Here is a 48,119-nt window from a genome sequence, read left to right as displayed (position 1 = left end):
GTTTATTGAAACCGGTATCTCCAGGATACTGGTCTTTAAAGACAACCTCGACAATATTGTGGGTTACATCCATATTTGGGAAATTTTCAACAATCCGCAGGATTGGACAAATAATCTGGCTTCCATTTCCTTCGTCCCGGAGAGTATGCAGGCCAACCAACTGATGAGCGACCTGATGCAGCATCGTAAAAGTATCGCCGTGGTGGTTGACGAGTTCGGAGGCACCTCCGGGATCGTCACTATGGAGGATCTTGTGGAAGAGATCTTCGGGGATATTGAAGATGAATACGATGTGGAATCGAAATTCTTGAAGAGGGAGGGAGAAAACGAGTTTGTGATGTCGGGGCGGGTGGAGATCGGACACCTCAACGAAATATATCACCTGGATATTCCCGAGTCGGATGAATATTCCACTGTAGCCGGCTATCTGCTGTACCATATGCAGCGCTTCCCAAAAACCTATGAAACCGTGATTCTCGGAAAATATACCTTCAAAATACTGAAAGTGACGGCACGAAAAATAGAGGTAGTACGGCTCATTACAGAAAGTGAAGCGGCCCACGGAATACTGCTCTGACCAGACGAACAGGCTAACCTACACTTTTCCTTAAAAAAATAACGCTGTCTGCGTTATTTTTGCTAACTTCGTGCCCTTATTTGAATTATAAAAATTTATCACGTTCTAAGTACAATAAAAAGATAGTTAGATGGCTACTTTACAAAAGATTAGAGATAAAGGTACACTTCTCGTCATTGTGATCGGCGCGGCATTGGTTGCCTTTGTGTTAGGAGATTTGCTTACTTCCGGGACGACATTATTTGGAAGAGCGCAGGACAAGGCGTTCGTAGTAAACCATGAGGTAATTTCAACCCAGCAATATGCCGATAAAATTACCGAGTTCGAAGAGTTTCAGAAGATGGTAAGCGGGCAGTCGTCCCTCGATGAAAACATCTCATCACAGATACGTGAAGCTGTGTATCAGCAGATGGTGCGGGATCGTTTGCTCAGCCATCAGACGGCGAAATTGGGACTCACTGTAACCAAAGGGGAACTGAATGACCTGGTGCACGGGCAATTTATTTCGCCGGTGTTGCAGCAGCTTCCTTTTTTCCTCGATCCGCAAACGGGCATGTTTAGCCGTGCAGCCCTGGTAGAATTCATCAATACCGTCAACATGCCGAACCCTAATCCGCAGGAACAGGCACTGGTGAACCAGTACAAGCGTTTATGGCTGTTTATCGAGGAGATGATCAGGACGCAACGGCTGGAGGAAAAATATATCTCTCTTCTTTCCAATGCAGTTATCGTGAATGATATGGAGGCAAAGACCACGTTCGATCTTTCACAGCGAAATGCCGATATTGAATATGCGATGAAGAGTTACTTTACTATTCCCGATTCCGCGGTAAACGTAACCGATAACGATATAAAAGCGTTTTATAACCGGCATAAGGAATCTTTCAGATTGGAAGCGCCTCTCGTGAAGTTGTCTTATTTTACCAAAGCGATCAGTCCCAGTGAGGAGGATTATGCGGAGGTTGAAGCAGAATCCCGTAACGCCTTTAACGAACTGGGCAGCGCTGTAACTCCGGCGGCGGTTGTGGCCGATTATTCACAGACACCCTACCGTGATATGTTTGTGAGCGAGCAGATGCTGACTCCCACACAGGTGGAGTTTATCCGCTCTGCGGCCATCAACGAGATGTATGGGCCTGCACGTGAGGGCGATTCATTTCATATTTACAAACTGATCGATAAAACTGTTGCTCCCGACTCTGTGCATCTGAGGATGATGGCTGTTCCCGATGCTTCCATGGTGGGGCAGGACTCCGTCATCACCCACTTTGTAGACAGTATTTACGGAGCCATAGCGGGCGGCGCCTCTTTTGCGGAGGTAGCCAACAGCCTCAACCCGAATTCCAACGGTGGGGATATGGGTTGGGCAAGGGAAACCGATCTTGTTACGTTTGGTACGGATCTGGTGAAGGCCGTTTTTAATGCGCCTGTGGGGCAACCTGTTAAATTGACCATTCCCGGGCAACAACTCATTCTTCAGGTGGAAGAACGGACACGCCCGGTCAATAAATACAAACTGGCCGTCATCGATATGCCGGTATTGCCGAGTGAGAAGACATCGAACAATATCGATAATGAACTGAACCAGTTCGTTTCCACGCCCGATGTGGAACAAAAATTCAATGAACTGGCTACAGAAAAAGGATATATGGTGATGCCCAATATTACTGTTTCCGCGAACGATTTTTCATTGGCTCAGATCCCGGGTTCCCGTCAGGTAATCAGTTGGGCTGCCAATGAGAAGAAAGTAGGAGCCGTGAAAAAATTTGATCTCACCAACCTGCGTATCATTGCAAGGGTAGAGAGGGTGATACCGACAGGTACGACGCCCTTATCGGAAGTCTCTTCGGGGATCCGTACCCAACTGGTCAATGAGAAGAAGGCTGAGAAAATAATTAACGATCTGCAGGCGCAAAATCTCACTTCTCTCGATGCGTATGCCACTGCCATGAACAGCAACAGGGATACCGTCCGTTTTGTGAATTTCACTACCCAGAATATCACGGGATTGGGTTTTGAACCGGTGTTGAATGCCATTTCCGCATTCGCCCCGCTCAATAAGGTCGTAGGGCCGGTGAAGGGTAACATGGGTGTGTATGTGGCTGCCGTCGCCAATCGTACTGAGGGAACGGAAGAGTATGACGCAGAGGAAGAGAAAAACCGGATATTGAACAACAACGCTTATCGGTTGCAAATGCAGTCGATCGAGGTGCTGAAAAACAAACTGGGAGTAGAGGATAACCGTTACAGGTTCTTCTGATCTTATTGCTGAATAAGGATAGACTGACCTTATAGAAGGAAAAAAAGAGGTGGCTTCATGACGAGGCCACCTTTTTTGATGTTCGCCCGGCACGAACTACCTATAGGCCGCAAGTTCCAAGCACGCCATTATAGAGTAAGTATTAATTAAAAGACGGTTATCGAGTATATTATTTGTTTTATGTTTGTTTTGTTTTTTAATTATTTATTACTTTTATCGTCAAATACCAAATGAAATGATACCGAATGATCCACCAGAATCTAGTCACCGCTTGTAAACGGAATTTGCAGGCAGAACAAATCTATTCAATAATTATCAACTACACAATACTTCCGACCCGGTATGCCGGCTATCGGTAAACGGTTTGCCAGCGGGTATCTATTTCGTAAGGTTGATAAAGGACGATAAAGTGTATACGAAGAAACTGATTAAGAAGTAAAGTCAAGCTTCTTGCTTTTATAGAACAGAACAGTCTAATCTTGGAAGGATAAAATTTATTGATAGTTTGTGCAACGTTTTTTGTTTTCTACCTCTTATAATAGAGGTTGAACTGAAAGATCTTGCCCTTGATTGAAAATTATTTCTTATCTTCACGATATGATTAACCGACAATGAAAGCGGATACTCCACCAGCTTGTTTATGCCACTTGTAAACTAAGTTTACAGGTGAAGAATTTCATTTTAAAATTCTATGACCAATTTATTAAAGTAAAAAGTAGGAGAAAACAAGTGGCGTTTTCTCCTACTTTATAAATATAGAAACAGTTATAATTATAACTTGATCGTACCGTTCTGCTCCAATTGCAATGTTTTGCTCGGTTGGTCGCATACTTCCGTCGGGCCGAAATACTGGATCGGGCCGGGATATACATAGTCCGTTTCGATAGCCCATTGATCGCGTTGGTTTTCGAAATATTTGAACGGAGCGCCCTCCAGTTCCACCAATGCTTTCTGAATTACCGGCTTCATTTCCCCGTGGCGACGTTCCATGTTCATCATCATGGTGATGGGTACTCCGCCTGCGATCCAATCTTTGGCAGGAGCAGTGGTGTTACGTACGGACGACATGTATCCGGTCTTGCCTGCTGCAATCAGCATGGAGGCAGTATACCCCAGTGAATAGCAGTAGTCGGCATCATAGTTCGACGGTGCGGCGCAACGTCCCTCATAGCCGAAGAAATGGGTAATACTTGAGAACTTCCCTTTGTATCTGCCCTCTTTGGTCCATATGTCGAGCCGTTTTTTAACCATCTCGGCCAGCAGTTTCTCGGTTTCGATCAGCGATACCTGTACGTTACCGTGCGGGTCACGGTCGAGCGTGAGCTGGCGGGCCACCGTTTCGGGAAGGCTGGCGTAAATATCCGCATTCTCGCGTGAGAGCTTGCTGATAATGTAATCGCGTTGCCCGGAGCGGCGTACCAGGTTAAATTCCTCCTGATTGTGCGCAAGGAAATCATTCAGTTCATGAATCAACTTCTTCATTGCCGGAATAAATTCGATCAGCCCTTCGGGAATGATCACCGTGCCGAAATTCAATCCCTTTTCGGCCCGTTGGGTAATTACACCGGCTATGTAATCTATAATATCGTCGAGCGATTGTTCTTTGGCAGCCACCTCTTCCGATATGATGCAGATATTGGGTTGTGTTTGCAGGGCGCATTCCAGGGCAATATGTGATGCTGAGCGGCCCATTACTTTGATAAAGTGCCAGTATTTGCGCGCCGAATTACAGTCGCGCTGGATGTTTCCGATCAACTCCGAATAGACCTTGCATGCCGTATCGAAACCGAAAGAGGTTTCGATCTGCCCGTTTTTCAGGTCGCCGTCGATGGTTTTGGGACAACCGATCACCTGTACCCCGGCGTTGATCGACGCATAGTACTCGGCCAATACACAGGCGTTGGTGTTGGAGTCGTCTCCTCCGATGATGACCAGCGCTTTGATATCCAGCTTTTTCAGTATCTCGAGTCCTAAGTCGAACTGCTCTTTGGTCTCCAGTTTCGTGCGTCCGGAGCCGATGATGTCGAACCCGCCGGTATTCCGATACTCATCGATAATGTCGGCGGTGAGTTCTTTGTATGTGTGCTTAACGAGTCCGTCAGGCCCCAGGATGAACCCATATAGTTTACTGTCACTGTGTAACCGTTTGATCCCGTCGAATATTCCGGCGATGACATTGTGCCCCCCGGGTGCTTGTCCTCCCGAAAGGATCACACCCACGTTTACCGGTGCCGATACGCCGGTTTCACCGGTTGCCTGCGTGAACTGAACGATCGGCATTCCGTATGTGTGAGGGAAAAGTTTTTGTATCTCCTCCTGGTCGAGTACCGATTCGGTGGCGGCCCCTTCCTCAATATTTACATTGCCCTTCAAACCTTCGGGCATTTTGGGCACATAACTTGCCCTTGCAATTTGTAAAGCGCTTTTTGTCATTAGATCGATTTTTTTTATGATAAATTGTATCTGTCTCTTCTCGGATAGTTTGTACGGCCTTCGCTAAGCCAAACGGGCGGAGGATAATTCCGCAGGGATTTGCCCTGGCGTGACAACCATTGACAGTCGAATGAAGTTCAACCCCAAAAGTACTATTTTTTCGGGAAATAATGAACAATTTTACTATCTTTACCATTCATATCAGATAAGTGGGAAGGTGGGAAGGTAGTTAAGTTTTTCACTTTTCACTTTTCGTTTTTCACTTTAAGATTATGTTCATATGAATATTCAGGAAAATTGACCGATGAATGCCAAAAATGAGATGAATGCAGTGGATCTGGAAGCCATAGAGGACTTATATAGAAAATATAAAGCAGACCCCGAAAGTGTGGATGAGAGTTTTCGCTATTTCTTTCAGGGATTTGATTTAGCCATCACCCGTTTTCCGGTAAAACCGGGAGAGAGCAGCGTTTCAGTGGAGAACTCCCGGAAAGAGCTGGCGGTAATGAAGCTGATTACCGCTTACAGGCGAAGAGGACACCTTTTTACCAAGACCAATCCGGTACGTACACGCCGGAGTTACTCGCCGACGCTGGCCATCGAGAATTTCGACCTTACCGAAAACGACCTCGACAGGGAGTTCGAGGCCGGGCATGAGATAGGTATAGGCAAAGCCACATTAAGAGAGATCGTCGCCCGTCTCGAAGAGACCTATTGCAGATCGATCGGTGTGGAATATCGCTATATGACCAAACCGGAGATTGTACGATGGTTGCAGGAGAAAATGGAGAACTCCGAAAACCGGGAACTGCTCCCACGCGAGATCAGGCTGCGTATTCTCGACCGGCTTATAGAGGCGTCCGGATTCGAGGATTATCTTCATAAAAAGTTTGTAGGACAGAAGCGATTCTCACTGGAAGGGTCCGAGTCTATTATACCTGCATTGGACGCCATCATGTCGCGCGGAGGTGCTTATGATGTGAATGAGATCGTGATAGGCATGGCGCACCGCGGACGGTTAAACGTACTCACCAACCTGATGAAAAAGCCTTATGCACAGGTGTTTCGTGAGTTCAATGCCCAGAATTACGAAGAGAAGATCAAATATGGCGATGTGAAATACCATCTTGGGTATAACAGCACCATCGATTACGAAGGGCGTTCCATCTCCATCAGCCTCACCCCCAATCCTTCCCATCTGGAAGCCGTAGGCCCTGTAGGGCAGGGTATTGCCAGGGCGATGTTGGAGAACGAACACAATTATGATTACGATCAGGTATTGCCGATCCTCATTCATGGCGATGCCGCCATCGCCGGACAGGGTGTGGTGTATGAGACCATTCAGTTCTCCAAACTCGAGGGCTACAAAACGGGAGGTACCATCCATATTGTGATCAATAACCAGGTGGGATTCACCACCAGCTATCTTCAGGCACGATCCAGCACCTACTCTACCGATGTGGCCAAGGTGACCCAATCTCCTGTATTCCATGTGAACGGAGACGATATCGAGGCGATGGTCTATGTAGCCAAGCTGGCGCTGGAGTTCCGCCAGAAATTCAATATCGATGTTTTTATCGATCTGCTCTCGTACCGGAAATACGGGCATAACGAAGGGGATGAGCCGCGGTTTACACAGCCGAAACTCTACGATATCATTGCCAAACATAAAAATCCCCGTGATATCTATGCGGAGAAGCTGATCGCCGAGGATGTCATCACCCGGCAGGAGTTTGATGAAAGGGTAGCCGGCTTTCACCGGCGATTAGAGGAGGCGTATGAAGAGTCGCTCAGATCCGATCAACTAAACCTTCAGCTCTTTTTTTCAAACAGGTGCAAAAATATAGGATTCCCCAAAGCGGTTGATTTCGAAGAGAGTGTTGATACGGCCATTTCGAAAGAGTTGTTTATAGAACTGGCAAAGAGTATTACAAGCCTGCCGGAAGATAAAAAATTCTTCAATAAGACCAAGCGCCTGTTTGCGCAGCGGGCGGCGATGATAGAAGAGGACAGGTATGACTGGGCGATGGGGGAGCTGATGGCCTACGCTTCCCTGGCGAAGAGAAATATTTTCCCCTGATGAATCTGGGGGAAGGGCAGGCGTCCGCACGGGTCTATAATTCACCGCTCAATGAGTATGGTATACTCGGGTTTGAGTATGGTTACTCGCTGGCCCATCCCGAAGGACTCACCCTCTGGGAAGCGCAGTTCGGCGACTTCTACAATGTGGGACAGGTGATCGTGGATCAGTATATCTCCGCCGCCCAGGAGAAGTGGGGTATAAGGTCGGGCCTGGTGATGTTGCTGCCACACGGATACGAAGGGCAGGGAGCGGAACATTCGAGCGGACGGATGGAGCGTTTTTTAAGCCTTTGTGCCAATTACAATCTGCAGGTGGTAAACTGTACCACCCCTGCCAATTTCTTCCATGTGCTTCGCCGGCAATTGCACCGTGAAATCCGCCTTCCTCTGATCGTCTTTACACCCAAGAGCCTCCTGCGCCACCCTGAGTGTATCTCTTCCCTTGCCGATTTCACTGAAGGCCGGTTCCGGGAGGTGATAGAAGATAAAACGGTGAAAAATCCGTCGGAAGTAAGAAGAATATTGCTTTGCAGCGGCAAAATATATTACGAACTGGATGCCGTGCGGAAAGAGAGGAAGATAAACGATATTTCCATCCTGCGGCTGGAACAACTCTACCCTTTTCCTGAAAAGCAACTCGGGAAGATACTGAAGAATTACCCGGAAAACGTGGAACTTATATGGGTTCAGGAGGAGCCGTTCAATATGGGAGCCGCCGTTTTTGTAAAACAACATATAGGAGACTGTACCTTGCAGGTTATCAGCCGTCCCCCCAGCGGCGTTACGGCGGAAGGCCTCACGGCGCAGCATAAGGTGCATCAGGCAATTATTCTGAATGAGGCGTTAAATTTGATTCAAGATTAAAAATTCAAGATTCAAGATTTCGGAACAAATTAATAATTAGTCATTCGTCATTCGTTGATAATTAATTAGTCACATTGGCACATTGACTTATTAGTACATTAAATATATGGCAATCATAGAAATAAAAATACCGAGTCCCGGGGAATCCATTACGCATGTGGAGCTCTTTCATTGGCTTGTGGAGGATGGAGCTGTTGTACGGAAAGATGCGGAAATAGCCGAACTCGAATCGGAAAAGGCAACCCTGATGCTGGTGGCCGAAGAGAGCGGAAAAATATCGCTCAAGGCAGCAGAAGGAGAGTCGATAGAGGTGGGCGCTGTGGCCTGTACCATCGATACTTCTGTGCAAACGGAAGAAGCTGCTGCTCCGACAGCGGGGGAAGGGGCATCCCCGGAACAACCTTCCGCTCCGGAACAGTCTTCCGTAAAAGGAAAGGCAAAGCAGACAGCGCCTCATGCCGGGCAAAAAACATTTACTCCGCCGTCAGAGGAGACCCCTGCAGGAGGTACGCCTTCTGCGGAACCCGCCGTTGGCCCTTCCGAGCCTCATGACGGTACCGCCGGTTACGACAGGGTGAAGATCACACCCCTGGCTAAGAAAGTGATGACCGAAAATGGGCTGTCGGTGGAGGATGTGATCAACGGCTTGAGGAGGTTAAGGCGTGAGGATGTGGAGGCGGTTATGGGCGCCTCGGGCGGAATCGGCACGAATGGCATGAAAAAGCCGGTCAGCCGGGAATCGAAGAGCGAGCGGATGAGTTCGCTGCGCCGGAAGCTGAGTGAGCGGCTGGTGTCGGTGAAGAATGAGACGGCCATGCTGACTACCTTCAACGAGGTGGATATGAAGTCCATTATGGATCTGCGGAAAAAATACCAGACTCAGTTTATGGAGAAATATGGTATCAAGCTGGGTATCATGTCCTTCTTCCTGAAAGCCTGTTCCGTTGCCCTGCGGGAATTCCCCAATGTGAATGCTATGCTGGACGGTGAGAATATGGTTACCTACGATTATGCCGATATTTCGATAGCGGTGAGTACGCCCAAAGGGTTAATGGTGCCTGTGATCCGTAATGTAGAAAGCCTGGGCCTGGCAGAGATCGAGCGGACACTTGAAGAACTTGCAGGAAAAGCGCGGAGCGGCAGGATCTCTATTCCTGAGATGAGCGGCGGTACGTTCACTGTGACCAATGGCGGCGTATTCGGTTCCATGATGTCTACACCGCTCATCAATCCGCCCCAGTCCGCTATATTGGGGATGCATAATATTCAGGAACGGCCCGTTGCCATCGACGGCCAGGTAGTGATACGTCCCATGATGTATGTCGCACTGTCATACGATCATCGTGTGATCGACGGTAAGGATTCTGTCGGTTTTCTGGTCAGGGTCAAACAGTTGCTGGAAAAACCCGTCGATATGTTGTTCGGGGGAAATAGCGGCGAGAAGGCGTTATTGGAGATATGAAGTTATATCTGTTGAGGTGAGTGGGTTGCCCGCTTATTGGCATATTAGTCACATTGGCATATTCACATTAAGATCTGGTGGCGGAGTCTGTCGTGCCGACAATAGAAAATTTGGCGAACTTAAGCAACAACTGCTTTCTGCCGGCAGCATCGAACTCTACGAAGGCACGGCGATCGTTGCCGCTCATCTCGATGGAAGTTACTATTCCCCGTCCGAACCGCTCATGCTCTATTACATGCCCTACTTCCAGCTCTTTCGCCTCTTCCGATAACGGAGCGGAAGGAACGGCCCGTTGAACCGGTACCACCCGTTTGGGAGCGATAGTAGGGCTATAGGTATTCTGCATTCGTTGCTCCCTTTGCTCCCGCATTGATCCCCAGAAATCATCTGCCGGTGCCGGGAGGGTAGCGGTCTCATCTCCTTCTCCTCCTTCGATAAAGGACGGGTCGATATCTTTCAGAAAACGGCTTGGCGAGGCGGGGTTGGTCTGCCCGTTCCTGAAACGGCTTTTCGCATAAGTGATCGTGCAACTCTTTTTTGCCCGGGTGATCGCTACATAGAAGAGGCGACGTTCCTCTTCCAGCCCGCGGATTTCCGATTTCGCCATGGCTGACGGGAAGAGGTCTTCCTCCATCCCCACCACGAACACATGATCAAATTCAAGTCCCTTGGCGGAGTGCGCCGTCATCAGGGTCACCTTCTCGTTATCGGCTCCCGTATCGGTATCCTGATCGGTAAGCAGCGACACTTCCGACAGGAAGTCTGCCAGCCGGATATTTTCATCCCCCTGTTCCTGCTGTGTCTCCACAAACTCATTCATTGCGTTGAGTAACTCCTGCATATTCTGCGCGCGGCTCATCCCTTCGGGTGTCATATCGTCGTAAGCCTCTTTGGCGATACCGCTGTTTTTGATCACTTCCTGCGCCAGTTCAAAGGCGCTCATCGTTGCGTTTTTATCGATAAAATCCTGTATCAGGGAGTGAAATCCTTCCAGTTTCTTTGCCGTTCCCGTGTTTACTTCCAGATTGTATTCCAACGGAGCGGTCACTACCTGCCAGAGACTGGTGTTGTGGCGTTGGGCGACCGATGTGATCTTGCCTACGGTCACGTCGCCGATACCCCGGGTGGGATAGTTGATGATACGGCGGAAAGCCTCTTCGTCGTTCGGGTTCACGATCAGGCGGAAATAGCTGATGATATCCTTGATCTCCTTGCGCTGGTAAAATGACAGTCCGCCATAGATCCGGTAGGGGATGTTGTTCTTTCTCAACGCCTCTTCAAAGATACGCGATTGGGCGTTGGTGCGGTAGAGGACGGCGAAATCACTGTAGCGGGCGTACTTTTCGAGCCGCATACGGGCTATTTTATTGGAAACGATCAATCCCTCCTCAAAATCGGAAAAAGCCTTTCTCATATCAATCTTCTCACCCTCTTCGTTCTCAGAGAACACATTTTTGAAGATCTGCTCGCTGTTCTTTTTGATGAGGCTGTTGGCAGCATTCACGATATTCTGTGTGGAACGGTAGTTCTGCTCCAATTTGAATATCTGCGTGTTAGGAAAATTCGATTTGAATTTCAGGATATTGTCGATATTGGCGCCCCGGAAGGAGTAGATGCTTTGTGCATCGTCGCCCACCACGCATACGCGGTGATGTTCGTCTGCCAGTTGTTTCACGATAAGATGCTGGGCGAAGTTGGTGTCCTGGTACTCATCCACCAGGATATACTGAAACTGGTTCCGGTATTTTTCCAGCACTTCCTTGTGGTCGCGGAACAGGATATTGGTATACATCAGCAGATCGTCGAAATCCATGCTGTTGGCTGAGCGGAGCCTGTTCTGGTACCGTTGGTAGATCTCGAATAGCATCGGTCGCCTCGCCATCCGGTCGTATTGCAGGATTTCGTCGTTGGCTGCGTACATGGCAGGTGTGATCAGGCTGTTCTTTGCCCTTGATATCTGTCCGTGCACCGATCCCGGCCTGTATTGTTTGTCATCCAGCTCCATCTCCTTGATAATCAGCCTGATAAGATTGTTGGAGTCGGATGAGTCGAAAATGGTAAAGTTCGACTGAAAACCGATCGCTTCCGCTTCATTCCGCAGGATACGTGCAAAAATGGAGTGGAACGTACCCATCCAGAGCCGGCGGGCCCTTTTCTCTCCCACCAGATCGGCAATACGCGATTTCATCTCGCGCGCCGCCTTGTTAGTGAAGGTAAGCGACAGGATGTAGTAGGGGGGTAGTCCCTGTTCCAGCAGGTAAGCGATCTTATAGGTGAGTACCCTTGTTTTTCCTGATCCGGCGCCGGCAATCACCAGCGAGGGCCCGTCACAAAATTCTACGGCGGTCCGTTGCGCTTCGTTCAAGTGGCTAAGCAACCCGACATCACTATTCTTTTCGGTTTTCTGCATAACTACAAAAGTACGAATTTTCGGCGGAACAGAATAAAAAAACCGCTTTCAAACGAAGGCGGTTGGCGAATGCTCCGGTAAACAAGGATAGGTAAGATGTGGTGTTGTATGGAAAAACAGGGATCAGGTAGATCCTAATAATCTGCTTTTGGCGGGTGGAATCCCGTAGTGTTTATTATAGAGAGTCACCAAATGTGATACGCTCTTGAAGTCGTACATTTTGGCTATTTCCGTAATGGACATATCCGACTTCATTACCAATGAGTTAATCTCCTCCATTTTCCTATCTAACATCCATTGATAAGGTGTTTGTCCGAAACATTTCTTGAAATGGCGTGTGAAAGTTTTTATGCAATCGTAACCGCAAAACTTTGCCAGTTCACTCATATTCCTTGCCGATAAGTAGTTGCTCAACACACTATCCTCAAACCGTTTTGATTTAGATATTCGCGGGATCAGCTTCACAAGGACAATCTCATTGTCGGGCGACGGGGTAACCCTGCTTTTCAGCCCGTCAGAGAAAGTAAATATGCAGGATGCCACATCCGTCAGCAAATATTTGCGTACGGTATGCTTTCTGTCATTTTTTAATTGAATGCCGTCCATACCATCCTTTATTAATAGCGCTCTAATTACACGAATACTTTTAATGACTGCGGCCATATAATATGCCGCTTTTATAGAGCTAGAGATGTAGGTCGTAATGAATTAATTGCCCGTCAGTTCGTAAACTTTGACTTTTATTTGTCGATAATTTTTAATTCGATACCTCCTTTTGCAATCGCGGTTTGCCTGATTCTTTTTGATAATTCCGTATCCGTCTCACCATTTAGCGCCTTCCGGATAGTAGGATACGTCACATTGAGCATTCTCATGATCTCTTTTCGTACTGAATAGTCAACTTTTATGATAGTATTTTCCATTCTTGTTATATATGAAAATTTTTCTATATCTTTATAGCGTTTTTCAAATTGAAACTTGACACAAAGTTATAGACAATTTTCTAATTAAACAAATTTATAAGGAATATTTTCTATTTTCATGAAAATAATTCAAAGAATATATCACTATCTAAATGAGAAGGGATTAAGACCGGCTGAGTTTGAGAGGATGATTGGTGTTTCCAATGGTTATTTAAGTAAAATGTATACAAGGCTCTCGGATGTAGGAGAAGGTGTACTCATGCAAATAATAGAAAATTGTCCGGATCTGAATCCAATGTGGCTGGTTTTAGGCACGGGTGAGATGCTTAATAACTCAACTGATGATCATATCCCGGAACCGGTTTTGGACAAACTCCTCGGTGAGATCAAAGAATTATCAGCCAAAAATGAGAGATTAAAAATAGAAAATGAACATTTAACCAATGAAATAGGTAATAAAAGTCTGTCTTGTAATCCTTCTGCTGTCGTCGGGACGTAATTAGAGATCCTATGAATTTTATCATCCATTTTCAATAAAAAAAACCGCCCTCGTTTGAGGACGGTCTTCCCAAAGTATTTTTATTTTTTATTTGAACGTATAGCGCAAGCTGAGCGCAAATCCGCTATACCAGTAATCGTTATAGCTGTTGGTGAAATTGAACGACGGCTTCCAGTCTAAAGAAATATTAAAGGGTGCCTGGGGAAAAATATACTCGATGCCCCCGATCAGGTCGGCCCCCAGCAGGAAGGCGCTGTTGTAACGATCCCTTTCTTTGTGGATGCCCCCGATATGCGCACCGAGCCCCAGGTACCAATCTAACCCGGGTGCTCCCGGAACCGGTTGTTGGTATTCATATAATCCGGTCAATTGGAAGTAATGGGGTGACGCCGCGAGGATAAACTCACCAGCCGATGCAGGAGCAAAGAAGTGTTTCAGTGTCACACCGCTGTCATACCCCAGTCTCACGCCAAGAGCAGTGTTATACTGTTGTGCATTCAGTGTAGTTACTATTGCTGTCATCAAAAGTACTGCGAAAAATAGTTTTTTTAGTTTCATACGATTATTTGTTTTTTAAGTTAAGGTATACGGAACCCCACCGATCAGTTTTTAACAACTTATCGATTTGGTGATCAGTAATTATCAAATCGGTAGATCATTATATCGTTAAACCGACTTACGTGCCCGTTTCATACGTTTTGGTTTATATAGAGAAATAACAAATAACCGCCCGTATTGTTTGCCGTTCTTTTAAAAAAGCATCCTTTTCCTGCATTTTTCTGTAGTTTTTCATGGAAAAATATTTGTCCTGTTATTCGGGTTATGCCACAATAACCCGGATAAGGCCGTTATTAATTTATATATCTTTACATTTTGAAATCTATCGTTGAGATGAAACCGGAAGATAAACCTGATATAAAGGAATTCAGAGAGCTTGTGTCTGAAATCGTCAGTATGATACCCAAAGGAAGAGCTACAAGCTATGGAGCAATAGCCCGTTCCATAGGTTATCCATCCCATTCCCGTATGGTGGGCAAAGCCTTGGCGGACAGTGCCGTTCAAAATATCCCGGCACACAGGGTCGTAAACAGTCAAGGGGAACTCTCCGGCAAAGATGCCTTCAAAACCCCTGACACAATGCAGGAACTGTTGGAATCGGAAGGCGTAACAGTGGAGAATAACAGAATAAAAAACTGGAGGAAAGTCTTTTGGGATCCGGTGTCAGAAATCCGTTTGGACTGATATAGGTTGTTAGCACATCTATTCCAAATGAAGCAAGTCTTTTTTTGTTGAAATTCATTCAAAATAGTATATTTGTGTGGTTATGTGGCAGCAACAGCCACTCTCGTAAATTCAAAAAATATGATGCGTTTACATTGGTACTTGTTGGGTTTTCTTTTTATCTGTTGTTCCTGTACTCAAAAGAACTCTTATGAATTACAGGTGATGAGTTTTAATATCTGGGTGGGAGGCGGCAATTCCATTGAAAAGACCGCGGAAGTGATTGTGAATAGCGGTGCTCATATTGTGGGGATACAAGAGGCTACCCGTAACGGTTCAAATACGGCCGTCGCTATTGCAGATAGCCTGGGTTGGTATTCGCATCCCTCCAATAACAGCGCTACCATAATCAGTAAGTACCCTATTGTCAAAACATCGGATTCGGGAAAAGGAGTCAAAATACAGACGGGAAAAAATCAATTTGTATGGATGTTTAATGTTCATCTGTATTACTGTCCGTATGAACCCTATCAACTGAATGGTATAGAATATTGTGGAGGTCCGTTGCTCTCAACGGCTTCGGAAGCGATAGAATCGGCCTGGCGTACCAGGGGAGAAGAGGTGACGCTTATCCTCAGGGAAATAAAAGAAGCTCAAAATGATAATTGTCCGGTTTTTCTTACCGGCGATTTTAATGAGCCGTCCTGGTTGGACTGGACGGAAAATGCGGCAAAGGCGAATTTGTGTAAAATGAGAGTCGAATGGCCTGCAACGAAAAATTTTCAGTTACAGGCCGGTATGAAAGATTCCTACCGGACTTTATATCCTGATGAAGTGGAATATCCAGGCCATACATGGACTACCCTTCCTGAAACCGAGAAATACCGGGAAGTGCCGGACCGTATTGATTTTGTATTCTATTGGGGGGGAAACATTTCCCTGAGCCGCTCACAAATCGTAGGAGAATCCGGGAAATTCAGTGATATTGTAATTGAAGATTATCCTTCTGACCATAGAGCTGTGCTGAGTACGTTTTATATATCCTCCTCTCCCTCCTGATCCCTCTTATCCATTGCCCTTAAATAGCATTTCCTGCAGAGGGGCTGGTATTCGTCGGTTTCGCCCAGCATCACCTGTTTGTCGTTTTTCACCAGCCGGTGCGAGTAATTGGCAAGGTTACCGCACTGTACACAGATGGCATGCACTTTTACCACATCGTCGGCAATAGCGCACAATGCAGGCATCGGGCCGAAGGGAACACGTTTGAAATCCATATCGAGGCCGGCTATGATCACCCTGATCCCCTGGTCGGCAAGTTCCTGGCATACATCCACCAATCCCATGTCGAAGAACTGGGCCTCATCTATTCCTATCACTTCCGCTCCGGAAGAGAGCAGTAAGATATTACTGGAGTGTTCCACAGGAGTGGAAAGGATAGTGTTTTTATCGTGTGAGACCACCTCTTCCTCTGAATAGCGGGTATCGATGGAAGGTTTGAAAATTTCCACCATTTGCCGGGCAAACTGTGCACGGCGTAATCTGCGCAACAACTCTTCGGTTTTGCCGGAGAACATTGAGCCGCAGATGACCTCGATGCGTCCGGTACGTTCTGTTTCGTTCAGTTTGTTTTCGTTATACATCATCTCTTTGGATGGTTTTTTCTTGATATGGCTTCGGATAACTTATCCGAAGCCATAGTATATAAGGAGATTTATTTTCCTTTGACAATTTTCTTGATCTCGTTCAACTTGTTCAATGCCTGGAGGGGAGTTAAATTGTTTACGTCGAGGTTGATGATCTCGTCGCGTACCTGGCTGAGTATCGGATCATCCAGCTGGAAGAAGCTCAGTTGATATCCCTCCCGTTTTTCCACGAAATCCTGAATGGGTTTCTTGATCATCTCTTTCCGGTTGGAGGACTCCATCTGGGCGAGGATAGCATCCGCGCGTTTGGTGATGCTTTGCGGTATGCCGGCCATTTTTGCCACATGGATGCCAAAACTATGTTCGCTTCCGCCCGGAACCAGTTTACGCAGGAAGATCACTTTGTTGTCGATTTCCTTTATCGCCACATTGTAGTTTTTTATACGTTTGAACGATTTCTCCATTTCGTTCAGTTCGTGGTAATGGGTAGCGAAGAGAGTTTTGGCACGCGCTTTCGGATTTTCGTGTATATATTCCACTATTGCCCAGGCGATGGAGATGCCGTCGTAGGTGCTTGTGCCGCGTCCCAGTTCATCAAAAAGGACAAGGCTGCGATCCGACAGGTTATTCAGGATATTGGCCGCCTCGTTCATCTCCACCATAAAAGTGGATTCCCCGAGCGAGATGTTGTCTGATGCCCCCACCCGGGTAAATATCTTATCTACCAGTCCGATCTTTGCCGAATCGGCCGGTACGAAGCTGCCGATCTGTGCCATCAGGGTGATAAGCGCGATCTGGCGCAGGAGCGCTGACTTACCTGCCATATTGGGACCTGTAATGATGATAACCTGCTGTGTGTTGCTATCTATATATAGGTCGTTGGCGATAAACGGTTCACCGGGAGGAAGTTGTTTTTCGATCACCGGATGGCGGCCGTTCTGTATGTCGATGATTTCGGAATCGTTAATCTCCGGCCGCATATATTTGTTCTCCTGTGCCACGTTGGCAAAAGAGAGGAGGCAATCGACCCGGGCAATTATATTGGCGTTGGTCTGGATAATGGGGATATATTCAAGCAGGCTTTCCACCAATAAAGAGTAAATGCGGTTTTCCAGCGAGATGATTTTCTCTTCCGCTCCCAAGATCTTCTCTTCATATTCTTTCAATTCTTCTGTGATATACCGTTCGGCATTCACCAGCGTCTGTTTGCGTATCCAGTCTGCCGGGACTTTGTCCTTGTGTGCGTTGCGTACTTCTATATAATAGCCAAATACGTTGTTGAAAGCCACCTTCAGAGACGGAATACCAGTTCTTTCGCTCTCGCGCTGCTGTATCTGCATCAGGTAATCTTTACCGGAATAGGCTATTTGGCGCAGTTCGTCCAGCTCTTTGTCCACCCCCTTCCTTATATATCCGCCTTTGTGCAGTAAAGCAGGAGGGTCGGGCACGATCTCTTTCTCAATACGATCCCGGATCGTGAGACAGGGGTCGAGTTTTTCTCCCATCTCCGCGATACTTTGATTATCGGAGGAGAGGAAAGCCTCCCGGATCGGCTCGATTGCGGTGAGCGCCACTCTCAGTTGTGCTACCTCTCTCGGAGTAATTCTTCCCGTGGCTGCTTTGGAGATAATCCGTTCCAGGTCGCCTATAAGGGAGAGTTGTTGTTCAAGCACCTTTTTCAATTCCGGCTCCCGGAAAAAATGCTCCACCACGTTCAGGCGGGCTTCAATCGGTTGGGCTTCCTTCAGGGGGAAGACCGTCCACCGGCGCAGGAGGCGTGAACCCATAGGGGAGATGGTCTTGTCGAGCACGTTGAGCAGGCTTTTTCCCCCTTCATTGAGAGGGTTGATGAGTTCCAGATTGCGTATGGTGAATCTGTCGAGCCGTACGAAACGCTCTTCCTCGATGCGCAACAGGGAGGTTATATGGCCAATATGCTTGTGCTGCGTGATATCTAAGTAATGGAGTATGGCGCCTGAAGCGATAATCCCCCGTGTGAGTTGCTCCACGCCGAAACCTTTCAGGTTCTTTGTCTGAAAATGGGAAAGCAGCCTGTCATGGGCGCTGTTTTCGGTAAAGATCCAGTCGTCCAGTTCAAAAAGAAACCATTGGGAACCAAAAAGTTCTTCAAACTTTTTTTTGTTGCCCCGTTCAATGAGTATCTCTTTTGGAGAGAAGTTGGAGAGCAGCTTGTCGATATCGTCGTCTGTCCCTTCGGCGGTGAGGAATTCACCGGTGGAAATATCGAGGAAAGCAATTCCGAACCGGTTGCCCTTTTCCATATGCATTGCGCAGAGGAAATTGTTCTCTTTATGGTTCAGGATAGTGTCGTTGATAGATACGCCCGGTGTTACCAACTCGGTGATCCCCCGTTTTACCAGTTTTTTGGTCATCTTCGGATCTTCCAACTGGTCGCAGATCGCCACACGCTTGCCGGCACGCACCAGTTTCGGCAGATAGGTGTCCAGGGCATGGTGCGGGAAGCCGGCCAGCTCCACGAACTGTGCAGTCCCGTTTGCCCTTCGTGTGAGTGTGATACCCAGTATCTCAGCCGCTACGACGGCATCATCCGAAAATGTCTCGTAAAAGTCGCCCACACGAAACAGTAAAATAGCGTCGGGATGTTGTTTTTTTATCTCGACGTACTGCTTCATCATTGGCGTTTCCACTATTTTTTTTCCCACGGATCTTTTTCTTATTTGAAAAGCGAAATTACAAAAAAAGCGCGACTATCGAAAAATTAAAATTGAATTGTAATCTTCCAGATAGAGCCAAAGTCTGCTTTTGGTTCTCTTTTTCAGTTACTTCTAAAACAGGGAAAATCCTTACATAATTAATCTGCCGGGCCATCCAAAGATAATATGCTTTTGATTATTATTCAAAGTTTATAGGTCTATTTTTCTACATACTTACAGTAATAATCGTTGTAACTCCCTGACTCCTTCCGAAGCCCCTTTTTGAATATGGTGTATGTCGTATCGCCGTGTGGATACATCCTTGGGATCAATTAAATATACCGGAACGTTCCTTCTCACGTCATCGAGCAGCCCCGCCGCCGGATACACGTTCATGGAGGTGCCGATGATAACGAAGATATCGGCCTGTCGACAGATCTTTTCGGCTTCCAGGATCATGGGGACTGCTTCGCCGAACCATACGATATGCGGTCGTAACTGGAACCCCTTCTCGCAGGTATCGCCCAGATGCAGATCGATATGTGCCGGGTCGATATCGTAGATCAGCGATTCATCTTTTGTAGAGCGCGCTTTCATCAGTTCGCCATGGAGGTGGATCACTTTTGTGCTGCCGGCCTGTTCATGCAGGTTGTCAATGTTTTGCGTGATAATATATATATCTAAATCCTTTTCCATTTCGGCCAGTGCGTAATGTCCCGCGTTGGGTTTGGCTTTCATCAGTTCGCGGCGCCGCATATTGTAGAAATTCAACACCAGTTCAGGGTTCGCCTCAAATCCTTCGGGTGTAGCCACCTGTTCCACCGGATACTGTTCCCACAAACCTCCCGAATCCCGGAAAGTAGCAATTCCGCTCTCGGCGCTCATGCCGGCTCCTGTAAGTACAACCAGTTTCTTTTGCATAGAAATCTCTTTTTTTCTTCCAAATATAGTGAAAGCCGAGAGAAAAGCCAAACTTGTTTGAGCTTTTCAGAGGCGTATCCTATATTCTATTTTATAAATATAGTTTTTTCTCCTTAAAATCAAAATTATTTCACATTAAAATCGTACTTTTGTGAGTAAAAATCAAAAAGGAAAAAGTTAGATGGACAAACTAAGCTACGCGTTGGGAATGAGTATGGCTTCTAATCTGATGAATTCAGGGTTGAAGCAGATAGATGTGGAATCATTTGTGAAAGCCTTTACCGAGATTATGAATAATGCCACTCCCTCCATGGATCCCCAGGAAGCCAATCAGGTCATTCAGGGGTATTTCAGTAAGGTACAGGATGAAATGCTTGAGGATAATCTGAAAGAGGGGGAAGTGTTCCTGAAAGAAAACGGGAAAAAAGAGGGTGTGGTTACGCTTCCCAGCGGGCTGCAATATGAGATCCTGCAGGAAGGAGACGGGGCCAAACCCAAAGCCACCGATAGGGTGAAATGCCACTATCACGGCACGTTGCTGAATGGGCAGGTCTTTGATAGTTCCGTGCAGAGAGGACAGCCGGCCGTTTTCGGTGTAAACCAGGTGATTAAAGGGTGGGTAGAAGCGCTCCAGTTGATGTCCGTCGGGTCGAAATGGAGGTTGTATATACCTTCCGGACTTGCCTACGGGGAACAGGGAGCGGGAAATTCCATAGAGCCCAACTCCGCTCTCATTTTCGATGTGGAACTATTGGGGATAGAGTAGTCGCCGGGCGGGCAACACCTGCTTCCGCCACAAAAGACAATAATATATACACATTATTAATATATAGAAGAAAATGAAGAAAACAATTTTAGGTACATTTAGTGCAATGACTGTTCTGGCAGTGTTGATGGTATCCTGCGGAGGAGCTTCCACACCGAAGACATCCCTGAAGAACTCTGTGGACAGTGTCTCTTATGCCTATGGCGTAAGTATGGCCGACCAGGGATTGGTGCAATATCTCGAGCAACAAGGAATATTGCAAAGCACCTCCAACATCGAATACGATTATCAGATGAGGATCGCCTCTGCCGATTCCACTCAGAAGGAAGTATTACAAAAAGAGATGGCTGCAAAGCTCGATTCGGTGAACCAGATCAACGCTCCCCGGCTCAATGAATTCATCAAAGGGTTGAAAGAAGCGATGAATCTGAAAGAGAAGTCGCCGTATGCCCAGGGATTAAGTATCGGGGTACAGTTTTCCCAGATGATGCTTCCACAATTCAATACGATGCTTTTCGGATCCGACTCCACTCAGAAAGTGAATAGCGACCAGATACTGGCCGGATTGATCTCCACGCTGAAAAATCAGCAGTTAGCGATCAGTACGGTGGAGGCCAATGCGCTGGTACAAAAAGAGATGGAAAAAGCGCAGCAAGCCGAACAAACCCGTCAGGAAGAAGAACTTAAGGTGCAGTATGCCGATAGTATTGCCGCCGGAAATGCTTACCTGGCCGACAACGCCAAGAGAGAAGGTGTGGTTACACTCCCCAGCGGACTGCAATATGAGATCCTTCGTGAAGGTAACGGACCTACTCCTGCCGATACCGATCGGGTGAAGGTGCATTATCATGGCACATTGATCAACGGTACGGTATTCGACAGCAGTGTAAACAGGGGAGAACCCGCCACCTTTGGTGTGACCCAGGTGATCCCGGGTTGGACGGAAGCGTTGAAACTGATGCCCGTGGGATCAAAATGGAGATTGTATATTCCTTACGATCTGGCTTACGGAGCACAGGACCGTGGTACCATCAAGCCATTTTCCAATCTCATCTTCGATGTGGAATTATTGGGAATAGAAGAATAAACGTTTTTTAGAATATCAGGAAATGGAAAAGGTGGCCGTAAGGTCACCTTTTTTTGCGCTTTTTTGAATTTACCGGTTTTGTCTTTTTTATATTGATTTTCCCCATATATAATAAAAAATAAAGAAATTTTTGATTTTTGCTTGCATAATGTTTTTTGAAGGTGTATATTTGCACCATTATAGATTGTAAGATTATCGTGCATATAATTGTTAAAATTCCGTGATCCTTTTTGCAGCTATGTTTTCAGCGGAAGTCCTATGAAATGTATCAAAAACAGGGATAGAGATTTCAGTCTGACATTTTTTTTAAAAAAAAGTGCAAAAAATCACATAATTGAAATAAATGATTTATATTTGCGAAGCGTATATAAACCATAAAAATGTTAATTTAGTGTGGAGATGTAGAGTGGTCGAGTTGTAGAGTTCTCGAGTTTGTAAAGTTATCGGGTCGTCGGTTGTACGATGCGAATTGTCGTAGTAAGAAGGGTGTTGTGTATGAGTGATGATTTATCTTTTATTATTAGTTAAAACCCCTTTCAGCGCTATCGGTAAGATAAAATGTTAGAATAATATAGTGTTTAATTTAAAAGTAGAGTTTATGAAAAGAAAATTAACTATGTTTTTATCCCTATTCTTTTTAGGGATAGGGATGCTGATGGCTCAGACCCAGGTACGCGGTACCGTGGTGGGTGAATCGGGCGACCCGGTGATTGGGGCTACCATCCAGATCAAAGGGACATCGCAGGGAACCGTTTCCGATATGGACGGTAATTTCACTTTATCTGCTCCTGCCGGTGGTACACTTGTGATCTCTTATGTCGGATACCAGACACAAGAGGTACCTGTGAGGGCAAATGTGAGAGTAGTATTAAGTGAAGATACAGAGATGCTTGAAGAATTGGTTGTTACAGCATTGGGTATTTCCAGAGAAAGAAAAGCACTTGGTTATGCTGTACAGGATGTGAAGGATATTGCCAATGCCGGTAATCCTAATTTATCGACGGCTCTTCAAGGCAAAGTTTCGGGCGTTGACATCAAAGTATCAAGTGGTATGCCCGGTGCTTCAACTCAATTTAATATTCGTGGTGCACGTTCATTCACAGGAAATAACCAACCTCTTTACGTTGTAGATGGCTTGCCTATTTCAAGCAATTCGCCTTATTCTACATTAAATAGTGTCACTGGAGCTGATTATTCTAATCGATCAATAGATATTGATCCCAATGATATTGAGAGTGTGAATGTGTTGAAAGGGCAGGCGGCTGCAGCTTTGTATGGGATTCGTGCATCAAATGGTGTAGTAATCATTACTACTAAAAGTGGAGCAGGCGGAGAAAAAGGTAAAACAATCGTTACATTCGCTCAAAATACAAGTTTTGACAAAGTATCCCGTACTCCCGATTATCAAACAATATATGCTCAGGGAACGGGAGGATCGTTTGACCCAAGAAACTCTTTATCATGGGGGCCAAAAATAACTGATTTGCCTAACGACCCCGTTTATGGAGGAAATATAGGTGATGCCCATCCGGGTAAATATCGTGTTCCACAATTAGAGACCGCAGGACTGGATCCATGGGTAACTCCTCAAGTTTATGATAACTGGAATGATTATTTTCATACAGGGGTTACCTCGAATAGTGGGGTGAATGTAAGCCGGGCTACCAACGAAGGAAGCTTTGCTATAGGCTTGGGTTATACTGATCAGGAAGGGATAGCCCTTAATACTGGCATGACCCGATATAATGCCAAGATTAGTGCAACTCAACAATTAAGCAACCATTTTAACGCTGGATTTAGCGGGAACTACTCTAACATTTCAATTGATAAATTAACCGGAGCTAATGATGGTTCATTGGCAGGTGTACTCGCGGCTCCCTTGAGCTATAACTTAAAAGGGATTCCTAGTCATCCTATTGGGAATGAATATTCACAGATCTATTACAGGAGTTTGACATTCGACAATCCATACTGGGTAGAAAAGAATAATACTTTTAATGAAAAGACGACCCGTTTCTTTGGGAATACCTACATTGAATATCATTCACAAATTGATGAAACTAAAAAAATAAATGTCAAATATCAACTTGGTGTCGATACTTATTCAGGAAATTATACTGATATTTTCGGATATGGAAGTAAAGGAGGGAACGGGTCCATCAATAATTATGGGGTAACCTCCACAACTGTGAATTCATTATTAACAGCTATCTATGATTGGAAATTATCTGAGGATTTAGGTTTTAATTTACTGATTGGTAATGAAATAAATCAAGATAATGATAGATCATACAGTGAAACCGGGAATGATTTTAACTTTGGAGGATGGAATCATATTGATAACACCTCTACTCAGACCGCTAGTACCGGTACTTCACAATCAAGGACTATAGGTATGTTTTATAATGCATCTTTGGATTATAAAAACATGTTATATTTTAATACAACAGGGCGTCGTGATATTGTTTCAACAATGCCAAGGAACAATAGATCATTTTTCTATCCTTCTGTTTCTTTAGGGTTTGTATTTACAGAAATCGACAATTTGAAGGAATTGGATTGGTTAAATTTTGGAAAGTTGAGGGCATCTTATGCAGAAGTAGGGCAAGCCGGTAATTATTATCAAAATTATTACGATATTCCTTCTTACGAAGGGAGTTGGTGGAAAGAACCATATCCCATAACTTATCCTTTAGGAGGGGTGAGTTCCTATATACCCTATGGTATTTTGTATGATCCCAATTTGAAACCCCAGAATACAAAATCATATGAGGTTGGAACTGAATTGAAGTTTTTTGATAACCGATTGGGTATTGATTATACATTCTCCCATCAAACGGTCGTCGATCAGATATTTACAGTGCCTTTAGCAGGTTCAACAGGTGTTTCAAGTCTGGTAATGAACGGTGGGGATATGAGAACGGATGCGCATGAATTCACCCTCTATTTTGTACCTGTCAAAACCGCGGATTTTTTGTGGGATGTTTCTGTAAACTTTTCAAAAGCAAGAAGCCATGTGGAAAAATTAGCAGAAGGGGTTGAAAGTATATTTTTAGGAGGATTTGTTACTCCGCAAGTAAGAGCCGGTATTGGATATTCATTTCCTGTAATTTATGGAACTGCTTTTGCAAGAGATGATGAAGGGCGTATTTTAGTAGATGAGGATCCTTTATCGGCTTCTTATGGTATGCCCTACGCCGGCGAAGACAAAGTTATCGGTGAAGTCTCTCCTAAATTTATTATAGGAGCGTCAACTAACCTGTCCTTCAAAAGAGTTTCTCTTGGAGCTACATTCGAATGGAAAAACGGAGGTCAGATGTATTCAGGCTCTAATGGCTTAATGGATACTTATGGCGTTTCTAAAAGAACAGAAGATAGGGAATCCACTTTCGTTTATAAAGGATATAAAGCTGATGGTACTCCCAATGATATAGTAAGAGGAGGAGCAAATGATGCGAAGGCATATCAGACATTATACTCGGATGTTTTGGGAAATATTGATGAAGCATTTATCTATGGAAATTCATTTGTTAAGCTACGTGAGATTTCACTTCGCTATAATTTACCGAAACGTGTCCTTTTGGGCATTGAGGATATTTCTTTATCTGTATTTTCCCGTAATATCTTGCTCTGGACTGAACTGCCCAATCTCGACCCTGAAAGTTCCCAAGGTAATACCAATATGATGGGTGGATTTGAACGTTTCTCATTACCACAGACAACGAGTTTTGGATTTGGTTTAGATATTAAATTTTAAAGTCAATAACTGCTATAAATTAAAAATAATATGAAGAATAACATATTTCTATATTTAATGTTGACTTGTTTAACTCTCTTTTCGTCCTGCTCGGAAGATATAATGGACAGAATTAATGAGAATGTAGACAATTCAACTAACATGGCGTCAAAGTTTATAATAACGGATGTTATGACTAGTACTGCATTCCGTACGGTTGGCACGGATTTAGCATTTTATGCTTCCATCTATATAGAACATAATGTTGGTATCTACGGACAAATGTATAACGCTGAAATACGTCAATCTGAACCGACTTCCAGTTCCACATACAACAATGCATGGGAAAGTACTTATACCAATTTATTCAATTTAAAGGATATCATCGCCAAGTGCTCTGAAGGAGGATCAGAAGAAGGTAATTATCACACCCTTGGGATAGCTCAGATTTTAACTGCTTATAATTTGGCTATATTGACGGATGCTTTTGGAGATATTCCATGGAGTGAAGCATTACAACCGGGGATAATATACTCTCCAAAACTTGATACCCAGGAAGAAATATACGATGATATATTTGCTTTGCTCAATGATGCTATCTCTAATCTTGAAAAAACTTCTGAGTTTGACGCTTTAGGAACACAGGATCTCATTTATGGTACAACAGATGATGGTACGATTGATGCCAATAGTATCGTGAAATGGAAAAAATTCGCCAATGGTCTATTAGCAAGATATACCCTGCGATTATCCAAAATTAATCCTCAATATCAAGCTGTGATTGATTACGCAAATAAGTCATTCACTAATAGTGCTGAAGAGGCTAAGTTCAAGTATAATAATTCAACCTCTTTCAGTCCATTTAGTCGGTTTTTAAAAGATAGGGATTACTTTGGCGCTAGTGAAAGTTTCATTCAAAAATTAGATGAACGAGAGGATCCCAGGAAAGAGATTTTCTATGGAGACGAGGAACTTGTTATTGCGCCAAATGGTACTCCAGATCAAAAACAAGGGGTTTATACAAAATCACAAATTAGTATTCCCACAGCTCCAACCTATTTCCTGAGTTATCACGAAATAGAATTCCTTAAAGCCGAAGCATATGCCAGACTAAACAATTTAGATAATGCTCAGGAATCATTAAGGAAGGCTATCATTGCTGCTAGCAGTAAAAGTAATATTAATTTAGCCGGGGATGATTCTGGTCAATATGCGGAGCAAATAATTGAAGAAAGAGGATCCAGCTTAAGTTCAATTCTCGCGGAGATAATGATTCAGAAGTATATTGGTTTTTATGAGGAAGAAGCTTTCGAAGCCTATAATGATTTCCGTCGCTTGAAAGCGAATGGAGAAAATTTCATTACATTAAATAACCCTAAAAACGCAAACCAGTTCCCTTTACGCTATACATACGGGTCAAGTGATGTTACAACCAATACGAATATTGCTGACATTATTGGAGACGGTACATACGTATATTCTAAAAATGTATGGTGGGCCGGAGGATCAAACTGATTTGACAAATGATAAACAATATTAATATGAAACATTATATCAATCTATCAAAAATATTCTCGTTATTATCGCTTTTCTTTTTGTTGTTGAGTTGCGAGAATACAAATGAAAATATGGTATTGGAAAGAGGTGAAAATGTAGTTCCGATAGTTTCTAATTTTAAACCCTCCAATTTCACCACCGATCTGGAAAACAGCTATATAGAATTTACCGTATCTCTTCCGCAAGGTGAGACTATAGATAAAGGTATTGTTGAAATTAAGCACGAAGATAAAACGGTACAATTACAAGAGATTTCTACCTTTCCGGCTACAGTTAGAATAAGTGCGGATGATGCTGCAACTGCACTAGGGATTCCACTGGATGAAATTACTACAGAGAGTGTATTTTATCTCTATGTAAGAACGGAAAAAAACGGAAGATCCACAGTTGCTGCGACTACTTCTCATAAAATCAGTGTATTCTGTGCTTATGATACTGATCTGACATCTGGAAGTTATCATTTAGTTTCCTCAGATTGGGGTATAGAAGGGAATGTAACGTTTATTGCAGATGAGAATGATCCCTACATAGTGTATATCAGTGGAATTCAAATAGTCGATGGGTTAACTACAGGTACAAATAACACCGTAAAATTAACCATCAACCCTGATACTTATGCTATTACTGGAGGTAAAACTCTATTTGCAGAGAATCTGAGTGAATGGAACCTTCCGTATACAAACTATAGTTTTACAGTTGCAAACGGTTTCTATAGTCCTTGTGATGGGAGTTATACTATTAATTTTACTATCACTGTAGATCAAGGATCCTTCGGAACTAACAATTTCACATTTACGAAAAATTGATAATATAATCTTAGTTCTAAAAAGGCTGTTAGAAAAAAGTGATCCCAATAATTGGACAGATTATAAATCATATTCTTTGGAGTAAGAGCTCGGTATTGTACCGGGCTCTTTCCATTTAACCTGGTTTTAATTTTTTATTGTTATTGTATCAATAAAAGAGAATCATCATCGGGCTTTTTTGTATTCACCTGTAAGGGTTGTGAAAATCTCCTCTGTTGAATCTGTTTTTTTATTCACGCTCGATATATGAAATAAGTAATAGCTTCCCTTGAAGTTCACTCCGAAATAATGGTGGAAGAGTTCTTCTTTATTGGCTTTCAGTTTGATGCCTTCATTGCCTACCGGGATTGGAGAATCCGACGTAATCATTTTCTTTATTTCTTCGGACGTAATTATTGGCCATTCGGAACTTTTGAAATAAACCAGTTTATCGGCTTCTGCGGATTTAATAAGGATATTTATATCATTGGGGATTTGTCCGCTTGTTTCTTCCCAACTTATCCCAAAGTCGCTTAATACGGTTTTCATGGTTTCAGGGGAATACTGTCTGGCAAATTCAACGGGAGGTACTCCCACCTTGACCTGAATATTCTTGTTCTGTGTTTTACTGTCGGTAAGAAGAAGCGTTGTTTTTCCTTCTTTATGGCCCTTGATTGTAATCGAAGAACCATCTACTGTCGCTGTGGCAATGGTATTGTCAGAAGATACTATTTGATAAGGTGGATTGCCGGCAGAAATATCGAGTGTAGCATCAGTGCTCGCATTTAACTCGACATAATCTACGAGTATTAAGGATTTTACTATTTCTTCGTTGCAACCTATGAATAATACGGCGAGGATCAGGGCGGGCAGTAAAAGATTTTTTTTCATTTTTTTGATATGTATGTTTGACAAATTTGCAAAGATGAAGTTCCGCTAATCTTGCTTTGTTGCAGCCGCTTTTTTATTTGCTGTAGAAAAGCGTTGCGTTGCATAACTTAATTACTTTTGCTGCAAATATATACGTTTTCTTGGGGAAATCGTACAGATGAATGAAATAAATGTTTATTTAATTCTCCCGGAAAGTTATGGGAAAAATTGTTGCTTTACTTTTGCCGGTCGAGGTGCATAGCGGGAGGGGTGAGGAAAGCAGCGATCCCTATAACAATGATTATGGCTCCGGACAGGATAAAGGATGTGGTGAGCCCTAATCCGTCGGCCAGAAAACCGATCCCGATCAATCCCAGCATCGCCGGGATAAGGCTGAAGGTAAAAAACATAGAGAAAACCCTGCCCAGTGCTGTCGGATCTATCCTGGTCTGTATAAGTCCGGTAAATGCCGCGTTGTAAACAGCGCCCGAAACGCCTCCGATGACGGTCAGCACCGCAAACCAGACAAATCCGTCGGGCGATAGAATTCCGGACAAGAGAAAGGTGAGTCCGCACAAAAGATACATCCAGTTGACCAATGCAACGCGGTTGACCCTGTAGACCTTAACTCCCATAATAGCGCCCCCCACTAATGCACCTACACTCCATATCGCTTCTATAATGCCGGCCTGAAATTCTGTTCCTTTGAAATATTCCAATGTCATCAGGGGAAACAATACGCTAATGGGAACCAGAAAGAATACCACCAATACGGAATATAGAAAAACAAGACTTAGTCCTCTGTTCCTGAGTATGATCATGGCGCCTTCTTTCATCTCTTTTAAGATATGTCTCGTTGCTCCTTCTTCCTTTTCAGGATTGGGTATATGTACAAAGAATAGTGATGTGACTGCCATTAGGGCACCAGCCACGTCGAACAGCAGGACATACTCTATATCCCATATCGTTATCAGCATAGCACCAAGGGCCGGGCCGGCAATCTGGCTGACCGAAGCGATGATCTGATTCACTCCTGCGATACGGGTTAACTGATCTGCAGGGGCGAGCAAAGGTACTGAAGCCTGCATGGCAGGCATATGGAACGCCGAACCTATTGAACGCAATCCCAGCAAAGCGAATATATGCCATATCCGGGCTATATCCAACCAGAAAAGGATTGCCAATACCAGTGTGCACAATGCGATGAAAGAGTCGGCAAACATCATGATCCGTTTACGGTTCCAGCGATCAATCAATGCTCCGGTAAAAGGGCCGATGAGTGATTGGGGTAGTATGCCGGCAATAGCCGCCCATGCCAGCATCTCAGCAGAACCTGTCTGCAGGCTGAGCCATATAATGACAGCGAAATTAACAAGACTGCTGGTGAGTATGGAGAAAAACTGACCGCTCCAGATTATTGCAAAGGCTCTCTTCCAATTATTATTCATTGTGTTTGATACTGAAAACCGTAATTAAAATTAACGGTAGTGCTATAACGGCACAAAAGTAATAACTGTTTACCTATTGACAGAATTTAGGGAAATAATATCGGTTAATTGAGGATTTTTACCTTTTTATACGGGAATTCTGGTTTTTTCCCGGGCATGAAGAGGAATTTTGCAAAAGTAACATACTCATCGGGTTATTATTTTTCTTCCGGGATTGATATTGCCTTACAAATATTTACAAACACCCTAATATCGGTTTATAATGTATTGAGAGTTGCAAAATTCGGACATCACGAAAAAAAAGTACTATATTTGTACTGTTTTTTACATTTGGAATAAGCATACCAGTCAGGAGTAAAGAACAAAGAATCAAGAATAAAGACATCTCAATTCCTGAGTTTTAATATCTTCATCTTGGTTCTTGATTCTAAAAGTCTTGGTCCGGAAACGAGTATTAGCCTCATCCTTGCATAAGAGTGTGATAATATGCAAATTACATACGACCTTGGTGTTAAAAATAATTATATCGTATGAAATGTTCCATACCTCATAATAGGAAAAAATAATCGGATAAAAGATTATAAAAGATGTTGCGCGTGTTTATTTTTTTATTGTCTCTGGTTTGTCTTATTGTTTGCAGTTCTTGCAATGATAAGGCTGATGAACGCATGTACCGGCAGTTATCGTATTGGGACAGTATGGTTGACAGTGTGCCGCAACTCGTGTCGGATAGCCTTCAAAGGGTTGATCCCGAAAGTATGGATCGTTCTAACAGGGCTTATTACGGTCTGTTAAAGGTGATTTCGGATGATAAGACCTATGTCAATTTTACCACCGATTCCCTGATCAATTCCGTCAGTGACCATTATCGTCTTCACGATCCTAAAAACAGCAATTATATCCGCGCCCTGGCCTACCAGGGTATTGTACGCACCCGGATAGGAGTGAAGGACAGTACGGTGTATGAACCCCTCAGGGAGGCCGGAAAGTTGTTTGCTGCGATGGCCGATCCGGCCCCTTCGCTCGGGTACCTGATCAATTACTTCCTGGGTAATATTCATTACAATAACAGGAATTACGCGTCGGCGGATGAGTACTTCCGCCGGACCCTCGGCTATGCCCGTGAAGAGAGGGATTCCATCCACCTGTTCGATACCTATCTGGCGCTATACTGGAATGAGATGGAGCAAAAGAAATTTGACAAGGGAAAATTATATCTGGATACCCTCTCCTCTTTTTACAACCGGGTATCCGGAAAAGATTTTTTTATCCTGAACGCGCAGTCCATCTACTTCGATGTGATTGATGAACCAGAGAAAGCGTTGGAGAGAGAAAAAGAGTTACTCCGGATCACTTATAGACAAAAGGAGAATATTGAGTTGTCGAGGTTGTATTATAATATATCGTACAGATATATAGGGCTTGAACAGTTGGATAGCGCCATGTTATATGCGCAAATGGCGACAGATATGATAGAAGATACTTCTTATGTATATAGTCATCTCTATTATGAGAATGTTGCCAATATTGCAGAAAAACAGGAAAATTATGTTTTGTCTAATAATTGTCGGAAGCAGGCTTCGGAATTATATAAGAGTTCCGTCAGAGACAGATTGGACACGCAAATTGTGGAGCTGGAAAAGAAATATGATTTGTCGGAAGCGGAGAATGAAGCGCTCAGGGCACGTCAACAGAATCTGCGCATTATTATTGGCGCACTAATACTGGTCATTATCCTTATCTTTATCTTAATGTATGCGTGGAAAGTAAGGAGAACCGCCAGATTGAAACTAATGAATGCCGAATACAAAATGCAGCAGCAGGAATTGCAAGCCAAAATTCTGAGGGAAGAGGCCGGAAAGCGCAAATGGCTGTTACAGCTTTATAGTCATATCTCGGGTCGCCTTGCCTTCTTGCAGGGAGAGTTTGAAACACTTACGCAACGTTATATTTCTTCTCACCCGAGGGTATATCGGGAGATGGAAAAGATTTTGAAAAATACCGACACCGAATTGCGGGATATTACCAAAACCCTCGCTACGGACGATGAAACCTTTTATGCCTATACGCAACTGAAAGATGAAGACGGAATATTCAATGCCACTGAAAAGATGCTGCTGATGCTGCTGGCATGCAATGCCGATAACCGGCAACTGGCCACTTTTATGAATACCAGCCTGGAGAGTATCCGCGTAAGAAAATCGCAACTAAAGAGAAAAATGCAGGAAAAAAACATGGATACAACCCTGTTCCATGAGTAAAAATACCGGGAATTACCGTTAAACAAGAGGTGCTAAATATATTGATAGTCAGTTGTATGACTGCTTTTGGGCCGTTAAAATACCGTGAGGGTATTGTTTTTTCTGTCATTCCTCTGTTACTTTGTGTCTGTAATTCATAAATTAATTCTGAAAAAATATTCATCATTTATTTTTTTAAAAATATAAACAAAATGAAAAAAACAGTGTGGGTGCTTTTCTTGATGACAATGTGTAGCGGGTTGTTATTTTCAGCTTCCATTGACAATGCAAATGAAGTAAAAGACGATGTACAGGACAGAATTGCATTAGGTAGGCTTGGCGGTACTACCCGGGGTGCGAACGCGATGAGCAGCACATTCAGTGTTCAGTCGGTAGAGCCGGTTGTGGAAGCATACAACTCCCAGAATGTGATCTCTATTTCGGTACAGAATTACCGCGGCGGCGCATGGGTTGAGATTATCGGCCCGAGGGAGGCAAAACAAAGCTATTTCGAGGTGTACGATATGGGATTTGAGGTAGTCAATCTTTCCGGTCTTCGGGCAGGGGAATATACCATACGTATTACACTCGGTTCGGAAGTATATACGGGAACCTTTAAAAAAGTATTGTATGGACGTTAACGCAAAGATAGGTAAAGATGACGTACGCAAATATTTGCTGACGGATGTGGCATCCTGCACATTTACTTTCTCTGACGGGCTGAAAAGCAGGGTTACCCCGTCGCCCGACAATGAGATCGTCCTTGTGAAGTTGATTCCGCGGACATCTAAATCAAAACGGTTTGAAGATAGTGTGTTGAGTAATTACTCATCGGCAAGGAATATGAACGAACTGGCGAAATTGTGCAAATACGACTGTTTGAGAACATTTACACGCCATTTTAAGAGATGTTTCGGACAAACTCCTTATCAATGGATGCTCGACCGTAAAATGGAAGAGGTCCAGTCTCTGGTACTCAACTCGGATATCAGCATTACCGAGATATCCAGGATGTATGACTTCAGAAGTGTGTCGCATCTTGTAAACGCTTATAGTAAAAGATTCGGTATTTCACCGCATAAAAGCAGATTATCGAATGCTATCTGACTCTACCCTTTGATAATAAAGTCAACACAATCTTCATAAATATTTTCGATTACTATTTCTTTGTGTGTCGGTGAAATCGAAAAAGCGTCACTCGTGAGAGGACGCTTTTTCCTTTGGGTTTATTGATAGCGGAAGCGCTATATCCACCGCATGTAAGCGAAATCCATCCTGTGGGGCAGGTCGGGATTCTTCGGATATATCCGCAGGCCATACTGGTGAATACCGGGATCGTTCAATGCTTTGCGTGATTCGAAATAGAGCAGGGAGCCTTCGGTCTTGACCAGGTCGAACTCATACGACTCCACAAACTGCGGCTCTTTGTTCATCGTGTCGTGATCCACAACCACACATTCAACACCCAGGTCGCAGACCATATCTTTCCTGTCGATCACAATATAGCCGTAGACCTCATTGTGGCTGTTGTTAAAATCTACCTTCTGGCTGGGGTTGAATTCCAGTTTGACCACTTCGAACTTATCCCATTTCGAAGCGGTATTTTCTTTCCATCTCACGATCTCTCTGACTTTTGCATAGTTGTTCGCATGAAGCAGGTGAGAACGATGTGCCAGTTTATTGTAGAAACGGTCATAATAATCGTCCATCATTCTTTTTGTGGTGAAGCGGGGGGCTATCCCGGCTATCGATTTCTTGATATATTGTACCCATTCGTGGGAATAGCCGTTGCTGTTGTGTGCATAATACAGCGGGATAATTTCATTTTCAAGCAGCGAGTAGATAGTGGAGGCATCCAGTTCATCCTGATAGGACTGGTTGTCGTAGGTCCGCTTATCGGTCAACGCCCAGCCGGCACCCTCCTGGTATCCCTCATACCACCATCCGTCGAGCACCGAGAGGTTCAGGACACCGTTCATCTCCGCTTTCTCGCCCGAGGTACCGGATGCTTCCTGTGCGCGGATGGGGGTGTTCAGCCATATGTCCACGCCCGAAACCAACCTTTTCGCCAACCGCATATCGTAATTCTCCAGAAAGATGATCTTGCCGAGGAATTCCGGCCGCCGCGATATTTCCACGATCTGTTTGATCAGTTCCTGTCCGCCTCCATCGGCGGGGTGCGCTTTTCCGGCAAAAATAAACTGTACCGGATATTTCGGGTTGTTCACGATCTTTGACAGGCGATCGAGATCGGTAAACAGCAGATGCGCCCGTTTGTATGTGGCGAAGCGCCGTGAGAAGCCTATCAGCAACGCATTGGGATTTACCTCTTCCAGCATGTTCATGATCCTCGAGGGATCGGCCTGATTCTTTAGCCATCCCTCCTTAAATTCAATCTGGATATAATCTACCAGCTTCTTTTTCAGATGCACGCGGAGCTGCCATAATTCGTCGTCGCTCACGTGATAGATATTTTTCCAGATTTCGGGGTTCGACTGGTCGCTATAGAACGAATCGCCGAAATATTTTTCGTAGAGCGCCTTTACGGAGGAAGTCGCCCAGCTGGGCAGGTGAACGCCGTTGGTCACATAACCCACATGCAATTCTTCCGGAAAATATCCTTTCCATACGGGCTGGAACATTTTTTGTGATACAGTTCCATGTAGTTTGCTTACCCCGTTGGCCTCCTGTGCGGTATTCAGTGCAAATACGCTCATGGAGAATTTCTCATGCGTGCCGGGATTGGCACGCCCCATATCCATGAATTGCTGCCAGGGGATCCCGATTTTTTGAATGATGGGGATCATGTACTTGGCGATCAACGGCTCGTCGAAATAGTCGTGTCCCGCCGGTACCGGCGTATGCACAGTGTAGAGTGATGATGCCCGTACAACCTCCAGCGCCTCCTGGAACGAAAGGCCTTCTTCAGTCACGTAATCGCGCAAACGCTGAATATTGATAAAAGCGGCATGTCCCTCGTTCATGTGATAGACATCTTTACGGATGCCGAGTTTCTTCAGCAGCAATATACCGCCGACGCCTAATAAATACTCCTGTTTCATTCGGTTTTCCCAGTCGCCCCCATACAACTGATGGGTGATGGGGCGGTCATACTCGCTGTTCTCTTCCAGATCGGTATCCATCAGATAAAGGTTGATGCGTCCCACGGACACTTTCCATACGTTTGAATAAATAGGGCGGTCGTGAAAAGGTACTTCGAGGATCATGGGAGATCCGTCCGCGTTCATCACCTGCGTGATGGGAAGATTACCGAAATTCTGTGCTTCGTAATGGGCGATTTGCTGGCCGTCCATGGAGAGGGTCTGCGTGAAGTAGCCGTAACGGTAGAGAAACCCTACTGCGGTCATATCCACATTGCTGTCGCTCGCCTCCTTGAGATAGTCTCCGGCCAGGATCCCCAGGCCGCCGGAATAGATCTTCAACACATGCGAAAGTCCGTACTCCATACTGAAATAGGCTACACCCGGGCGTTCACCGTTATGCGGAACGCTCATATAGTTTTTGAATCGCTCATAGACATGCTGGATACGTCGCATGAGTTCATCGTTGTTCACTACATTCTCGGTAATCTCCGAACGTAGATTTTGTAACAGAACGACCGGATTTTTTTTGCTTTTTTCCCACTCCTGCGGATCTAAACTTTCGAAGATGGCTTTTGCCTCTTCATTCCATACCCACCACAAATTGTGGGCAATCTCCGCCAGCGGACGTAACTGGTCAGGCAATTCTGCATATACATGAATATCTTTCCAAATGGGTGTGTTCGAATAACTTGATTGAATAACCATTACTGTTTAATAAATTTAGTTGTTCCGATTAATTTTTCTGCCAAGAAGACAGAAAATCGTGGAATGAACGTATAAAAAATGAACACTGCTGTCTTATAGGCCATGCAGTTTTGTGATTTTAATTTCGATACGGCAAATATAACGTTTTTAATCTGCTTTAAGTTTATAAGGGCTCGATAATCTGACAAATGAGTTATGCAATGCTTTGCTATAGGCTTCCTGATAATGCTGGATGAAATGTGCCCAATCCGCCATATCTGCGAGCGCGGCTGCGCTTTGCTTCAATATCTTCACCTGTTCATTGCTTTTCAGCGACAGATCGTAGATAAGGGCGGCAATTTCCTCTGCCACCTCCGCAGAATTCTCATCGTTACGGTAGACTACCTCAATGCCGTCGCTTATCCCCTCTTTTTTATCGCCCTCCTTCTTTGCCCAGACGCCGAATCCCGCCAGGGTAGTGGTGATGGTGGGGACGGAGAAGGCTACGCTCTCATGGGGGGTATAGCCCCAGGGTTCGTAATAAGAGGGGAAGACCGACATGTCGAACCCGATCAGCAGATCATAATAGGAGAGGTTGAATATACCGTCATCTCCATTCAGATAAGAAGGAACAAAAATAATCTTTACCCTCTCTCCGGCAGAGTTACAAAAACCTAAGTGGCTGATCTGGTTCATCACCCTATCGTGCTGCGGCTCGACCAGTTCATGGGTGATAAACGGGCATTGCGAAGAAGAATCTACGGCGTGTGCGGGATCATCTCCGCAGAGGCGCGCCTGAAGGTCTTTCCGTGGCCCTTTTACCCACCCCGGGACCATAATGAATGCAATGACATCTTTTGTCAGTTGCGGCATTTTCCGAAGCAGGTTCATGGCATCGATAAACACATCGATACCTTTGTTCTTATATTCATACCTGCCGCTGGTCGCTATTAACAACGCGTCAGGATGAATAGCATGTCCCACCGTCTTTTCGGCCACATTAAACAGCATCTTCCGCGCCCTTTTGCGTACCTGCCTGTGGTCGGACCCTTTGGGAATAAAGTCTTTTTCGAATCCGTTGGGTGTGACCACATCGGGCTGACGCTCCAGGAGTTGGGTGCATTCCGCAGCGGTGATGTCGCTCACTGTGGTGAAGCAATCGACATGTTGCGCGGCTTTCTTCTCGATAGAGTGCTTGGCCGTCATGTTCAACTGACGCGCCATCTGGTCTCCGTTATACCCCTGGAGGTGATCATACAGCGGGAAGTTGTTGCCGGCAATGGAACGGCCGATGGAGGTGGCGTGGGTGGTGAAAAGGGTGGCGATCTTGGGGACATGCTTCCTGATATAGAGCGCCGCAGCGCCTGTCATCCATTCGTGGAAATGGGCGGTCACATTCTCTGCCTCCAGATGATGAAAACGGTAAAAGCTCTCGATCACCAGTGCTGCGGCGTAGGCGAACATGGTCGCCTCATGATAATCGCCATAGGCGGCAATGGAATCTACATCGTAATCCAACCACATTTGCGTATAAATATCGTTCCGTTTTCCAAAGAAAGCCTCGAATCTCACCAGAAAGACGATGGGTTCTCCGGGCACCTTCCACCGCCCGGCACGAATGGGGAGATGCTGGTTGTTCAATGCGAAGTCGCGCCATGGCGAAAAGAGGCTGTCATCTTCCCTGAACCAGGGACTTTCCTGTACTCCCCACAGATCGGGGCCGACGAAGAATATACGGTCTTTATAAATTTTTTGTAGGATGTTGGCCCGTGTGGATAAGACGGTGTAAATACCGCCCACTTTGTTGCACACTTCCCAACTGGTTTCGAAGAGGTAATCGGGCGTGTGCCTGGCATCTATCTGCATAAATAATAATTTTCTTGTCTCCGGGGGACAAAGATAATGAAAAAATTGGCTTAACTTTGTACTTTCTTCTGAATGGTTGAAACAATAGACATTACTCAACTACAGCAGCGGATTGAAAAACATCCCAACCTGGCGGCGGCAGGCTCATTACTGAAAGATATACAGGTTCTATCAGTGACGGGTTTGCACGGATCGTCGCGTACCCTGTTTGCCGCGGGATTATTCCATAAACACCCAAAAACCTACCTTTACATTTTAAATGATGCGGAAACAGCCGGTTATTTCTATCATGATCTGACCCAACTGATGGGGGCGTCCGATGTGCTCTTTTTCCCGTCGGCCTATAAACGGGCGGCCAAATACGGGCAGTTGGACCGGGCTAATGAAGTACTTCGCGCCGGAACCCTGAGCCGCCTTCAGGAAGAGAACAACCCCCTGATCGTGGTCAGCTATCCGGATGCGTTGGCGGAGAAAACCGTTTCCCGTAAACAGCTGGAGGAAAATACGCTGCAGGTAACGGTAGGAGACCGGATCGACAGCGATTTTGTGAGTGAAGTGCTCGACAGCCAGGGCTTTCAACTTACAGACTATGTGTATGAGCCGGGACAGTATGCCGTGCGGGGGAGTATCCTCGACGTCTTCTCTTTTTCAAGCGAGTATCCCTATCGTATCGATTTTTTTGGAGATGAGGTGGAAACCATCCGGAACTTCGATCTGGAATCGCAACTTTCCAAAGAGAAGTTCAACGGGATCCGGATTGTTCCCGAATTCGGACGCGCCGGATCTAAAGGGGCTTCGCTCTTCCACCTTCTTCCCGCCGGCTCGGTGATCGGAACGGAAGATATGCGCTGGATAGCAAGCCGGGTGGAATCGATCAACGAGGATGAACTGCATATCGATCCCAAAGATGTGGAATTCGTGAAAGCCGACCTGCTTTCGAAAAAGGATTTCCTGGAGATTATCGGCTCGTTCCGGCAAATCCGTTTCGATACGAAGATGATGGATACCCCCGGTGCTTCCATCGAATTCAAAACATCGCTGCAACCCCTCTACCACAAAAATTTCGACCTCCTGAGCGAATCACTGCACCGATTCCTGGAGGAGGATTACACGATCTGCATATTGAGCGACAGTGAAAAGCAGCAGAAACGGCTTTTTCATATTTTCCAGGATCGTAATGATCCCATCTCCTTTATACCGGTAAACAGGACGCTGCATGAGGGTTTTTCGGATAAGACGCTAAAAATATGTTGCTTTACCGATCATCAGATCTTCGATCGTTTTCACAAATACAGCCTGAAGTCCGATAAGGCCCGGTCGGGTAAGATCGCCCTTACCCTTAAGGAAATCAACCAACTTCAGCAAGGCGATTATGTGGTGCACATGGATCACGGTATCGGCAGGTTTGCCGGACTGGTGCGCCTGCGCATCGGGGATAAGATACAGGAGGTGATCAAACTCACTTATCTGAACAACGACGCGGTGTTTGTTTCCATCCATTCCCTGCATAAGATATCGAAATACAAAGGCAAGGAGGGGGAAGAGCCGCAACTGAATAAACTGGGTTCCGGAGCGTGGGAGCGGGCGAAAGAGCGGACCAAAAAGAAGATCAAGGATATCGCCCGCGACCTTATAGAGCTCTATGCCCAACGTCAGCAGGAGAGAGGGTTCGCTTTTTCAAAGGACACCTATTTGCAGACAGAACTGGAGGCTTCGTTCATGTATGAGGACACGCCCGACCAGATCAAGGCGACCCGCGACGTGAAAGCGGATATGCAGAGCGAACGCCCTATGGACAGGTTGATCTGCGGCGATGTGGGCTTCGGCAAGACCGAGATCGCTATCCGTGCCGCCTTTAAAGCAGCTACCGACGGGAAACAGACGGCCGTGTTGGTGCCTACCACCGTACTGGCAACGCAGCATTACCATACCTTCAGCGAAAGGCTGGCCGATTTCCCGGTGAAAATGGATTATCTGAGCCGTGCTCGTACGGCGAAAGAGCAAAAAGAAATCCTCCTCCGGTTGAAAGAGGGAGCCATCGATATCCTTATCGGTACCCACCGGTTGGTGGGAAAAGATGTGCAGTTCAAAGACCTGGGGCTGCTGATCATTGATGAGGAGCAGAAGTTCGGGGTGTCTGTCAAGGAAAAACTTAAGCAACTGAAAGTGAATGTGGATACACTTACCATGACGGCTACACCGATCCCGCGCACATTGCAATTCTCTCTGATGGGGTCACGCGACCTCTCTACCATCGGAACGCCTCCTCCCAACCGCTACCCTATACAGACCGAGGTGCATACGTTCGATATAGAGCTCATTCGTGATGCGGTCAATTTTGAGTTGAACCGGAACGGGCAGTTGTTTATCGTGAATAACCGCATCAGGAATATTTATGAATTGGAAGTCCTTATCAAAAGGGAGATACCGGACGTACGCGTGGCGGTGGGCCATGGACAGATGGACCCGAAGAAGCTCGAGCGTGTGATTGCCGATTTTATCAATCATGAGCAGGATGTGCTGATCGCCACCACCATCATTGAATCGGGTATCGATATGCCCAACGTGAACACCATTATCGTGATGGATGCGCAGAATTTCGGGCTGAGCGACCTACATCAATTGCGGGGCAGGGTGGGACGAAGCAACCGGAAAGCATTCTGTTACCTGCTGGCGCCCCCGTTCTATCTGCTGAGCGGCGACTCACGGAGACGCCTTCAGGCGATTGAGAATTTTGCCGAGTTGGGTAGCGGGCTCCATATCGCCATGCAGGATCTGGACATCCGGGGGGCGGGGAACCTGCTGGGAGCGGAGCAGAGCGGCTTTATCGCCGACCTGGGGTATGAGACGTATCAGAAAATATTGGCCGAAGCGGTACAGGAGTTGCGGAAAGAAGAGTTTTCGGCACTGTACGATACTCAAAAGGCGGAGAGGGCGCAGGCGCAGGATTTCGTAGATGATGTGCTGGTCGAGAGCGACCTGGAACTGATGTTCCCGGTAGATTATATCCCGAATGATGCGGAGCGGGTAGCCATTTACCGTGAAATGGACAATATGGAGTCAGAGACAGAGATCATGGATTTCATGAGACGCCTGGAAGACCGCTTCGGAAGAATTCCGGCGCAGGGCAGGGAACTTATCCGCATTGTGCGGCTGCGCCGTATTGCCAAATCGTTGGGGATAGAGAAGGTGGTACTGAAAAACGGACAGATGACCCTCTTCCTGATCTCTGATCCGGAATCGCCTTATTACAGTTCGCCGGTATTCGACCAACTGTTATATTTCGTCCAGAAACAGCCGCGCCGGTGCCGCTTACAGGAAAAAGGAAAAAAACGATCGGTAGCAATCAGCAACATAGAGACCGTGGAAACGGCAGTAGCTTTGCTGGAGGAGATCAAATCACAAAATCATAGGGACTAGAAAAATCTCTCACGGTGCGTATTTTTACATCTATGGGGTTAGAGACGAGAGAGTAGGGGACTACACTGCGGGTGAGCCATGCACCGCCGCCAATCACCGAATCGTGCCCGACCACCGTCTTTCCGCCCAGAATAGTGGCATTGGCATATATAACGACGTTATCCTCGACCGTCGGATGTCGTTTTACATCGGACAATTTCTTTTCCACATATAGTGCACCGAGTGTAACACCCTGGTATATCTTCACGTTGTTGCCGATCTCAGCGGTTTCGCCGATTACGATCCCCGTTCCGTGATCCATAAATAGATTTTTCCCTATCTTAGCCGCAGGATGGATGTCGATACCTACCTTTGAATGCGCGTATTCTGAAAAAAGCCTGGCGATCAGGGGTATCCCCAGCCGGTGGATCTCATGTGCAACCCGATGCACGCAGAGCGCGTAAAACCCGGGATAAGTGAGGATCACCTCTTCCAGACTTTTGGCTGCAGGGTCGGCTTTCAGATAGCAGGCCGCGTCTTTATAGAGCCGTTCCCGGAGCGAAAGGTATTGCCGGCAAAATGATTCTGTGATCTCATTGGCCTTCTGTTCACTGGTAAGTGCGGCGATATTGACGTGAAGTTTTCCGATCGCTATCCGTAACCCTTCATGTACATTTATCGGTTCCGGACAGTCGCAGATAGGGAACATCAACGAGATGAGCGTTTCAATTACCTCTTCCAGGTCACATTTATTAATGGGAATGCGTATGGGTTGCGGATTGAACTGTTTGATTAGTTCCTCAATCTTATCTGTCATAAAAATGGGATGTTTATTGTATGTTTATTATTCTTTCTATTAATTCGTTTCCCAGCGCCTTTTTATCTTCAATATGTTTCAATGTGGTTATCACAAACGGATTTTTATCGAAAGCGCCGCGTACGTATTCAAAATCCATTGCCCTGTCCTGGATATTCCCGTCGGCACCGAACCCTGTTTTGAAAGAGAGGGAGAATTCTTTTTTTGCATCGCTGTAGATCATTTCGTCGAGTCCGATCACTGCTGCTTTCCATTTTTCCACAATGGAGATTACATCGGTCGCGGTGATCTCATCGGCTTTGATACCGTAAAACGACTGGATCTTATCCCAGGCCCAGACCCATTCGTTCTCGTAATACTCTTCGTGCAGTTTCCGGAATACATGATTGATCTCTTTCAGTTTTGTGATCTCTCCCGATTCGATTTTGCAGAGCAGATTGTCGATTTCGGATTTGGGCGCAATCAAGCCGGAAACATCTACCCACTCGCCCAGTCCGGGCGTCTCTTTGGGTATGAGCCTCTTCCTGATCTCTTCATTGCTTTTGAACCGGGTCTTTTCCAATCGCTTGATAAGGGAATTACCCAGGAATTTATGAACAATGATCTCATAGAGCTGTAATCCTCGCCGGAGTGAAGAATTGGAGATAACACAACTCTGAAATGTATAGAATTCCGAAGTCTCCCCGGCGGCAGCCTGAAGATTTTTGAGAATTTCAATGCCTGCAAATACTTTTTGTATAGTATAGGGACTGAGCAGGTTGAAATTAATGCAGTCGAGCCGGTCGGGATCTTTGCGGCGGTCTCTCTCCGGCCATTTTTTTGCATCGCGGATGGTACCTACGCTGCGCAGGTTCACTCCCGGCGCGATATGGGTGCCGTTGTCTTTTTCCACCAGATAGGAGAAAGGGAGGTTCGATGTGTCCGCATGTTGGGAATGACGTCCCAGGATCAGCGAGAAAGGCCCTACCTTGGCGGGCCATAACACGTATGAGTTACTGGTCGTTTTGGCGCCCCGTTCAATGATCCCCTGATGGATAGGCCCCAGTTTGTACATGTGATTGCTCTGGTTGGAGCCCGACCCGGCATTCATAAAGGAAAACATTCCGGCGATGAGCAAGGTGGATTTGTGGTGGGTGACGGTATAGGGGCCGGCAAAAAGCGCACAGGCCTCTCCGTTCTCCCCCTGGCAGTTGCTGAAAAAGAGAGAGTCGGAGGCGGAATAACCGTGATCGATATGACAGGCCTGGCCGATGAAACAGTGCGAAATAATGGAACCTCCATCGATCGTGGAACCGGAGCAGACAATGAAATCTTCGGCAATCACATTGCGCCCGATATAGACCGGATCATGTTCATTGCTGTTGATGCTCCCGTTTTTCAGCTTCATTGCACCGGTTATCTTGCAGAAAGAACCTATCCGCACATTCTTGATGTAACCCACGTTCACGATCTTGCAGTCGTGTTCGATGATCCCCCTGTCGGAAGCATGTTTCTCACAATAATAATCGATGATGGCTTTCATCCGCTCGATCAGTTTCGGTCGATGGCGATAGAGGGAATAGATATAGGCGAAATGGGCTGACAACTTATCGTTGATATGCACTTCGCGTCCCCCGGTTTCATTCAGTACGTTGACCTGCACTCCGTTTCCGAATGTGGTCATCCCCTCGACCAGGATTACATCGATATTCTGGATGAAGCAGTTATCGCCGATGGTGTAGTTGGCGATGTAATTTTGCACATTCTCGATCATTACATTGTCGCCGATGGTACAGTTGTGGACAACAGCGCGGTTGATGCCCGCGTGCTTATCCAACCCGCCGGGTAGGGAGAATACCTTTTCGAATATCCCGAGTTCGATCTTACCCGAAAAGTGGCTCTCCCTTACATAATGGGGATCGAACCCCTCTTTTACGGTAATCAGTCCCCAGTCGGTACTGCTGCATCCGTTTTTTTCCAGCAGATTAATTTCGGATTGTGTTAAGTTTCTGTGATCTTGCATGTTTTAATGTGCCAATGAGACTAATATGACTAATATGTCAATGAGACTAATATGACTAATGTGCCAATGAGACCAATATGTCAATGTGATTAATGCCGCAATATGATATGAGGCAATGTAATGTTACGTTTTAAACGTTTGACCGAGCCAATCGGTATATGGGCGGTCGGAAAAAGGGCCTTCTTTTTCGATCAGCCTGAAACAAAAGAAAAACGAGATCCCCGGCAGGGATATCTCGTTTTTCCACATTATTTATTATTCTCTTTAAGTGCCTCAAAGATAAGCTTTTCGAGCTCTTCGCCCAATTCGGGATTATCTTTGATGGCTACCTTGGCAGCGTCGCGCCCCTGTCCCAGTTTGGTATCGTTGTAACTGTACCATGAACCGCTTTTCTTGATGATCCCCAGATCCGACCCCAGGTCGATAATTTCGCCTGTCCGGGATATCCCTTCTCCGTACATGATGTCAAACTCCGCTTTGCGGAATGGAGGCGCCATTTTGTTCTTCACAACCCTCACTCGGGTGGGTTTCCCGATCTGTTCTTCCCCATCCTTGATAGGAGTGCCGTTACCACGGATATCCAGACGCACCGATGCATAGAATTTCAGGGCATTCCCTCCGGTGGTTGTCTCCGGATTACCGAACATAACCCCGATCTTTTCACGCAACTGGTTGATGAAGATGCAGGTGGTATTGGTCTTGCTGATGGCTGAGGTGAGTTTCCTGAGCGCTTGTGACATCAACCGAGCCTGCAGCCCCACGTTCGAGTCGCCCATTTCTCCTTCTATCTCTTTTTTTGGAGTGAGGGCCGCCACGGAGTCGATGACGATAATGTCTACCGCTGAGGAGCGGATCAACTGTTCCGCAATTTCCAGCGCCTCTTCTCCACTGCCTGGCTGGGAAATAAGTAGCTCGTCGGTATTTACACCCAGTTTTTCGGCATAAAAACGATCGAAGGCATGTTCAGCATCTATAAACGCCGCTACACCGCCCCCCTTTTGTGCTTCGGCAATTGCATGGATGGCAAGCGTGGTCTTTCCCGACGATTCCGGTCCGTAGATCTCAATGACACGCCCACGCGGATAGCCGCCCACGCCCAATGCCACATTCAGGGCAATGGAGCCGGAGGAGATAACGGGCACCTCTTCCACTTTCTCATCGCCCATTTTCATAATAGAGCCTTTGCCGTAGGTCTTTTCAATCTTGTCCATCGCTGCACGCAGCGCTTTCAGTTTTTCACTGTTCTTGTTATCTTTTTCTTCTGCCATATTTTTAGCTATGTTTAATTTTTTTGCTTGTTTCACTACCGGTTCATCAGCTCCGGTCGGTTTTCATTTCTCTAATATTTGCCCGGCATGGTTTTTCGTATCCACCTTTCTTCCTTCTATCTTATCGCGGATGATCCCGTTTTCATCTATAAGGAATGTAGTGCGGACAGTACCCATGAATTTTTTCCCCATCATCGATTTTTCCTGCCACACTCCGAATTCTTCGACCAGTTTTTTATCGCTATCGGCAATCAAAGGAAAGGGAAGTGAAAACTTATCGATGAATTTTTGGTGTGATTTCTCACTGTCGACACTTACGCCCACGATTTCATACCCTGCTTTGCGGAGGTCGTCGTAACCGTCGCGCAGACTACACGCCTGAGCCGTACATCCGGGTGTATTATCTTTCGGATAGAAATAGAGAGCCAGTTTCTTACCGCTGAATTGCTCCGCCTTTACCGGTTTTCCGTTTTGATCTGTCCCCAGCATTTCGGGTATTTTGTCGCCAATTTTCATTTTAATAATCTATTTTCCTCTTTTGTAAATTCTTTATTTCATACGTAAAACCGATAGATGGTATATTTGTGTGCTCGAATAAATTATTTGCGAGAGGTATATGTAGCCCGATACCAATTTTGAATTTTGAATATCCCAATCCAAATATAGGGACGATATGCAGGGCCTGCCCTTTAAAATTCGTATAGTAAACTAATTCCGAGCCTAAATAAAACATCCATACATGAAAAAAACTACCGATCTTCGGACCTAAGTAGAATGAGTTTTTATTGAACATAAATTCATTCGATAGAAAATAAGAGTATCCGGCTGTTTCCACGTAATAGGAATTTCTTGATTTATAAATCCCTAATTCAATGATATGGTTATCGGGTCCTCCTTTTTCATTTCCTCCGTTGAATGAATAACCGGCAATAAGGGATAATTCATCAAACGTACCTTGCCGATCTAAATAAGAAAGTACTTTTGTACTGTCTTCCTGTGCTTTTAGAGAAAAAGAAAAAATAAACACAATACTAAAGAGTAAAGCTGTTGTTTTTTTCATAATTCTCTTCTTTTTATGCCAAAGATATAAAAAATAAAGAGATGCCGCGGTGAGAAGCGGGTCAATTTTTACGCTAAACGGTATATTCCGCCCGGCAGCGATACTATAATATTCTTTACTTCCAGTTCCAGCAGGGTCATAAACAATTCCGATACCGGAACGTTGAGTTCGATGGACAATGTGTTTACATGCATAGAATCAGTTCTACTGAGTTTTTCGAATATTATCACTTCTTCTTCCGACAGGTCGGGGAAGAGTTCCTGCTGTTCCGGGAGAGGTTGTTTTTCACTTTCTTCCCATCCCATATGTGAAATAAAATCGTCAATGCTGTGTAAAAGGAGTGCTTTGTTATCCGATATCAGTCTGTTACAGCCGGCCGACATTTTGTCCCGGATACGGCCCGGCAGGGCAAATACCTCACGGTAATAGGAATTGGCAATATCGGCGGTAGTGAGTGATCCCCCCTTTTCGCCCGACTCAATGACTACGACCGCATCGGCCATACCTGCGACGATACGGTTGCGTTTCACGAAGTTATGCTTGTCGGGGTTGGTGCCGCCGGGAAATTCGGTGAGGAGTGCTCCGTTTTGCAGCATCTCGACGGCTGTCTGCCGATGTATCTGCGGGTAGATGCGATCCAGTCCGTGCGCCAGTACGGCAACAGTAGAGAGGTTGTTTTTCAGCGCCGCCCGGTGGGCACAGATATCGATGCCGTATGCCAGGCCGCTGATGATCTGTATATCGGGGAGCCTGCCCGCTAACTCTTCAATAAATTCCTTGCAGAACTCTTCCCCGTATCTTGTAGCATTACGTGTACCTATGACACTAATCGTTTTCTGGTGATTAAAATCGGCATTCCCTTTGGCATAGAGCAGGAGGGGAGCGTCGATACATTGTGTAAGCCGTTGGGGATAGTCTTCATCGGTAAAGAAAAGGAGCCGGAGCTTATTGTCTGCTATGAATTCCAACTCTTTCTCCGCCTTTTTCAGTACCCCTGGATCACGGATCTCGCCGATCAACCGTCTTGAAATGCGGGGGATGGCTTCCAGTTTACGGACATCCTCTTTGAAGATCGCCTCTTCATCACCGATCACCTGCATCAGGTTGCGGGCATGCATGACTCCTATGCCCCTGATCTGCGTGAGCGCTATCCGGTATAGAGATCTGTCTGTTATCATAGAACAAAGAATCAAGAGCCAAGAACCAAGACTAAACTAATGTGCCAATGAGCCAATATGCCAATTTGGAATTGAGCGATCCCAATTCCCACGTCCCAAATCCCAACATCATAAATATTCCGCGAACGCTTCGTCGAACACTTCGGGTTGCGACAACCTGCCGTTCACCAGATTCACTACTTCAATTTTTGCTTTGGCACATACCGTATTATCCGACAGGCGAATGATCTTCTGGTGAAAAACGTATTTCACACCCGCCCTTTCGATACGCTGTACCGTACA

General features: G+C 45.5%; 36 protein-coding genes and 1 pseudogene. 18 read left to right on the top strand and 19 right to left on the bottom strand.

From position 1 onward, the window contains the following. The 3 genes and pseudogenes from Q0502_RS09715 to Q0502_RS19020 all read left to right on the top strand — a co-directional run. Positions 1-577 (top strand): transporter associated domain-containing protein (locus Q0502_RS09715; RefSeq protein WP_298650054.1); only part of this gene is annotated, 577 nt, incomplete at its 5' end. Between the two features lie 130 nt (positions 578-707). Continuing rightward, on the top strand, positions 708-2,837 hold the full coding sequence (locus tag Q0502_RS09710; protein WP_298650053.1) for a peptidylprolyl isomerase: 2,130 nt from the start codon (positions 708-710) through the stop codon (positions 2,835-2,837). 361 nt (positions 2,838-3,198) lie between these two features. Continuing rightward, positions 3,199-3,276 (top strand): annotated as a pseudogene (locus Q0502_RS19020) (T9SS type A sorting domain-containing protein); the annotation flags it as partial. A 332-nt stretch (positions 3,277-3,608) separates the two neighbouring features. Here the strand turns inward: Q0502_RS19020 and Q0502_RS09705 are convergent. Then, positions 3,609-5,270, bottom strand: coding sequence for a diphosphate--fructose-6-phosphate 1-phosphotransferase (locus Q0502_RS09705; protein ID WP_298650051.1), 1,662 nt, complete (start codon positions 5,268-5,270; stop codon positions 3,609-3,611). A 304-nt stretch (positions 5,271-5,574) separates the two neighbouring features. On the opposite strand from Q0502_RS09705, the gene Q0502_RS09700 reads away from it, so the two are divergent. The 3 genes from Q0502_RS09700 to odhB all read left to right on the top strand — a co-directional run bounded on the left by Q0502_RS09700 (position 5,575) and on the right by odhB (position 9,678). Then, the gene (locus Q0502_RS09700) at positions 5,575-7,350 is read left to right on the top strand and encodes a thiamine pyrophosphate-dependent enzyme (protein ID WP_298650049.1); all 1,776 of its coding nucleotides are present in this window, start codon (positions 5,575-5,577) and stop codon (positions 7,348-7,350) included. Further along, positions 7,350-8,216: a hypothetical protein gene (locus tag Q0502_RS09695; RefSeq protein WP_298650046.1), complete on the top strand. Its 867-nt coding sequence runs from the start codon at positions 7,350-7,352 to the stop codon at positions 8,214-8,216. Before Q0502_RS09700 ends, Q0502_RS09695 begins: the two co-directional genes overlap by 1 nt. Before the next feature lie 106 nt (positions 8,217-8,322). Next, positions 8,323-9,678, top strand: coding sequence for a 2-oxoglutarate dehydrogenase complex dihydrolipoyllysine-residue succinyltransferase (gene odhB / locus Q0502_RS09690; protein WP_298650043.1), 1,356 nt, complete (start codon positions 8,323-8,325; stop codon positions 9,676-9,678). Positions 9,679-9,745: 67 nt separating this feature from the next. Here the strand turns inward: odhB and Q0502_RS09685 are convergent, their stop codons facing one another. The 3 genes from Q0502_RS09685 to Q0502_RS09675 form a co-directional block, all read right to left on the bottom strand. Further along, positions 9,746-12,088: a UvrD-helicase domain-containing protein gene (locus Q0502_RS09685; RefSeq protein ID WP_298650041.1), complete on the bottom strand. Its 2,343-nt coding sequence runs from the start codon at positions 12,086-12,088 to the stop codon at positions 9,746-9,748. 123 nt (positions 12,089-12,211) lie between these two features. Then, the gene (locus Q0502_RS09680) at positions 12,212-12,751 is read right to left on the bottom strand and encodes an AraC family transcriptional regulator (RefSeq protein ID WP_298650039.1); all 540 of its coding nucleotides are present in this window, start codon (positions 12,749-12,751) and stop codon (positions 12,212-12,214) included. A 77-nt stretch (positions 12,752-12,828) separates the two neighbouring features. Further along, positions 12,829-13,011, bottom strand: coding sequence for a hypothetical protein (locus Q0502_RS09675; protein WP_298650037.1), 183 nt, complete (start codon positions 13,009-13,011; stop codon positions 12,829-12,831). 118 nt (positions 13,012-13,129) lie between these two features. Between Q0502_RS09675 and Q0502_RS09670 the strand changes: the two genes are divergently transcribed. Beyond that, the gene (locus Q0502_RS09670) at positions 13,130-13,510 is read left to right on the top strand and encodes a hypothetical protein (protein ID WP_298650034.1); all 381 of its coding nucleotides are present in this window, start codon (positions 13,130-13,132) and stop codon (positions 13,508-13,510) included. 87 nt (positions 13,511-13,597) lie between these two features. On the opposite strand, the gene Q0502_RS09665 is transcribed toward Q0502_RS09670, so the two are convergent. Further along, positions 13,598-14,068 carry a hypothetical protein gene (locus tag Q0502_RS09665; protein ID WP_298650031.1) on the bottom strand — a complete coding sequence of 157 codons (471 nt, stop codon included), beginning with the start codon at positions 14,066-14,068 and terminating at the stop codon, positions 13,598-13,600. Between the two features lie 333 nt (positions 14,069-14,401). Between Q0502_RS09665 and Q0502_RS09660 the strand changes: the two genes are divergently transcribed. Both Q0502_RS09660 and Q0502_RS09655 read left to right on the top strand, forming a co-directional pair. After that, positions 14,402-14,752, top strand: a complete 351-nt coding sequence (locus Q0502_RS09660; RefSeq protein WP_298650027.1) for an MGMT family protein — start codon at positions 14,402-14,404, stop codon at positions 14,750-14,752. Positions 14,753-14,872: 120 nt separating this feature from the next. Continuing rightward, positions 14,873-15,790, top strand: coding sequence for an endonuclease/exonuclease/phosphatase family protein (locus Q0502_RS09655; protein WP_298650024.1), 918 nt, complete (start codon positions 14,873-14,875; stop codon positions 15,788-15,790). Here the strand turns inward: Q0502_RS09655 and Q0502_RS09650 are convergent. The 3 genes from Q0502_RS09650 to Q0502_RS09640 form a co-directional block, all read right to left on the bottom strand. Further along, positions 15,766-16,374, bottom strand: coding sequence for a thymidine kinase (locus tag Q0502_RS09650; protein WP_298650021.1), 609 nt, complete (start codon positions 16,372-16,374; stop codon positions 15,766-15,768). The genes Q0502_RS09655 and Q0502_RS09650 overlap by 25 nt on opposite strands. Positions 16,375-16,442: 68 nt before the next feature. Then, positions 16,443-19,031 carry a DNA mismatch repair protein MutS gene (gene mutS, locus Q0502_RS09645; protein ID WP_298650056.1) on the bottom strand — a complete coding sequence of 863 codons (2,589 nt, stop codon included), beginning with the start codon at positions 19,029-19,031 and terminating at the stop codon, positions 16,443-16,445. Positions 19,032-19,283: 252 nt separating this feature from the next. Next, positions 19,284-19,970, bottom strand: coding sequence for an NAD-dependent deacylase (locus tag Q0502_RS09640; protein WP_298650018.1), 687 nt, complete (start codon positions 19,968-19,970; stop codon positions 19,284-19,286). Positions 19,971-20,151: 181 nt separating this feature from the next. On the opposite strand from Q0502_RS09640, the gene Q0502_RS09635 reads away from it, so the two are divergent. From Q0502_RS09635 to Q0502_RS09615, 5 genes are all read left to right on the top strand, one after another. Next, positions 20,152-20,736: an FKBP-type peptidyl-prolyl cis-trans isomerase gene (locus Q0502_RS09635; RefSeq protein WP_298650015.1), complete on the top strand. Its 585-nt coding sequence runs from the start codon at positions 20,152-20,154 to the stop codon at positions 20,734-20,736. 73 nt (positions 20,737-20,809) lie between these two features. Continuing rightward, on the top strand, positions 20,810-21,823 hold the full coding sequence (locus tag Q0502_RS09630; RefSeq protein ID WP_298650014.1) for an FKBP-type peptidyl-prolyl cis-trans isomerase: 1,014 nt from the start codon (positions 20,810-20,812) through the stop codon (positions 21,821-21,823). A 598-nt stretch (positions 21,824-22,421) separates the two neighbouring features. Next, entirely contained in the window at positions 22,422-25,580 is a 3,159-nt protein-coding gene (locus Q0502_RS09625) for a SusC/RagA family TonB-linked outer membrane protein (RefSeq protein WP_298650012.1), read from the top strand. A gap of 30 nt (positions 25,581-25,610) precedes the next feature. Continuing rightward, positions 25,611-27,074 (top strand): SusD/RagB family nutrient-binding outer membrane lipoprotein, encoded by a 1,464-nt coding sequence (locus Q0502_RS09620; protein ID WP_298650010.1) that lies wholly within the window; start codon positions 25,611-25,613, stop codon positions 27,072-27,074. 26 nt (positions 27,075-27,100) lie between these two features. Next, on the top strand, positions 27,101-27,922 hold the full coding sequence (locus tag Q0502_RS09615; protein ID WP_298650007.1) for a hypothetical protein: 822 nt from the start codon (positions 27,101-27,103) through the stop codon (positions 27,920-27,922). A gap of 165 nt (positions 27,923-28,087) precedes the next feature. Here Q0502_RS09615 and Q0502_RS09610 read toward each other — a convergent pair whose 3' ends face one another. Beyond that, positions 28,088-28,792, bottom strand: coding sequence for a hypothetical protein (locus Q0502_RS09610; RefSeq protein WP_298650004.1), 705 nt, complete (start codon positions 28,790-28,792; stop codon positions 28,088-28,090). Between the two features lie 215 nt (positions 28,793-29,007). After that, positions 29,008-30,219, bottom strand: a complete 1,212-nt coding sequence (locus Q0502_RS09605) for an MFS transporter (protein ID WP_298650001.1) — start codon at positions 30,217-30,219, stop codon at positions 29,008-29,010. A 698-nt stretch (positions 30,220-30,917) separates the two neighbouring features. Here Q0502_RS09605 and Q0502_RS09600 point away from each other — a divergent pair. The 3 genes from Q0502_RS09600 (at position 30,918) to Q0502_RS09590 (ending at position 33,566) form a co-directional block, all read left to right on the top strand. Further along, on the top strand, positions 30,918-32,480 hold the full coding sequence (locus tag Q0502_RS09600) for a hypothetical protein (protein ID WP_298649999.1): 1,563 nt from the start codon (positions 30,918-30,920) through the stop codon (positions 32,478-32,480). Between the two features lie 191 nt (positions 32,481-32,671). Further along, positions 32,672-33,100 (top strand): hypothetical protein, encoded by a 429-nt coding sequence (locus Q0502_RS09595; protein WP_298649996.1) that lies wholly within the window; start codon positions 32,672-32,674, stop codon positions 33,098-33,100. Further along, positions 33,090-33,566 (top strand): helix-turn-helix domain-containing protein, encoded by a 477-nt coding sequence (locus Q0502_RS09590; RefSeq protein WP_298649993.1) that lies wholly within the window; start codon positions 33,090-33,092, stop codon positions 33,564-33,566. The genes Q0502_RS09595 and Q0502_RS09590 overlap by 11 nt, the downstream gene beginning before the upstream one ends. Before the next feature lie 137 nt (positions 33,567-33,703). Here the strand turns inward: Q0502_RS09590 and glgP are convergent, their stop codons facing one another. Together glgP and Q0502_RS09580 are read right to left on the bottom strand one after the other, a co-directional pair. Further along, complete coding sequence (gene glgP, locus Q0502_RS09585) at positions 33,704-36,268, bottom strand: alpha-glucan family phosphorylase (protein ID WP_298649990.1); 2,565 nt, start codon at positions 36,266-36,268, stop codon at positions 33,704-33,706. 147 nt (positions 36,269-36,415) lie between these two features. Further along, on the bottom strand, positions 36,416-38,113 hold the full coding sequence (locus Q0502_RS09580) for a glycogen/starch synthase (RefSeq protein WP_298649987.1): 1,698 nt from the start codon (positions 38,111-38,113) through the stop codon (positions 36,416-36,418). 72 nt (positions 38,114-38,185) lie between these two features. Between Q0502_RS09580 and mfd the strand changes: the two genes are divergently transcribed. Then, positions 38,186-41,533, top strand: a complete 3,348-nt coding sequence (gene mfd / locus Q0502_RS09575; RefSeq protein WP_298649984.1) for a transcription-repair coupling factor — start codon at positions 38,186-38,188, stop codon at positions 41,531-41,533. Here mfd and epsC read toward each other — a convergent pair. From epsC to dprA, 7 genes are all read right to left on the bottom strand, one after another. After that, positions 41,508-42,329 (bottom strand): serine O-acetyltransferase EpsC, encoded by an 822-nt coding sequence (epsC, locus tag Q0502_RS09570; RefSeq protein ID WP_298649981.1) that lies wholly within the window; start codon positions 42,327-42,329, stop codon positions 41,508-41,510. The two genes, mfd and epsC, sit on opposite strands and share 26 nt — an antisense overlap. A gap of 13 nt (positions 42,330-42,342) precedes the next feature. Further along, positions 42,343-44,331 carry a DUF4954 family protein gene (locus tag Q0502_RS09565; protein ID WP_298649978.1) on the bottom strand — a complete coding sequence of 663 codons (1,989 nt, stop codon included), beginning with the start codon at positions 44,329-44,331 and terminating at the stop codon, positions 42,343-42,345. 123 nt (positions 44,332-44,454) lie between these two features. Continuing rightward, positions 44,455-44,580 (bottom strand): hypothetical protein, encoded by a 126-nt coding sequence (locus tag Q0502_RS09560; protein ID WP_298649975.1) that lies wholly within the window; start codon positions 44,578-44,580, stop codon positions 44,455-44,457. Continuing rightward, on the bottom strand, positions 44,580-45,599 hold the full coding sequence (gene recA, locus Q0502_RS09555) for a recombinase RecA (protein WP_298649973.1): 1,020 nt from the start codon (positions 45,597-45,599) through the stop codon (positions 44,580-44,582). The genes Q0502_RS09560 and recA overlap by 1 nt, the downstream gene beginning before the upstream one ends. A 63-nt stretch (positions 45,600-45,662) precedes the next feature. Then, a complete protein-coding gene (gene bcp / locus Q0502_RS09550; protein WP_298649970.1) occupies positions 45,663-46,115 on the bottom strand; it encodes a thioredoxin-dependent thiol peroxidase in 453 nt (150 codons plus the stop codon). Between the two features lies 1 nt (position 46,116). Then, on the bottom strand, positions 46,117-46,659 hold the full coding sequence (locus Q0502_RS09545) for a hypothetical protein (protein WP_298649967.1): 543 nt from the start codon (positions 46,657-46,659) through the stop codon (positions 46,117-46,119). 68 nt (positions 46,660-46,727) lie between these two features. After that, positions 46,728-47,837, bottom strand: a complete 1,110-nt coding sequence (gene dprA, locus Q0502_RS09540; protein WP_298649965.1) for a DNA-processing protein DprA — start codon at positions 47,835-47,837, stop codon at positions 46,728-46,730. Between the last annotated feature and the right edge of the window lie 282 nt (positions 47,838-48,119).

The organism is uncultured Proteiniphilum sp. (genome assembly GCF_937873925.1).
Lineage (GTDB): Bacteria > Bacteroidota > Bacteroidia > Bacteroidales > Dysgonomonadaceae > Proteiniphilum.
This window is presented reverse-complemented; position numbering and strand designations above follow the sequence as displayed.

What these genes read in the sequence shown, in the direction of transcription:
- Q0502_RS09565 (WP_298649978.1), bottom strand. Translation starts at nt 44,331, where the DNA reads ATGCAAGATCACAGAAACTTAACACAATCCGAAATTAATCTGCTGGAA.
- Q0502_RS09545 (WP_298649967.1), bottom strand. Translation starts at nt 46,659, where the DNA reads ATGAAAAAAACAACAGCTTTACTCTTTAGTATTGTGTTTATTTTTTCT.
- Q0502_RS09625 (WP_298650012.1), top strand. Translation starts at nt 22,422, where the DNA reads ATGAAAAGAAAATTAACTATGTTTTTATCCCTATTCTTTTTAGGGATA.
- Q0502_RS09680 (WP_298650039.1), bottom strand. Translation starts at nt 12,751, where the DNA reads ATGGCCGCAGTCATTAAAAGTATTCGTGTAATTAGAGCGCTATTAATA.
- Q0502_RS09620 (WP_298650010.1), top strand. Translation starts at nt 25,611, where the DNA reads ATGAAGAATAACATATTTCTATATTTAATGTTGACTTGTTTAACTCTC.
- Q0502_RS09695 (WP_298650046.1), top strand. Translation starts at nt 7,350, where the DNA reads ATGAATCTGGGGGAAGGGCAGGCGTCCGCACGGGTCTATAATTCACCG.
- glgP (WP_298649990.1), bottom strand. Translation starts at nt 36,268, where the DNA reads ATGGTTATTCAATCAAGTTATTCGAACACACCCATTTGGAAAGATATT.
- Q0502_RS09665 (WP_298650031.1), bottom strand. Translation starts at nt 14,068, where the DNA reads ATGAAACTAAAAAAACTATTTTTCGCAGTACTTTTGATGACAGCAATA.
- Q0502_RS09630 (WP_298650014.1), top strand. Translation starts at nt 20,810, where the DNA reads ATGAAGAAAACAATTTTAGGTACATTTAGTGCAATGACTGTTCTGGCA.
- bcp (WP_298649970.1), bottom strand. Translation starts at nt 46,115, where the DNA reads ATGAAAATTGGCGACAAAATACCCGAAATGCTGGGGACAGATCAAAAC.
- Q0502_RS09605 (WP_298650001.1), bottom strand. Translation starts at nt 30,219, where the DNA reads ATGAATAATAATTGGAAGAGAGCCTTTGCAATAATCTGGAGCGGTCAG.
- odhB (WP_298650043.1), top strand. Translation starts at nt 8,323, where the DNA reads ATGGCAATCATAGAAATAAAAATACCGAGTCCCGGGGAATCCATTACG.
- Q0502_RS09590 (WP_298649993.1), top strand. Translation starts at nt 33,090, where the DNA reads ATGGACGTTAACGCAAAGATAGGTAAAGATGACGTACGCAAATATTTG.
- mfd (WP_298649984.1), top strand. Translation starts at nt 38,186, where the DNA reads ATGGTTGAAACAATAGACATTACTCAACTACAGCAGCGGATTGAAAAA.
- Q0502_RS09660 (WP_298650027.1), top strand. Translation starts at nt 14,402, where the DNA reads ATGAAACCGGAAGATAAACCTGATATAAAGGAATTCAGAGAGCTTGTG.
- Q0502_RS09635 (WP_298650015.1), top strand. Translation starts at nt 20,152, where the DNA reads ATGGACAAACTAAGCTACGCGTTGGGAATGAGTATGGCTTCTAATCTG.
- Q0502_RS09700 (WP_298650049.1), top strand. Translation starts at nt 5,575, where the DNA reads ATGAATGCCAAAAATGAGATGAATGCAGTGGATCTGGAAGCCATAGAG.
- Q0502_RS09655 (WP_298650024.1), top strand. Translation starts at nt 14,873, where the DNA reads ATGATGCGTTTACATTGGTACTTGTTGGGTTTTCTTTTTATCTGTTGT.
- Q0502_RS09560 (WP_298649975.1), bottom strand. Translation starts at nt 44,580, where the DNA reads ATGTGGAAAAACGAGATATCCCTGCCGGGGATCTCGTTTTTCTTTTGT.
- recA (WP_298649973.1), bottom strand. Translation starts at nt 45,599, where the DNA reads ATGGCAGAAGAAAAAGATAACAAGAACAGTGAAAAACTGAAAGCGCTG.
- Q0502_RS09580 (WP_298649987.1), bottom strand. Translation starts at nt 38,113, where the DNA reads ATGCAGATAGATGCCAGGCACACGCCCGATTACCTCTTCGAAACCAGT.
- dprA (WP_298649965.1), bottom strand. Translation starts at nt 47,837, where the DNA reads ATGATAACAGACAGATCTCTATACCGGATAGCGCTCACGCAGATCAGG.
- Q0502_RS09640 (WP_298650018.1), bottom strand. Translation starts at nt 19,970, where the DNA reads ATGCAAAAGAAACTGGTTGTACTTACAGGAGCCGGCATGAGCGCCGAG.
- Q0502_RS09675 (WP_298650037.1), bottom strand. Translation starts at nt 13,011, where the DNA reads ATGGAAAATACTATCATAAAAGTTGACTATTCAGTACGAAAAGAGATC.
- Q0502_RS09705 (WP_298650051.1), bottom strand. Translation starts at nt 5,270, where the DNA reads ATGACAAAAAGCGCTTTACAAATTGCAAGGGCAAGTTATGTGCCCAAA.
- mutS (WP_298650056.1), bottom strand. Translation starts at nt 19,031, where the DNA reads ATGATGAAGCAGTACGTCGAGATAAAAAAACAACATCCCGACGCTATT.
- Q0502_RS09600 (WP_298649999.1), top strand. Translation starts at nt 30,918, where the DNA reads ATGGTTGACAGTGTGCCGCAACTCGTGTCGGATAGCCTTCAAAGGGTT.
- Q0502_RS09710 (WP_298650053.1), top strand. Translation starts at nt 708, where the DNA reads ATGGCTACTTTACAAAAGATTAGAGATAAAGGTACACTTCTCGTCATT.
- Q0502_RS09650 (WP_298650021.1), bottom strand. Translation starts at nt 16,374, where the DNA reads ATGATGTATAACGAAAACAAACTGAACGAAACAGAACGTACCGGACGC.
- Q0502_RS09670 (WP_298650034.1), top strand. Translation starts at nt 13,130, where the DNA reads ATGAAAATAATTCAAAGAATATATCACTATCTAAATGAGAAGGGATTA.
- Q0502_RS09595 (WP_298649996.1), top strand. Translation starts at nt 32,672, where the DNA reads ATGAAAAAAACAGTGTGGGTGCTTTTCTTGATGACAATGTGTAGCGGG.
- Q0502_RS09685 (WP_298650041.1), bottom strand. Translation starts at nt 12,088, where the DNA reads ATGCAGAAAACCGAAAAGAATAGTGATGTCGGGTTGCTTAGCCACTTG.
- Q0502_RS09615 (WP_298650007.1), top strand. Translation starts at nt 27,101, where the DNA reads ATGAAACATTATATCAATCTATCAAAAATATTCTCGTTATTATCGCTT.
- epsC (WP_298649981.1), bottom strand. Translation starts at nt 42,329, where the DNA reads ATGACAGATAAGATTGAGGAACTAATCAAACAGTTCAATCCGCAACCC.
- Q0502_RS09610 (WP_298650004.1), bottom strand. Translation starts at nt 28,792, where the DNA reads ATGAAAAAAAATCTTTTACTGCCCGCCCTGATCCTCGCCGTATTATTC.